The sequence below is a fragment of the Candidatus Methylomirabilota bacterium genome (genome assembly GCA_028870115.1).
Lineage (GTDB): Bacteria > Methylomirabilota > Methylomirabilia > Methylomirabilales > Methylomirabilaceae > Methylomirabilis.
Genome location: JAGWQH010000096.1, coordinates 1 through 57671, shown reverse-complemented (window position 1 = coordinate 57671; position 57671 = coordinate 1). Strand labels below are relative to the sequence as shown.

Annotated in this window: 53 protein-coding genes, 3 tRNA genes and 3 pseudogenes (1 of these 59 running past the window's edge); 54 read left to right on the top strand and 5 right to left on the bottom strand. The window is 59.1% G+C overall.

What is annotated here, in order from left to right; translation table 11 throughout:
* Window positions 1-2643, bottom strand: the 5' portion of a protein-coding gene (locus tag KGL31_10665; GenBank protein MDE2322356.1) for an Eco57I restriction-modification methylase domain-containing protein. The gene continues 1836 nt to the left of window position 1, outside the view; only the first 2643 of its 4479 coding nucleotides appear in the window; its start codon is at window positions 2641-2643; its stop codon lies beyond the left edge, outside the window.
* 376 nt (window positions 2644-3019) lie between these two features.
* Between KGL31_10665 and selA the strand changes: the two genes are divergently transcribed.
* From selA to KGL31_10495, 34 genes are all read left to right on the top strand, one after another.
* Entirely contained in the window at window positions 3020-4441 is a 1422-nt protein-coding gene (gene selA, locus KGL31_10660) for an L-seryl-tRNA(Sec) selenium transferase (protein ID MDE2322355.1), read from the top strand.
* Window positions 4442-4560: 119 nt separating this feature from the next.
* The gene (locus tag KGL31_10655; GenBank protein ID MDE2322354.1) at window positions 4561-5241 is read left to right on the top strand and encodes a dTMP kinase; all 681 of its coding nucleotides are present in this window, start codon (window positions 4561-4563) and stop codon (window positions 5239-5241) included.
* On the top strand, window positions 5228-6265 hold the full coding sequence (gene holB / locus KGL31_10650; protein ID MDE2322353.1) for a DNA polymerase III subunit delta': 1038 nt from the start codon (window positions 5228-5230) through the stop codon (window positions 6263-6265). Before KGL31_10655 ends, holB begins: the two co-directional genes overlap by 14 nt.
* The gene (locus tag KGL31_10645) at window positions 6262-7161 is read left to right on the top strand and encodes a stage 0 sporulation protein (GenBank protein ID MDE2322352.1); all 900 of its coding nucleotides are present in this window, start codon (window positions 6262-6264) and stop codon (window positions 7159-7161) included. The genes holB and KGL31_10645 overlap by 4 nt, the downstream gene beginning before the upstream one ends.
* The gene (gene metG / locus KGL31_10640; protein ID MDE2322351.1) at window positions 7158-9119 is read left to right on the top strand and encodes a methionine--tRNA ligase; all 1962 of its coding nucleotides are present in this window, start codon (window positions 7158-7160) and stop codon (window positions 9117-9119) included. Before KGL31_10645 ends, metG begins: the two co-directional genes overlap by 4 nt.
* Window positions 9120-9890, top strand: coding sequence for a TatD family hydrolase (locus KGL31_10635; GenBank protein MDE2322350.1), 771 nt, complete (start codon window positions 9120-9122; stop codon window positions 9888-9890).
* Between the two features lie 238 nt (window positions 9891-10128).
* On the top strand, window positions 10129-12213 hold the full coding sequence (fusA, locus tag KGL31_10630; protein MDE2322349.1) for an elongation factor G: 2085 nt from the start codon (window positions 10129-10131) through the stop codon (window positions 12211-12213).
* A 126-nt stretch (window positions 12214-12339) separates the two neighbouring features.
* Complete coding sequence (locus tag KGL31_10625) at window positions 12340-12801, top strand: ribosome maturation factor RimP (protein MDE2322348.1); 462 nt, start codon at window positions 12340-12342, stop codon at window positions 12799-12801.
* 39 nt (window positions 12802-12840) lie between these two features.
* Complete coding sequence (gene nusA / locus KGL31_10620) at window positions 12841-14142, top strand: transcription termination/antitermination protein NusA (GenBank protein ID MDE2322347.1); 1302 nt, start codon at window positions 12841-12843, stop codon at window positions 14140-14142.
* Complete coding sequence (locus KGL31_10615; GenBank protein ID MDE2322346.1) at window positions 14143-14805, top strand: DUF448 domain-containing protein; 663 nt, start codon at window positions 14143-14145, stop codon at window positions 14803-14805. It begins immediately after the preceding gene.
* A complete protein-coding gene (infB, locus tag KGL31_10610; GenBank protein ID MDE2322345.1) occupies window positions 14798-17179 on the top strand; it encodes a translation initiation factor IF-2 in 2382 nt (793 codons plus the stop codon). The genes KGL31_10615 and infB overlap by 8 nt, the downstream gene beginning before the upstream one ends.
* Window positions 17180-17255: 76 nt before the next feature.
* Entirely contained in the window at window positions 17256-17543 is a 288-nt protein-coding gene (locus tag KGL31_10605) for a DUF503 domain-containing protein (GenBank protein MDE2322344.1), read from the top strand.
* A 34-nt stretch (window positions 17544-17577) separates the two neighbouring features.
* Window positions 17578-17940, top strand: coding sequence for a 30S ribosome-binding factor RbfA (gene rbfA, locus KGL31_10600; GenBank protein ID MDE2322343.1), 363 nt, complete (start codon window positions 17578-17580; stop codon window positions 17938-17940).
* Window positions 17941-17942: 2 nt separating this feature from the next.
* Window positions 17943-18815 (top strand): PHP domain-containing protein, encoded by an 873-nt coding sequence (locus tag KGL31_10595; protein ID MDE2322342.1) that lies wholly within the window; start codon window positions 17943-17945, stop codon window positions 18813-18815.
* 15 nt (window positions 18816-18830) lie between these two features.
* Entirely contained in the window at window positions 18831-19772 is a 942-nt protein-coding gene (gene truB, locus KGL31_10590; protein ID MDE2322341.1) for a tRNA pseudouridine(55) synthase TruB, read from the top strand.
* Window positions 19769-20776 (top strand): bifunctional riboflavin kinase/FAD synthetase, encoded by a 1008-nt coding sequence (locus tag KGL31_10585; protein MDE2322340.1) that lies wholly within the window; start codon window positions 19769-19771, stop codon window positions 20774-20776. The genes truB and KGL31_10585 overlap by 4 nt, the downstream gene beginning before the upstream one ends.
* 22 nt (window positions 20777-20798) lie before the next feature.
* Window positions 20799-21068 carry a 30S ribosomal protein S15 gene (gene rpsO, locus KGL31_10580; GenBank protein ID MDE2322339.1) on the top strand — a complete coding sequence of 90 codons (270 nt, stop codon included), beginning with the start codon at window positions 20799-20801 and terminating at the stop codon, window positions 21066-21068.
* Window positions 21065-23164: a polyribonucleotide nucleotidyltransferase gene (gene pnp / locus KGL31_10575; protein MDE2322338.1), complete on the top strand. Its 2100-nt coding sequence runs from the start codon at window positions 21065-21067 to the stop codon at window positions 23162-23164. The genes rpsO and pnp overlap by 4 nt, the downstream gene beginning before the upstream one ends.
* Window positions 23165-23179: 15 nt before the next feature.
* A complete protein-coding gene (locus KGL31_10570) occupies window positions 23180-24433 on the top strand; it encodes an insulinase family protein (protein ID MDE2322337.1) in 1254 nt (417 codons plus the stop codon).
* A gap of 12 nt (window positions 24434-24445) precedes the next feature.
* Window positions 24446-25738, top strand: coding sequence for an adenylosuccinate lyase (locus KGL31_10565; protein MDE2322336.1), 1293 nt, complete (start codon window positions 24446-24448; stop codon window positions 25736-25738).
* Between the two features lie 60 nt (window positions 25739-25798).
* Window positions 25799-26053 (top strand): phosphoribosylformylglycinamidine synthase subunit PurS, encoded by a 255-nt coding sequence (gene purS / locus KGL31_10560; protein MDE2322335.1) that lies wholly within the window; start codon window positions 25799-25801, stop codon window positions 26051-26053.
* Complete coding sequence (gene purQ, locus KGL31_10555) at window positions 26050-26772, top strand: phosphoribosylformylglycinamidine synthase subunit PurQ (protein ID MDE2322334.1); 723 nt, start codon at window positions 26050-26052, stop codon at window positions 26770-26772. Before purS ends, purQ begins: the two co-directional genes overlap by 4 nt.
* 10 nt (window positions 26773-26782) lie before the next feature.
* Window positions 26783-28999 carry a phosphoribosylformylglycinamidine synthase subunit PurL gene (purL, locus tag KGL31_10550; protein MDE2322333.1) on the top strand — a complete coding sequence of 739 codons (2217 nt, stop codon included), beginning with the start codon at window positions 26783-26785 and terminating at the stop codon, window positions 28997-28999.
* A gap of 17 nt (window positions 29000-29016) precedes the next feature.
* Entirely contained in the window at window positions 29017-30321 is a 1305-nt protein-coding gene (locus tag KGL31_10545; protein ID MDE2322332.1) for a homoserine dehydrogenase, read from the top strand.
* A 7-nt stretch (window positions 30322-30328) separates the two neighbouring features.
* Window positions 30329-31393, top strand: a complete 1065-nt coding sequence (locus tag KGL31_10540; GenBank protein ID MDE2322331.1) for a threonine synthase — start codon at window positions 30329-30331, stop codon at window positions 31391-31393.
* Window positions 31394-31453: 60 nt separating this feature from the next.
* Window positions 31454-31528, top strand: a tRNA-Gly gene (locus KGL31_10535).
* 127 nt (window positions 31529-31655) lie between these two features.
* A tRNA-Cys gene (locus KGL31_10530) sits at window positions 31656-31731 on the top strand.
* A gap of 115 nt (window positions 31732-31846) precedes the next feature.
* Window positions 31847-32182 carry a periplasmic heavy metal sensor gene (locus tag KGL31_10525; protein ID MDE2322330.1) on the top strand — a complete coding sequence of 112 codons (336 nt, stop codon included), beginning with the start codon at window positions 31847-31849 and terminating at the stop codon, window positions 32180-32182.
* Between the two features lie 19 nt (window positions 32183-32201).
* The gene (locus KGL31_10520) at window positions 32202-32471 is read left to right on the top strand and encodes a hypothetical protein (GenBank protein ID MDE2322329.1); all 270 of its coding nucleotides are present in this window, start codon (window positions 32202-32204) and stop codon (window positions 32469-32471) included.
* A gap of 15 nt (window positions 32472-32486) precedes the next feature.
* Window positions 32487-32573 (top strand) — tRNA-Leu (locus KGL31_10515).
* Window positions 32574-32832: 259 nt separating this feature from the next.
* Window positions 32833-33861, top strand: a complete 1029-nt coding sequence (locus KGL31_10510) for an IS630 family transposase (protein MDE2322328.1) — start codon at window positions 32833-32835, stop codon at window positions 33859-33861.
* A 247-nt stretch (window positions 33862-34108) separates the two neighbouring features.
* Window positions 34109-34318, top strand: coding sequence for a type II toxin-antitoxin system HicB family antitoxin (locus KGL31_10505; protein ID MDE2322327.1), 210 nt, complete (start codon window positions 34109-34111; stop codon window positions 34316-34318).
* On the top strand, window positions 34318-34545 hold the full coding sequence (locus KGL31_10500; protein ID MDE2322326.1) for a type II toxin-antitoxin system HicA family toxin: 228 nt from the start codon (window positions 34318-34320) through the stop codon (window positions 34543-34545). Before KGL31_10505 ends, KGL31_10500 begins: the two co-directional genes overlap by 1 nt.
* A gap of 488 nt (window positions 34546-35033) precedes the next feature.
* Complete coding sequence (locus KGL31_10495) at window positions 35034-35546, top strand: O-acetyl-ADP-ribose deacetylase (protein ID MDE2322325.1); 513 nt, start codon at window positions 35034-35036, stop codon at window positions 35544-35546.
* Window positions 35547-35590: 44 nt separating this feature from the next.
* On the opposite strand, the gene KGL31_10490 is transcribed toward KGL31_10495, so the two are convergent.
* Window positions 35591-35755: a type II toxin-antitoxin system prevent-host-death family antitoxin gene (locus KGL31_10490; protein ID MDE2322324.1), complete on the bottom strand. Its 165-nt coding sequence runs from the start codon at window positions 35753-35755 to the stop codon at window positions 35591-35593.
* A 346-nt stretch (window positions 35756-36101) separates the two neighbouring features.
* On the opposite strand from KGL31_10490, the gene KGL31_10485 reads away from it, so the two are divergent.
* From KGL31_10485 to KGL31_10465, 5 genes are all read left to right on the top strand, one after another.
* Window positions 36102-36302 carry a DUF2283 domain-containing protein gene (locus tag KGL31_10485; GenBank protein ID MDE2322323.1) on the top strand — a complete coding sequence of 67 codons (201 nt, stop codon included), beginning with the start codon at window positions 36102-36104 and terminating at the stop codon, window positions 36300-36302.
* A 121-nt stretch (window positions 36303-36423) separates the two neighbouring features.
* Window positions 36424-36723, top strand: a complete 300-nt coding sequence (locus KGL31_10480) for an antibiotic biosynthesis monooxygenase (GenBank protein ID MDE2322322.1) — start codon at window positions 36424-36426, stop codon at window positions 36721-36723.
* A 313-nt stretch (window positions 36724-37036) separates the two neighbouring features.
* Entirely contained in the window at window positions 37037-39751 is a 2715-nt protein-coding gene (locus KGL31_10475) for a valine--tRNA ligase (GenBank protein MDE2322321.1), read from the top strand.
* A 29-nt stretch (window positions 39752-39780) separates the two neighbouring features.
* Window positions 39781-40599, top strand: coding sequence for a biotin--[acetyl-CoA-carboxylase] ligase (locus tag KGL31_10470; GenBank protein MDE2322320.1), 819 nt, complete (start codon window positions 39781-39783; stop codon window positions 40597-40599).
* Window positions 40600-40605: 6 nt separating this feature from the next.
* A complete protein-coding gene (locus KGL31_10465) occupies window positions 40606-41370 on the top strand; it encodes a type III pantothenate kinase (protein ID MDE2322319.1) in 765 nt (254 codons plus the stop codon).
* A 24-nt stretch (window positions 41371-41394) separates the two neighbouring features.
* On the opposite strand, the gene tatA is transcribed toward KGL31_10465, so the two are convergent.
* Window positions 41395-41646 (bottom strand): twin-arginine translocase TatA/TatE family subunit, encoded by a 252-nt coding sequence (gene tatA, locus KGL31_10460; protein ID MDE2322318.1) that lies wholly within the window; start codon window positions 41644-41646, stop codon window positions 41395-41397.
* Window positions 41647-41837: 191 nt separating this feature from the next.
* On the opposite strand from tatA, the gene rplM reads away from it, so the two are divergent.
* The 15 genes and pseudogenes from rplM (at window position 41838) to KGL31_10385 (ending at window position 56620) form a co-directional block, all read left to right on the top strand.
* A complete protein-coding gene (gene rplM / locus KGL31_10455; GenBank protein MDE2322317.1) occupies window positions 41838-42311 on the top strand; it encodes a 50S ribosomal protein L13 in 474 nt (157 codons plus the stop codon).
* A 9-nt stretch (window positions 42312-42320) separates the two neighbouring features.
* Window positions 42321-42719, top strand: a complete 399-nt coding sequence (gene rpsI, locus KGL31_10450) for a 30S ribosomal protein S9 (protein MDE2322316.1) — start codon at window positions 42321-42323, stop codon at window positions 42717-42719.
* A 157-nt stretch (window positions 42720-42876) separates the two neighbouring features.
* Window positions 42877-43947 (top strand): N-acetyl-gamma-glutamyl-phosphate reductase, encoded by a 1071-nt coding sequence (locus KGL31_10445; protein MDE2322315.1) that lies wholly within the window; start codon window positions 42877-42879, stop codon window positions 43945-43947.
* A 37-nt stretch (window positions 43948-43984) separates the two neighbouring features.
* A complete protein-coding gene (argJ, locus tag KGL31_10440; GenBank protein MDE2322314.1) occupies window positions 43985-45187 on the top strand; it encodes a bifunctional glutamate N-acetyltransferase/amino-acid acetyltransferase ArgJ in 1203 nt (400 codons plus the stop codon).
* A gap of 366 nt (window positions 45188-45553) precedes the next feature.
* Window positions 45554-46357, top strand: coding sequence for a 30S ribosomal protein S2 (rpsB, locus tag KGL31_10435; protein ID MDE2322313.1), 804 nt, complete (start codon window positions 45554-45556; stop codon window positions 46355-46357).
* 30 nt (window positions 46358-46387) lie between these two features.
* A complete protein-coding gene (gene tsf / locus KGL31_10430; protein ID MDE2322312.1) occupies window positions 46388-47005 on the top strand; it encodes a translation elongation factor Ts in 618 nt (205 codons plus the stop codon).
* Window positions 47006-47052: 47 nt separating this feature from the next.
* Window positions 47053-47781 (top strand): UMP kinase, encoded by a 729-nt coding sequence (locus KGL31_10425; protein MDE2322311.1) that lies wholly within the window; start codon window positions 47053-47055, stop codon window positions 47779-47781.
* 29 nt (window positions 47782-47810) lie between these two features.
* Entirely contained in the window at window positions 47811-48332 is a 522-nt protein-coding gene (gene frr / locus KGL31_10420) for a ribosome recycling factor (GenBank protein MDE2322310.1), read from the top strand.
* A gap of 183 nt (window positions 48333-48515) precedes the next feature.
* Window positions 48516-49319: a phosphatidate cytidylyltransferase gene (locus tag KGL31_10415; protein MDE2322309.1), complete on the top strand. Its 804-nt coding sequence runs from the start codon at window positions 48516-48518 to the stop codon at window positions 49317-49319.
* Window positions 49316-50755 (top strand): annotated as a pseudogene (lnt, locus tag KGL31_10410) (apolipoprotein N-acyltransferase). The gene KGL31_10415 and the pseudogene lnt overlap by 4 nt, the downstream one beginning before the upstream one ends.
* 132 nt (window positions 50756-50887) lie before the next feature.
* A pseudogene (gene prfB, locus KGL31_10405) lies at window positions 50888-52009 on the top strand (peptide chain release factor 2).
* 282 nt (window positions 52010-52291) lie between these two features.
* Window positions 52292-53281, top strand: a complete 990-nt coding sequence (locus KGL31_10400; GenBank protein ID MDE2322308.1) for an ATP-binding cassette domain-containing protein — start codon at window positions 52292-52294, stop codon at window positions 53279-53281.
* Complete coding sequence (locus KGL31_10395; GenBank protein MDE2322307.1) at window positions 53278-54045, top strand: ABC transporter permease subunit; 768 nt, start codon at window positions 53278-53280, stop codon at window positions 54043-54045. Before KGL31_10400 ends, KGL31_10395 begins: the two co-directional genes overlap by 4 nt.
* Before the next feature lie 2 nt (window positions 54046-54047).
* Window positions 54048-55652: a GldG family protein gene (locus KGL31_10390; GenBank protein MDE2322306.1), complete on the top strand. Its 1605-nt coding sequence runs from the start codon at window positions 54048-54050 to the stop codon at window positions 55650-55652.
* Window positions 55649-56620: a DUF4340 domain-containing protein gene (locus KGL31_10385; GenBank protein ID MDE2322305.1), complete on the top strand. Its 972-nt coding sequence runs from the start codon at window positions 55649-55651 to the stop codon at window positions 56618-56620. Before KGL31_10390 ends, KGL31_10385 begins: the two co-directional genes overlap by 4 nt.
* A 37-nt stretch (window positions 56621-56657) precedes the next feature.
* Here the strand turns inward: KGL31_10385 and KGL31_10380 are convergent, their stop codons facing one another.
* On the bottom strand, window positions 56658-57425 hold the full coding sequence (locus KGL31_10380) for a CDP-diacylglycerol O-phosphatidyltransferase (GenBank protein ID MDE2322304.1): 768 nt from the start codon (window positions 57423-57425) through the stop codon (window positions 56658-56660).
* A gap of 81 nt (window positions 57426-57506) precedes the next feature.
* A pseudogene (locus KGL31_10375) lies at window positions 57507-57587 on the bottom strand (SEC-C domain-containing protein).
* Window positions 57588-57671: the final 84 nt, after the last annotated feature.

The window sequence follows — 57671 nt, the reverse complement described above, 5'->3', positions numbered from 1 at the left end:
CAGCGTGAAGAACGTGTCAGAGACGATGAACCCGAATCGTCCACCGGGACGAAGAATCTGAAAACCCAAATCGGTGAAATGGACGTAGAGGTCTTCCAGGTATCCGGTGCGTTTATGAAGGGCGTCGCGCCAACTTTCGGCGCTGCTGGTGTGTGTGGAAATGTACGGCGGGTTGCCCAGTAGACAGTCGAAGCCGCACTCGGCTTCCGAGCGGGGCTGGCCGTCGGTTTCAAAAAAGACGTCGGGAAATTCCAGGCGCCAGTGGAACGGAGTGAGCGCCTTGTGCTTCGCATGAAGGTCCTTGGCGAGCGAATCGCGGAGCTTTTTGGCGTCGGCCTTCTCTTTGTGGTCCAGTTCGCCCGGCGCAAGTTCGGCGCGGGCGAGCATTTGGTAATTCAGTTCATTAAGCGGCAGGCCATCCAGCGCCGCGAGCCACACGTCGGCAAGGTAAAGGAATGGGCGGAGTTTTTCGCGGACGTTTTTCCAGCGCGTTTCCTTGCCCTTCACCAAGTCCATTTCGGTACTGGCCGTTTCTTCGATGTGGACGTTTTCGGCAATGACCGCCTTGATCGCTTCGGTCATGCGCCCTCCGATGTTAAAAGTCAGTTGCGCTGTTTCAGCTTTGGTAGCGACCGGTAGATGCCGCAGCTCGCCAGGGTTCACCGAGAGCAGGGAATTACCTGTGCGTAAATGGTGATCGAGGAAATTCAGCGGCTCATCAGCGGCGATGCAGGTGAGCCAGAGCGAAAGTTTGGCCAGTTCCACCGCGAGGGGATTTACGTCCACGCCGTAAATGCAGGATTCAACAACGCGGCGACGCCAGTAGGCAATTTCCGCCTGCTCCTGCGACGCGCCGGGCGCGACGGGGATTTTGCCCCTCTTCAAAATGTCTTCACGCGAGCGGCGGCTTGCGCCGGTAGCGACGACCTTTTCGGTCATGGTCTGCGTCGTGGGATGATACACGATCTGCTCCGCGAGCCATTCCGTGGCGCGAACGAGGAAATGGCCGCTGCCCATCGTGGGATCAAGCAGATTCAGGCGCAATACGGCGAGCGCGAAGCTATTGTCGCGCTTCTTTTCGTTGGAATTGGCCTTGAGTGCGGCCCGCACTTCCGGGCTGGCTTCGATTCCGTTAATCAGCGGTTGCAGGGATTCACGCAGAAGATAACAGACAATCCAATCAGGCGTGTAAATAATGCCGTGGCGATGGTTCTCACCGTTGGCGCTTCGTAATTCCAGCCGTCCCTTGTCGTTGACTTCCAGCACTGCGCCGAGCAAGCCCTCGTAAATGTCGCCAAGCTGCCGGACCTCCAGCAGGCCGTAATCAATCGTTTCGTCGGTGGTGATCTGTTGCTGCCGGGCGGAACTTCGCGCGGGCGGTTGCGAAAAAATCAGTTGGCGCAGGACGCTGGCGAGATGCTTGTCGCTGACGCGCCATTTTTCGATGTTGCGATGCGGTTGCGGATTGAATAAACCGCCGTTGTAACGGGTAACTTTGCACTCCTCGTTCTGCTTCGGTTTGTCGCCGTTAATCAGCCCGAACAGTCTCAGCAGATCCTCGTAAAGGTCCGTGAAGTGTTCGCTGGAATAACTGGCTTTGTCGCGAAGTGTGTTGACCAGACGGGCGAGAGAAAATTTGTCCCGGTACAGTTTGCTTGAGCCGTAGCCGCTTGGTTTGACAGGCAGCAGACCGCGGCTTTCGGCATAGAGAACAAACAGCAAGCGATAGAGAAAAATCAGCAACGTCTCGTAGAGCGCCGCAAAATTGTCTTTGGTGATCTTGTTGTCCGGATAATCGCGGAAGCCGTTGGCCAAATCTTCGAGAACGTCGAAGATGCGCTTGCGCAAATTGCTTTCGAGTTCGGCCTGGCGCGTGAGAGCTTCCTCGCGAAGGGTGTCCAGCAGGCAACGCCGTTCGCCGTTCAATTCAAACGACTGCGGCCGGAAGAGAGCCAGGAACAAACGGAAATCTTCCAACGAACAGAATTCTTCGCGGTAGGCCAGGTGGAACGCGAAATAGGCGTCATTGGGAGCTTGCTCACAGTAGAGACGCCATTCGTTGCCGTTGGTCAAAATCGCCCAGTTGAAATAACGATTGCCGGTTTTGTCCTTTGCTTTGCGGAGATAGTCTTGAATTTGCTGGCTCGGAAACCAGCCGGGCGTCTCTCTGTTGGAAATCTCATCGAGAGAGTGTTGGACTTTCTTGGCTTCTAAAACGGTCACGGCCTCGCGAAAAACGTCGGCAGTCTCCGTTTCTTTTGCGGCTCGCTGGCGTGTTTCGTCGTCGAGAAACAGACAGTAGTCAGGCTGTTTGCGCGGCGCACCCTTTGACGGCAAGCCCTGTTCAGGAATAAACGTCCAATCTAATTCGTTCAACAGCGGGTTAAGGAATTGCGTGCGCGTGTAAGCCTCGTTTCGTTTGCAAAGGCCAGCGTAATCTTCAAACCAACGCGCCTTGAGTTTTTCGTAAATGGGCCGTGCCTCGTCGGGGGACGGGAAACTTTCTGACTTGGCAAAATGCTGATTGAGGTAATTGAGAGAGAAAACGCCTCGACACGCGAACGCCGACGTGTGGTCGTCGTACTGAATCCCCAAACCCAACTGGTTGTTTTTGGAAGATGCGTCCTTGGACTTACGCGTCATCGCTTGCCCTCTCCGTGTTTGTGCAGTTGCAGCCGATCAGGAACGGGTCGTCCAAGTCCATAAGTGATGATATTAAAGCGGATTATAGGACCTTCTGACGTTATGAGCAACAAGTGGTGGCGAATATGATCTGTTGTCGCGGTTCGGCAGGGACGTTGACTGTGAGGCGGGCGAGGTTGTCAAGGTGTTGATGAGGCCGCGGCTCCGAGGTCAGGTTGAGCGACGGGCGACGTCCGATGTCTGGTGCCGTTGGGGACCATTTAGGTCCGGGGCTTCGGCAATGCGGGGTTGAATCGGGCGGGTAAGTATGATAGCGTGACGGTAAAGTAGCTATCAGCTAACAGTGTATAGCGGTCAGGCATTGGCTGAAGAGAAAGTGTCAGTAGATAGTCAAACCAGGGCCCAACTCAGGCAGCTTCCCTCGGTGGATGAGCTATTGCAGGAGCCGTCGATCCGGGAGACAGCCCAGACACTGCCGCGCTGGGCGGTTGTTGAGGCGATCCGAGAGGTATTGGAGCGTCGGCGGAGGAGTATAGCCACAGGGCAGTCAGGAGCGATCACGGCCGATCTGCCATCCAGGACCATGCTGGTTGCTGAGGCGCAGCGAATCGCTCTGCGGCTGAATCGACCGGCCCTGCGGCGTCTCATTAACGCAACAGGCGTGGTCATCCATACAAACCTCGGCCGCGCCCCGCTCGCAGAGGTTGCAGTCGAGCGCGTGGTCGAGGTGGCGCGGGGCTACTCGAATCTGGAGTACGACCTTGAACGAGGGGACCGCGGGTCCAGGCAGGACCATGTGGAGCGGCTTTTACGTCGTCTTACTGGGGCCGAGGCCGCGCTTGCCGTAAACAATAATGCGGCGGCTGTGCTGCTGGCTATCAATACACTGGCCGAGGGGAAAGAAGTCATCGTCTCACGCGGGGAGTTGGTGGAGATCGGCGACTCGTTTCGGATCCCCGATATCATGCGTCGCGCGGGCGGGATCTTGCGGGAAGTAGGGACGACCAACCGGACCTACCTTAGGGATTACGAGGAAGCTGTCGGGGCGGCGAGCGCAATCATCCTGAAGGTGCATACCAGCAACTTCCGAATCCAGGGCTTTGCCAACCAGGTGCCGGTGGCCGAGTTGGCCGGCTTGGGCGAGAAGACCGATCTTCCGGTGGTGGAGGACGTGGGCAGCGGTGCCCTCGTCGATCTGTCACAGTTCGGGCTTTCCAAAGAGCCGATGCCATCGGAGAGCATCCGCACCGGAGCAGACCTGGTGACCTTCAGCGGGGATAAGCTGCTTGGAGGACCCCAAGCGGGCCTGATCGTGGGGAAGCGACTGCTGGTCGAGAAGCTCCGCCGCAATCCACTTGCGCGCGCTGTGCGGATTGACAAGCTCTCGTTAGCCGCCCTGGAGGCGACGTTGTGCCTCTACCTCGATGAAGGGCGAGCCTTTGCCCACGTTCCGGTGCTCCGAGCGCTCGTGATGCCGCTTCAAGAGATTGATCGGCGGGCCAGGCATCTGCGCGACCGGATTGCCGCGCTCACCTCGGGTCATCTTGAGGTCTCGATCATCGAGGGAACCTCAGAGGTCGGTGGTGGCGCACTGCCCCTCGAGGCAATCCCGACGCGGCTAGTGGCGGTGCGGGGCGTCCACTTGACCGCATCGGTTTTGGAGGGACGCCTGCGCCGGACTGACCCACCGGTGATGATTCGAATCAAAGACGACCGGATTGTCTTGGACCCTCGCACGGTCTCGGAAGATGATCTGGATACGCTGGCCAATCTGGTGGTTTCGGTTGCTGCGCCGTAGAGGTTTAAGGTGCGTAGGGACGCGGCTTACTATGCTCGATGTGAGGTGTAAAATCCCCCTCCACCCCCCCTTTTTAGCAAAGGGGGGCACGGGGGGATTTGGAGTGCATGATGCGAAGGATGAGCGGTCTGTTTATCACCTTTGAAGGGGGCGAGGGATCCGGGAAGACGACCCAGCTCAAGCTGTTGGCCAATCGAATTCGCGCTTCCGGCAAAGAGGTCGTCGAAGCCCACGATCCCGGAGGGACCGCCATCGGGAAGGAGATCCGGACGCTCCTGCTCCATCCGGGATCGGCCCCCATAGCCGCTGCCACGGAACTACTGCTGTATGAGGCCAGCCGCGCGCAGCTTGTCCGGGAGGTGGTGGCGCCGGCCATGGCACGGGGAACCATTGTGCTTTGTGACCGTTTTACGGATTCTACGGTAGCCTACCAAGGATATGGAAGGAGCCTTGACCTCGACCTGATACAACGGCTGAACCGGTTTGCTACCGGCGATCTTGCTCCGGATCTCACCATCCTGCTGGATCTCGACCCGAGGATCGGACTGATGCGGTGCAGGCGAGGCGTAGGCGCCGATACTTCGGCGGGGCTCAATACAGAGTCGTCTTGCTGGGACAGGATCGAGTCCGAGCCGCTTGACTTTCATCAGCGGATCAGAGAAGGATACCTTGCGTTGGCGCGCGAAGAGTCAGATCGGATTGCTGTAATCGATGCTACACTAAGTGTTGCTGGGATCGAGGCGGTCGTGTGGACCGAGTTTATCAGGCTTGAGGAGCGGAGCGGCTATGCCATTTCGTGACGTTATAGGACAGGCGCGAGCCATTCGGTTCCTTCACCGGGCGCTTATAACCGGACGGATCGCCCATGCCTATCTCTTCAGCGGGCCAGCCGGGGTGGGCAAGCGAGCCGCCGCGCTCGCCTTTGCCCAGGCGCTCAACTGCGATATGAATCAGCGATCAGCTGACAACCGTCAGCTAACGGCTACGCAGGATGGGTGTGGGGACTGCCGCGCGTGTCGCAACATCGCCAACGGACTACATCCGGACGTACAGATTATCGAACCGGACGGCGCGACCGTAAAGATTGAACAAATCCGGACGCTTGAGGCCGACGCTGCCCTGGTGCCCTATGAGGCTCAGTGGAAGGTATTTATTCTCGACGGCGCGGAGCGAATGACGGAGCAGGCGGCTAATGCGCTCCTGAAGACCCTGGAAGAACCGGTTAAGGACACAGTATTCATCCTCCTGGCCAGTACAGTATCGGCCCTGCTTCCCACGATTGTCTCTCGATGCCAAAGTGTCACCTTCTCCCCGCTCCCACACGGAGAGATTGAAGCCCTCCTGAGAGAGAAGGGGATGGAAGCGTCTCGAGCCAGATTGATCGCCTCCATGAGCCGGGGCAGCATCGAGCGCGCCTTCAGTCCGGATGTGGCGTCCATGCCAGCGATGAGGGATCTGCTGCTCGAAGGCGTTGGGCGAGGGCTTCAGGATGGACCCAATGCCCTCGTCGAACTGGCCGAGAAGCTGGCGAAGGATCGGGAGAAGCTTCAGCAGCAGTTGGAAATCCTTTCGGCCTGGTTTCGTGATCTTATGGTCGAGAAGGCATCAGGACGAACGGAGTGGCTTGTAAACGACGATCGCGGTGAAGCGGTCGCCCGCCAGGCGGAGAACTTGCCCATGGACGCCATTCTGGATGGGCTTCGTGCAGTCCACGCCGCGATGGACAATCTCACCCGCAACGCGAATCCACGTCTGTCGATGGAGGATCTTTTGCTCCGGCTGCGGGAGGTACTTCCGTCCGGTCTTTCGGCGGTGTCGGCATGAAAACGGTACGTATCAGCCTGGGAGAGACCGAGTACCAGGAGCAACACTACGATCCGCGAGGGGTGAAGGTGCAGCCGGGCGACCATGTGGTGGTCGAGACCAAGTGGGGACAGGGGCTGGGCCGGGTGTTCGCCACGTTCCCACTCTTTCCCGACCAGAAGGCTACGGAACCGCTTCCCGCCGTCCTCCGTGTGGCAACCGCGCGCGACCGCGCCAATGAGGAACGGATCAGACGTCTGGAATTTGACGGGAAAGCCGTCTGCTCGCGGAGGATTACAGAATTAGAGTTGCCGATGAAGCTGGTCGATGTCAAGGCAAGCTTCGATCGGAGCCGGGTCACCTTCTATTTCTACGCTGACGAGCGGATCGATTTCCGCGATCTGGTGAAGGGGCTGGCTCAGCAACTTCACACCCGCATCGAGATGCGACAGATTCGGGCCAGGGATGTCGCCAGCAAGTTGGGCTGCGTTGGTCCGTGCGGCCGGGAGCTGTGCTGTAAGACCTTTCTGAAGGAGTACGAACCGATCTCGGTCCGGATGGCCAAGGACCAGAACCTTCCTCTTAATCCGAGTAAGCTGGCGGGGATGTGCGGGCGGCTGAAGTGCTGCCTCCGCTATGAGCACTCAATGTATGAGGAGTTGAAGCGGCGTCTACCCAAGGTTGGTTCCCCGGTCGAGGCGCCTGAGGGGGTGGGGATTGTCAAGGCGAGGAATATTCTGACTGAATCGGTGGTGATCGAACTGGAAGACAGCGTGCAGATCACTGTGAAGGCGGCCGACCTGATTCACATCGGCCCCCCCCTGGACGAGAACTCACCCCGGAATAGTTGCGGCGGCGGAGGCTGCAGCAGTGGCGGCTGCGGGGGTGGCTCTGCGCCGGACCACACCAACTCATGAGCGACGAGACCTTCTACCTTACTACCCCGATCTATTACGTCAACGCTACCCCGCATCTGGGACACGCCTATACCACTATTCTGGCCGACACGATGGCCCGCTTCCAGAAGCTTCGGCTGGGACCGGAGCAGGTCTATTTCCTCACCGGTACCGATGAGCACGGTGACAAGATCGCCCAAGCGGCTGCGCAGGCCGGCGAGAGCCCGCAGGCCTATGCTGACCGGATCAGCAGTATCTTTCAGGAGACGTGGAAGCGGCTGGGACTCGCGCCGAATCAGTTTATTCGCACGACCAGCGAACCTCACAAGCGTGCCGTACAGCAGTTCCTGCAACAGATATACGATGCCGGGGACATCTATTTCGGGGAGTATGGCGGCCATTACTGCTTCGGCTGCGAGCGGTTCTACACTGAGAAAGAGCTGGAGGACGGTAATTGCCCAGATCACCGAACGGCCCCGGCCTTTATCAAGGAGCAGAACTACTTCTTTCGGATGGGGAAATATCAGGATTGGCTGATCGACCATATCCACCGCCACCCCGACTTCATTCGGCCGGAGCGTTTTCGGAACGAGGTGCTGTCCTTTCTTAAGGAGCCGCTGGAGGACCTCTGTATCTCTCGACCTTCGGCGCGCCTCACGTGGGGGATCCCGCTCCCCTTTGATGATCGGTATGTCACCTATGTCTGGTTCGATGCCCTCATCAACTATATCTCGGCACTGGGCTGGCCCGATGGCGAAGCATTCCGGCGTTTCTGGCCCGCTACCCAACATCTGATCGCCAAAGATATCCTGAAACCGCATGCCATCTACTGGCCGACCATGCTGAAGGCTGCCGGGCTTCCACCATATCGACACCTGAACGTACACGGCTACTGGAAGATTGAAGAGGCTAAGATGTCCAAGAGCAGAGGCTCGGTCGTCCGACCTCTTGATCTGGCCGACAAGTATGGCGTGGATGCCTTTCGCTACTTCGTTCTACGGGAGATGACGTTTGGCCTGGATGCCGGTTTCAGCGAGGACGCGCTGGTGGCCCGGTTGAACGCAGATCTGGCCAATGATCTGGGGAATCTCTACAGCCGCGTGCTCAAGCTGATCCAGCGATACTACGACGGTAGAATTACGCAATCGTCTGATAATCGAGACCTGGCTGATGTCGCACGCGCTGCCGTCACGGACGTGACAGCCGCCATGGAGCGCTTTGCGTTCAGCGAGGCACTATCGACTGTCTGGAACCTGGTCTCAGCCACAAACAAATACCTCGTGACTAACGAACCGTGGAAGCGAGATCCGGGAGATCCTCGAACGAAAGCGGTCCTGTCCACTGCAGCCGAGACCCTCCGTATCATTGCTACGCTCCTGTTACCGTTTCTTCCCCAGACAGCGGAACGCATGCTCTGGGGTCTGGGCGTCACTGAGCCGAGAACTCCTCTTCGCCTCGAGGAAGCGTGCCTGTCACCGACACAAATCGAGGCACGGGAGTGGCGAGTCCAGGATGTGCAGTCGCTTTTTCCCCGCATCCAGGCGACTACCGCTAAACCGTTGCCACGAGAGCCCCGCCTCACCCCCACCCTCTCCTCCCAAGAGGAGGCGATGGGCGTCAAGACAATCTCCTCTCCTAGACGTGGAGGAGTCGAGCAGATCACGATCGAGGAGTTCCGGCGCGTCGATCTGCGCGTTGCGGAAGTGGTAGAGGCAGCGGCGATTCCAGGCTCCAAAAAGCTGGTAAAGCTTCGAGTCAGGCTCAAGGACGAAGAGCGGACTGTCGTCGCTGGTTTGAAGCAGCATTATCCGCCGGAAAGCTGGTCTGGGAAGCGGATCATCCTTGTCGCCAACCTGAAGCCAACCAGTCTGATGGGGATTACGTCTCAGGGGATGGTGCTTGCCGCCGAGGACGACGCAGGCCGGATCGTGCTGCTCACGCCGGAGGCGCTCATCGATTCCGGCTCCACGGTCCGCTGAGTGTTTGTCGATACGCACAGCCATATTCAGATGCGGGAGTTCGACCCCGACCGAGCCGAAGCGCTCGCGCGGGCCAAGGCTGCCGGAATCGGGCTTATGGTTTCTGTGGGCTATCATCTGGCGGCCAGCCGGAAGGCGGTGGAGGCCGCGCAGTGTTACCCGCAGGTGTACGCTGGCGTCGGCATCCATCCCCACGACGCCGGGACCTACGATGATGCTGCCGAAGAGACCCTTCGCGCCCTCGCCAAGCAGCCCAAGGTTGTGGCGATCGGTGAAGCGGGTCTCGACTTCTTTCGTGACCGCGCCCCGCGTGCAGTCCAGGCCGACGCCTTTCGCCGCCAGATTCGTCTGGCCAGAGAGCTGGATCTGCCGCTCATCGTCCACGACCGTGACGCCCATCAGGAGACAATGCGGCTCCTCAAAGAAGAAGGGGCCCAGGAAGTGCTTCTGCACTGTTTTTCCGGCGATCTCGCCATGGCGGAAGAGGCCTGGCAGAGAGGCTACTATGTCTCTATCGGCGGGCCGGTGACCTACCCGAAGAATGAGACGCTTCGCGAGATCGTGCGAAAGGTCAAGACGGATCGCCTGGTCTTAGAGACGGACTGCCCCTACTTGCCGCCCCAAGCGTTCCGAGGCCAGCGGAACGAGCCCGCCTATCTCCTCTACGCGGCCCAGGAGATCGCCCGCGTTTTGGGAATGGGTCTTGACGAGCTCGGTCGTCTCACCACCGACAACGCCCGCCGCCTGTTCCGACTTCCGCCATTGGGATGAATGCCACTTGTTGACTCGGCTCACAGGAGATTTGGATACACATTTTCTGAGCCGCTTGTCATCGGGGAGGTCCTGAGCGCATCGCTTCCCAGTGTCGCGCTACGATTAAGATGTGGCACCATGTTTGCTCCATTTCCCATTCGAGAAGATGCTTTCCCCTTTACAACGGGACCGCCGCTGTGATACGAAAAAGACCTCGAACGGTTGAGTGGCCCGCACGATATATGGGGTAAGGGTGATGAGTGGGGTCGAGATTTCCAGGATTCGCAACGTAGCGATTGTCGCCCACGGAGGCGCAGGCAAGACGACGCTGACTGAGGCGATGCTGTTTGATGCCGGCGCTACTTCCCGCCTCGGGAGGGTCGAAGATGGAACGACCGTCACCGACTTCGACGAGGACGAGATCAAACGGAAGATGAGCGTCAGCTCAGCCTTCGCCTTTTGTGAGTGGAAAGGGCACAAGCTCAACCTGATTGATACCCCTGGCGCGTCGATCTTCCTGACGGATACCAGAAACTGTCTCAGGGTCGTTGACGGCGCGGTTGTGGTGGTAAGTAGCATCTCCGGCGTAAAGGTACAGACAGAGAAGGTGTGGGCATGCGCTGAAGCAGAAGGTCTTACCAGAATGATCTATATCAATAAGATGGATAAGGAGCAGGCCGACTTTTCGCGAGCCTTGGAAGATATTCGTAAGAACCTCTGCCCGGTGGCGACACCCATCCAGCTCCCAATAGGTGCGCAAGCGTCCTTCATGGGTGTGATCGATTTGCTGCGGATGAAGGCCCTGATCTACCAGGACGAGCGGACGGGGAAGTTCTCCGAAGGCGAGATTTCGCCCGACCTGAGACCGAAAGCGGAACAGCTTCGATCGACGCTGGTGGAGGCCGTTGCGGACAGTGACGATAAGCTGCTGGAGAGGTATCTGGAAGTCGGGGCACTCTCGTACGAGGAGTTGAAAGCCGGGCTACAGCGGGCGGTGATCAGGGGGAAGCTCGTTCCGGTCCTCTGCGGTTCGGCCCTGAAGAATATTGGCGTACACCCCTTACTCGATCTTCTGACGGAGCTCTTTCCATCTCCGGCGGATCGTGAAGCCGTCGCGGGTGTCGATCCGAGGAGCGGGGAGCGACTGACCCGAGAAAGCCGAGAGGATGCCCCATTCTCTGCGCTGGTATGTAAGACACTTGTTGATCCCTACGCCGGAAAGATTACGCTTTTTCGCGTCTACTCCGGGGCGCTTTCTTCCGATTCCGGTGTCTACAACAGTACCAAAGGGTGTAAGGAAAGGATCGGTCAAGTGGTGTTGCTCCGTGGTAAGACTCAGATTCCGGTTCCCACAATCGGGGCGGGAGATCTTGGGGCTGTGGTGAAGCTGAAGGAGACCGCCACAGGGGATACCCTTTGCGACGAACGGAACCCGATCCGCCTGAAACCGGTTGGGATCCCAAGTCCGATCATCGAGTATGCCATCATGCCCAAGACAAGAGGGGATGAGGAGAAGATGAGCTCGGGGCTCCACCGGCTTCAGGAAGAGGATCCATCCCTTCAGATTCGACGCGATCCGCAGACCAAGGAGATTATTTTGGCTGGGATGGGCAAGAGCCACTTAGAGATCGCGGTCGACCGCCTCAAGCGGAAGTTCGGACTCGAGGTCCAGATGAAGACGCCACGCGTGCCGTACAAGGAGACCATTCACGGGCGGACCGAGGTTCAGGGGAAGCACAAAAAACAGACCGGGGGTCATGGACAGTACGGCGATTGCTGGATCAGGCTTGAGCCGCTCCCTCGGGGTGCGGGATACGAATTCGTGAACCAAATTGTGGGGGGCGTGATCCCCAAGCAGTATATCCCAGCGGTGGAGAAAGGGATCATAGAGGCGATGGAAGAAGGGAGTCTGGCCGGGTATCCTGTTGTGGATGTGAAGGTTATCCTCTACGACGGCTCATACCACACTGTTGACTCCTCGGAAATGGCCTTCAAGATTGCCGGTTCGTTGGCATTTAAGAAGGGCGTCCTGCAGGCGAGCCCAACGCTCCTGGAGCCGATCATGACGATCGAGGTGATGGTTCCTGATGAGTGTATGGGAGATGTGATCGGCGATCTGAACAGCAAACGGGGACGCGTGATGGGCGTAGAGACCAAAGGGAAAGCGCAGACCATCAAGGCCCAGGTCCCTCTGGCTGAAGTGTTGGAGTATGCCACGCAGCTTAAGGCCATCACCGGCGACCGCGGTGACTACACAGTGGAGTTCTCTCACTACGACGAGGTCCCTCCGCATCTGAGGGAGCGAGTAATCGCCGATTTGAAAAAGGCGAAAGAAGCGTAGGCCGCTCCCTATCCGTTCCGCCCAATCTTTCCCTTGATTTCCCCTGTACAATGTAAGAGAAGCGTGCTATTTTAAAAGAGGTGGGCCAATAATGCCCGCTCTTTGTTTTATAAGGGGTGGTATGATATGGCTGGGGAGGTCGTAGAGCGAGTCAAGTCGATCGCCCTTCCGCTCTTTACGGAGTTGGGACTGGAGCTGGTAGACGTTGAGTTCCGTCGGGAAGCAAGCGGATGGACCCTTCGCCTCTATCTCGACAAGCGTGATGGGGTGACTCTGGGGGATTGCCAGCGAGTGAGCGAAGAGCTGAGTGACCTTCTCGACGTAGAGAATCTTATCGATCACCCCTACACGCTTGAAGTCTCCTCTCCTGGTTTAAACCGGCCACTCCGCCGGGAGTCGGATTTTCTTCGCTTCGCGGGTCAACGGGCGAGAGTCACGACCTCTCAGGCCGTTGCGGGTCAACGGCGGTTTCTTGGCGTCCTTAGGGGTTACGAGGATGGGCGGGTATTACTGGAACGGGAGGACGGCAGCATTGTCCTCATCCCTTATGCGCTGATTTCGAAGGCTCGACTGGATCCAGTCCTGTAAAGGCAGCGTATAGGGGTTAGGGGATAGGGTGTTGACACGATGGGCATTGATTTGCTGCAGGTGATAGAACAAGTCGGACGCGAAAAAGAGATCGATCCGGCAGTGCTGATCGAGGCTGTCGGTGCGGCAATCCTCTCCGCGTCTCGTAAGAGTCTTGGGGCCGCGCTTGACCTGCGTGTGGAGTTCGACCAACGGTCCCGTTGCTTTATGCTGTATGCGGTACGAAAGGTTGTCGAACAGGTTCTGAATCCCCACGTCGAGATCTCCATAGATGAGGCCCAGCGGCTCAACCCTGGGGCCCAACTTGGCGATGAGATCAAATCTGAGATGAAGGCAAGAGAGTTCGGCCGGATCGCTGCCCAAACGGCGAAGCAGGTGATCATCCAGCGAGTCAAGGAAGCCGAACGGGAGAGCGTATTTCAGGCCTTTAAGGCCAGAGTGGGTGAATTGGTGGGTGGCGTCGTGCAGCGAGTTGCGAAGGGCAACGTCATCGTCAATCTCGGGAAGGCGGAAGCGATTCTCCCCCCTAGAGAGCAGCTCCCCAGGGAGGATTACAGGATCGGCGATCGGGTTCGAGCGTACGTGCTGGATGTGAAGAAATTGTCGAGAGGGTCCCAGATTATCCTGTCACGAACCCATCCCGGCCTCCTAGCTAAGCTGCTCGAGATCGAGGTGCCCGAGATCTACGAGGGAATCGTTGAGATCAAGGCAGTTGCCAGGGATGCGGGTGAACGAGCCAAAGTGGCTGTGGCCTCCCGAGACAGCAATGTGGATCCCGTAGGGGCCTGCGTTGGATATCGTGGTAGTCGGATTCAGGCCATCGTCAGGGAGTTGATGGGCGAAAAGATCGATGTGATCGCCTGGAAGGACGATCCGGCTTCCTTCGTCCGGAGTGCGCTTGCCCCGGCCGAAATTGAGAACGTTGAAGTGGTCCAGGAGACGCACACCCTTCATGTGTTGGTGGCTGATGGTCAGCTCTCTCTGGCCATTGGGAAACGAGGACAAAACGCTCGTCTGGCGGCCAAGCTACTGGGATGGAAAGTGGATGTCAAGGGCCGGGGTGAGGTTCAGAAAGAACCGGAAAAGCAGGTCCAGCCGGAGTGTGAGGCCGCAACGTCAGTGGCGGAGAGTTCGGCTGGCGCTGCCCTGCCGTTGGCGAACTTGCCGGGTCTAGGTGAGAAATTGGTCGATCGCCTGATCGAGGTCGGTCTGGACAGTTGCCAGAAGTTGGCTGACGCGTCGGATGAAGCCTTGGTCCAGATAGAGGGGATTGGTCAAAAGACAGCTCAAAAATTAATTGAGGCCGCGAAAGCCGCTCTCGCCTCGAGGGATGCACAATAGGTGGTATCTGAGCCTTTTCGCTCTTGTGTTGCCTGTCGCACCAGCCGGCCGAAGAGGGAGCTTGTTCGCGTACATCAGGTTCCGGGCGGGAGGCTGGGTGTGGATCTGGGCGGGGGATCTGATCGTGGCGCCTATGTATGTCCGCGCCGCTCATGCCTGGAGCAGGCAGTGAAAAGAGGTGAGTTTGCGCGTTGCCTGAAGGCGGTGCTCGCACCGATGACAGTGGAGGCTCTTGAGGGGTTGATCCGGGAACGTGTGTCGCGCAAGGTCGCCGCGCTCCTTGGACTTGCCCGCCGGGCCCGTAAGGTCGTCTCAGGTGCAGAAGCGGTGGATTCGGCCGTGAAGCGTCATTCGGCCCGGTTAATCCTGAGCGCGACAGACGCGTCGGCGAACTCGGTTGCGAAGTCGCGGAGTTTGGCCGCAACGGTTGGCATCACATGGGTGCAGGCCATGGAGAAGGAAGAGTTAGGGGCCGCTCTCGGGGGGGCTCCTCGAGCATGCATTGCTATCATGGATCCGCACTTTGCGGGGGCGGTGATGTCGGTGCTGGAAAAGATACCGGTGGAGATGCAGGCGAGAGAGGCTACATGGTCAGACCGCCGAGTCGGGGGGCAGAGCGGAGCCTCGGAAGGTGTGGAGGTGATCCGGCGTGGGAATGATTAGGGTTTACGATCTGGCGAAAGTGCTTGGTATATCAAGCAAAGAGCTTCTTGACCGGCTTGAGCGGTCGGGCTTGCAACTCAAGAGCCACAGCAGCAACGTGGATGAGGACCATGTCAGGTCGCTCCTGGCAGCCGCACCGTCTCAGAAAAAAAGCCGTCCCAAGTCCAAACCTCTGGAGGCGGCTCCGTCGGCCCACGCTAAGCCCGTGGAGGGCCGACGTCTCAGGACAGGAAAGGCCGAAGCGCAGACAACAATGATCAAGACCTCGGTTCGTAAGCCCGCTCGATCCAAGCTCACCGAGACAAAGGCGCCATCCAGAACTAAGCCAATAACCGAAGGGGTAAGATCCATCGGGGTATTGAGTCCGGTTGAGCAAAAGGGACCTCAGAAGCCCAAGGCAGTATCTGTCCTGCAGCCATCTGCAGGGGCCGCAGTTTCCGAACAGCCATCCGCTGTGCCGTTGGAGCCTGGTCGCGAGGCTCCGGTAGCGCAGGCAGGCTTGAAAGAGGCGCCATCCCGGACCCCAATTATCTCCGGCTCAGGGCAGAGGGTGACTGAGATTCTGCCGGCACCGGAGCCACAGGTCCAGGTAGAGCAAGTCGAGCGCGAGCCCTCTGCTCCGTCACGCCCGATAGTCAAAATTGCGGAGACGATCACTGTCAAGGAGCTGGCGGACAGCATCTCAATGAGCTCCAGCGAGATCATTAAGCAGTTGATCAAGTTGGGAATTATGACCACGATCAATCAGCCGCTTGATGTGGAGGTAGTGAAACGCGCAGGCGAACGGCTGGGGTTCTCAGTGGAAGTGACCCCCCTGGAAGAGACTACGGCTGAGGCCAAGGAAGTTGAGGATCTTTCGCTGCTCCTGCCCAGATCTCCGGTCGTGACGATCATGGGCCATGTCGATCACGGCAAAACCTCTCTGCTGGATGCGATCCGGCAAACCAATGTCATCGCCTCGGAGGCCGGTGGGATTACTCAACACATCGGCGCCTATCAAGTCGATCTACCGGGTGGCAAGATCACGTTTCTGGATACACCGGGCCACGAGGCGTTTACCGCCATGCGGGCGCGTGGGGCCCAGGCGACCGACATCGTGGTTTTGGTCGTGGCGGCCGATGACGGGGTGATGCCTCAGACGCTGGAGGCGATCAGCCACGCCAAGGACGCGGGCGTCCCGATCCTGGTGGCAATTAACAAGATCGATAAGCCGGGGGCCGATCCGAACCGTGTCATGCAACAGTTAGCGGAACAGGGTCTGGTTTCGGAAGAGTGGGGAGGACAGACGATCTATGTGGAGGTCTCGGCCAAAAAGAAGATCGGTATCGATCACCTGCTCGAGATGCTGCTTCTGCTGGCCGAGATCCAGGAACTGAAGGCTAACCCGCACAGAGCAGCGAAGGGCGTGATCATTGAGGCCGAACTGGATCGTGGTCGGGGACCGGTCGCCACCGTGTTGGTTCAGCAGGGAACCCTGAAGGTGGGGGACGTGATCGTTGCCGGATTGCATTCGGGCCGGGTGCGGGCGATGAACAATGAGAAAGGGAAAAGGGTTCAGTTGGCCGGACCAGCGACTCCGGTGGAGGTGCTGGGTCTGTCGGGTGTCCCCATGGCCGGAGATACGTTCGTTGTAGTATCCGATGAACGAAAAGGACGGCAAATCGCGCTCAGCCGGCAGCAGAAACATCGCGAGGAGATGATCGTTTCGAAGCACCGCGTGACCCTGGAGGATTTGCACCGTCGCATCCAGGAGGGCGAGGTCAAAGAACTTCGGATGATTATCAAGGGGGATGTCCAGGGCTCCATCGGGCCGTTCCGTGAATCGCTGGGACGGATCGGCACCGACGCGGTCAGATTAAAGGTGATTCATGCGTCGGTCGGCGCTATTACCGAGACTGACGTGATGTTGGCGTCAGCCTCCAACGCGGTGATCGTAGGTTTCCATGTGCGTCCTGAGCCAAAGGCCCAGAAGCTGGCCGAGCAGGAAGGCGTCGAAATTCGACTCTACACTGTGATCTATGACGCCATCAATGAGATTCGGCAGGCGATGGAGGGGCTGCTGGAGCCCAAGTATATCGAACGGTCGATCGGTCGCGTGGAGGTTCGTCAGGTCTTCGCTGTACCGAAAATAGGTGCGATTGCCGGCTCAATGGTTGTGGAGGGAAAGGTCGCCAGAGACAGCCAAGTCCGCCTTATTCGGGACGGCAAGGTAGTCCATAAGGGGCGAGTTGGATCGCTTCGCCGCTTCAAAGAGGATGTCCGAGAGGTGCAAAGTGGGTTTGAGTGCGGCGTCGGTCTGATGAACTTTAATGACATCAAGGTTGGCGATATCCTGGAAGTCTTCGAGCTGGAATCGGTAGCCCAAAAATTATAGTGAGGTTTTGGGTTTCGAATTTCGGGTTGCGAGTTACGCTGCACTCGAAACTAAAAACTCGAAACTGTTTTATCTCATGACGGTTGGAACGTGCCGCGTCGAGTTGCGCCTGGCCGGCAATAACTCCCTCAAGGGTAAGCGGCGGGTTGTGAAGAGCATCAAAGATCGGATCCGAGGCCGCTTCAATGTCTCGGTCGCCGAGGTGGATCGTCTTGACGAATGGCAACGCGCCACACTGGGGATCGCCTGCGTCAGCAACAGCTCCCGATTGGTGGACGAAATCCTGACCAAAGTAGTCAACCTTATCGAGGCTGACGCCGACGCCCTGATTCTCGATTATGAGATCGATCTGATGGCCCATTGACGATCCTGGTCTGTTGGCTGCGGAGAGAATGGTGATGCAAGGCAGGCGCGCCGATCGGGTCGGTACCTTGATACAGGAAGAGATTAGTCGCCTGATCTTACAGTCGGTCAAGGACCCGAGGATCCGTTTTGCCACAGTCACCCGCGTCAGGGTGAGCGACGATTTACGGCATGCGAGGGTTTATATCGCCTCGATGGGAGGCGAAGAGAAACAGCGTCAGGAGACGCTGATCGGCCTGAAGTGTGCGGCCGGCTTTCTCCGTGGGGAATTAGGACGCCGATTGTGCCTGCGCTACGCCCCGGAGCTTCTGTTTTTACCTGATGATTCGCTGGAGCAGGAGATGCATCTGGACGAGCTATTCCGGCAGATCGAAGCGACCGAGACAAAGGAGCAATAACGATGGCGAGTCGTGTCGATCTGCACCTCCATACAAAGGCCTCCGATGGCGCGCTTCAGCCGGCGGAGCTGGTAGAGACCGCCGCCCGTATTGGGATCCGCGTTATAGCGGTGACCGACCATGACAGCGTGGATGGGATCGCCGAGGCGCAAGAGGCCGCCTCTGATCTGGCAATTGACGTGATTCCTGGGATCGAGGTGAGCGCGAACCTCGATGGCGACGAGATCCATGTCCTGGGCTACCTGCTTGACGCGGGCGATTCGTCACTGCAAAAGGCTCTCCGTCGACTGCAGGAAGACAGGCTCGTTCAGGCCCAGGCCATGGTCGAGCGGTTAGGCGCGCTCGGGCATCCGCTCGAGTGGGATCGCGTCATGGCCATTGCGAATGGGGGATCGGTCGGACGGCCGCATATCGCCAAGGCCCTTGTAGAGCGCGGCGCCGTCGCATCGGTGGATGAGGCGTTCGCGCGTTTTCTGAGACGAGGGGGCCCTGGCTATGTTGAGAGCCCGAAGTTCCTCCCGCAAGAGGCGGTCAGCCTGATCAGGCAGGCTCAGGGTGTGCCCTCGCTGGCGCACCCGATTATCGTAGGCGCAAGCGATTACCATCTGGATCTCGAGCGACTTCTGCCGATGATGATGGAGGCGGGCTTGGAAGGGATCGAGACCTACTACAAGGGGTATACCCCGGAAATCACAGCGACCCTGCTTGCCGTCGCCGGGCGGCATCGACTTATACCCACCGGTGGGAGCGATTTCCATGGTGGTGGGGTGGTTGCCGATGCCGAGTTGGGTGGGGTAGAGGTACCCTTGGAGACCGTCGAGCGTCTGCGGATCAGAAAAGGGGAGTTGGACTCTGGACCGGTCATCTCTGACTAATCTCTGGTGCGTGCCATGGAACTCAGCGGAGTCTTGAATATCAATAAGCCTGGGGGGATGACCTCCCATGATGTAGTGGACGTGGTGCGGCGTCTGCTGAAGATGCGCCGTGTTGGTCATACCGGTACGCTTGATCCGAGGGCGACCGGCGTGCTGCCGCTCTGCATCGGACGGGCGACTCGAATCGCACAATTTCTTACGCAAGCCGACAAGGAGTACCTGATCACGATGCGGCTGGGTATCACCACTGACACCTTGGATGCTGATGGGAAAGTGCTGTCCCAGACGGATCATGTTGACGTAGACTCTGCCAGACTGCGAGAAGTTCTGGAGAGTTTTGTCGGAGAGATCCAGCAGGTGCCGCCCCTTTTCTCCGCGAAGAAGCATCATGGAGAGCGCCTCTATCGCCTGGCTCGCCGAGGCGAAACAGTCGAACGGCAGCCGATTGCGGTGCGGATTCATGAGCTGACGCTGCTGGAGATCGACTTCCCCTTCGTTCGATTCCGGGTGAGTTGTTCCAAGGGGACGTACGCTCGTACTCTGTGTGATGACATTGGTCGGATCCTCGGGTGCGGCGCGCACCTGTATGCGTTGACTCGCGTCCGATCAGGCCGTTTCCTGGTTGACGACGCGTTGACGCTGGAGCAGCTCGAGCAGACCGTCATGGAGGGGCGTATCCGGGATGTGCTGATCCCGATCGGAGAAGCTCTCGGGCACCTGCCGGTTGTCAGGATTCACCCCGAGTCCTCTCGAGGGGTTGTTCAGGGAGGCGGGATGGTGGCTGGCGCGCTGCTCAGTTTCCCGATGGAGGTGGAGAAGGGCGACCTTGTCCGGGTCCTGGGATATCGGCGCCAGCTTCTTTCGCTGGCCGAGGTAACGGTTGCGGGCCGGGAATTCTCCGCAGTCGATCCGCGTCGGATCGTCTTAAAACCGGTACGGGTCCTCGCCGGGCAATGATTGTCATCGAGCAGATTGAGGATCTGGAAGACGAATATCCCTCCGCTGCGGTAGCGGTCGGGACATTCGATGGGGTCCATCTTGGACACCGTGAGATCCTGGGTCGCGTGGTGCGGCGTGCCCGCCAGGAAGGCGGAACGGCAGTTGTCTTTACCTTCGCGCGACATCCGTTAGAAGTGGTGAACCCTTTAAAGGCTCCGCCTCTCATTACGCCACTGTCGATCAAGCGGGACATCATGGCTGCGCTCGGCATCGATCTGATGATCGCCGTCGGCTTTACTCCTTTTCTGGCCGTCACCTCGCCGCGCGATTTTGTGAAGACCTACCTGGTCGATCGACTTCGAGCGCGTTTTGTGTGTATCGGATACGACTTTGCCTTTGGTAAGGCCAGGGCTGGCTCGCCGGAACTGCTCAGGACACTTGGGGAGGAGTATCGGTTCGAGCTTGAAGTGGTTCCTGCGATGACAGCGGACGGTCATGTGGTCAGTTCTACTCTGATCCGCCGCCTGCTTGCCGGAGGGGAGTTGCGCCGGGCAACCCACTTTTTGGGGCGACCGTACGCGATTCTTGGACATATAGAACGTGGCGCTAAACGAGGCAGGGGGCTGGGGTACCCGACGGCCAATCTTGCCGCGACCGCTGATTTGATCGTTCCGGATGGCGTATATGCCGGCTTGGCATGGTTGAAGCACGAGTTACACAAGGCGCTGATTAATGTCGGCAGAGCTCCGACCTTTGGGGGTGAGGCCAGGCGAGTGGAAGTCCACCTGTTAGAGACTGAAGAGGGGGAATTGTACGGGGAGACGCTCACACTCTTCTTCCTTGAACTTTTGCGGGACGAGCGGCGCTTCGATGACCCGTCGTTGCTCCGACAGCAGATCGACTGCGACAAGCGGCAAGCGGATGCGGTGTTTGCTGCCTTCCCGCAGTTTTCTCCGGAAGAATGGGCTTTACTCCCGGAAAGGCCTATGCTATCGTACTCCCGGTTTCAGGTATCTACTTAAGAAGAAAGGAGGATGCGGCTTCGTGGGTAAGGCGTCTACAAATAAGCAAGAGATCATTGGGCAGTATCGGCTACATGACACCGACTCCGGCTCCCCGGATGTACAGATCGCGCTTCTGACCGGGCGAATCGGCTACCTGACCGAACACCTGAATGGCCACAAGAAAGACTTTCACTCCAGGAGAGGGCTGCTCCGCCTCGTCGCACGGCGCCGGAAACTCTTGGACTATCTCAGGAGCAAAGATACGAACAGGTATAAACAGATCATCGAAAGGTTGGGAATCCGTAAATGAGTTGCCGTGTCGAGCGGATCATTGAAGGGAAACTCTTGAGTATCGAGGCTGGGCGTGTGGCCAGGCAGGCCGATGGCGCTGTGCTAGTCCGGTATGGCGATACGGTCGTGCTGGTTACGGCGGTGGCGTCGAAACAGATGCGACAGGGGATCGATTTCTTTCCACTCACTGTCGATTACCAGGAACGGGCCTACGCAGCCGGTAAAATCCCTGGTGGCTTCTTTAAGCGAGAGGGTCGGCCTCATGAGAAGGAGACGCTGACCTCGCGCCTTATCGATCGTCCACTCCGTCCCCTCTTCCCGGATGGCTATCGGCATGACGTCCAGATTATCGCCACGGTTCTGTCCGCAGACCAGGAAAACGACCCTGACGTCTTGGCGGTGTTGGGCGCCTCCGCCGCTCTCACCATAGCGCCCATCCCGTTCCTCGGGCCGATCGGTGCGGTCCGGGTGGGTCGGGTGGGGGGCAAGTTGGTCCTCAATCCCACCTATGCCCAGATGGAAGGATCCGACATCGATATGGTGGTCGCGGGGACCCAAAGCGCTGTAGTGATGCTTGAGGCCGGAGCCAACGAGGTCCCTGAAGAGTTGATGATGGAGGCGATCGAGTTTGGGCATAAGGGGATCCAGCCCATGATTAACATGGCGCTGGAGCTGGCGAAAGAGCTTCGGGTTGAAAAGGCGCCATTCAGTATTTGCCCTGTGGATCCCGAGTTAGGTGAGCGCGTGAACCACCTGGCCCGCCAAGGGCTTCGGACCCTGACCGGGATCGCGGAGAAGGAGGAACAGCGGAGCCGTCGACAGCAGCTCTTTGATGAGGTCATGGCGGCGTTCAGCAATGAGGCGGAGGACCGGACAGCAGTCGTCAGGAGGCTGTTTGAGCAGATCGAGCACGAGGAGTTACGCCGAATGATCCTGGAAGACGGGAAGCGGGCGGACGGAAGATCGCTCGAGGATGTTCGACCGATTACCGCCGAGGTCGGTGTCCTGCCAAGGACTCATGGATCAGCCCTCTTCACAAGGGGTCAGACGCAGGCTCTTGTGACCACCACGCTCGGCACCTCGGAAGATGAACAGCGTCTGGATAATCTCGAGGGAGAGGGTACTAAACGGTTTATGCTCCATTACAACTTTCCACCGTTCAGCGTCGGCGAGGTTAAGTTCATGCGCGGTCCCGGTCGACGCGAGATTGGGCACGGGGCCCTCGCCGAGCGAGCCCTTCTCGCGGCGCTGCCGACGAAGGAGGAGTTTTCGTATACCCTTCGGATTGTCTCAGATATCCTCGAGTCGAACGGGTCGTCTTCCATGGCGACGGTCTGCGGCGCGAGCCTCAGCTTAATGGATGCCGGGGTTCCGATCCGGTCAGCGGTGGCCGGAGTAGCGATGGGGCTCGTCATGGAAAATGAGCAGGCGGCGATTCTCACCGATATCATCGGACTTGAGGATCACCTTGGCGACATGGACTTTAAGGTGGCCGGCACCCGGAAAGGGATCACGGCGCTGCAACTGGATATCAAGACCCAAGGTATCACGCCTAGCCTCATGCCGAAGGCGCTGGATCAGGCCAGACGCGCTCGTCTCCATATTTTGGATCAAATGGATCGCGCCATTGCGGAGCCAAGGCCGAATATGTCGGCGTATGCCCCACGCATCATCACGCTGATGATTCCGGTGGACAAAATCCGTGACGTCATCGGCCCTGGCGGTAAGGTGATCCGCGGGATTGTGGCAGACTCCGGGGCGAAGATCGATGTCTCTGACGACGGGCGGATTGAGATCGCCTCGGTTGACGAAGAGGCAGCACAGAAGGCTTTGTCGATCATCAGCAAGATCGTCGAGGTTCCTGAGGTAGGCAAGGTCTATCAAGGGAAGGTAGTCAAGATTATGGACTTTGGTGCTTTTGTCCAGATCCTTCCCGGCACTGATGGCCTTCTGCATATCTCTCAAATTGCCGAACACCGGGTGAAGAGGGTCGAGGATATCTTGTCGGAAGGGGATGAGGTCATGGTAAAAGTGATCGACGTCGACAAGAACGGGAAGATCCGGTTGAGTCGGAAAGAGGTGGTACAGTCGGAGACGCAGGTTAAGGCGGAGTAGAGGTCCTCCTAAGTAATGAGCCTTCTCTCCTATAATCGCCAGGTATTGCCGAACGGGATGGTCGTGCTCAGCGAGCGGATGCCTGCCGTCAAGTCGGCTACGATCGGCGTCTGGGTGCGGGTCGGATCGCGGGACGAGGCGGGAGAGGTAGCCGGCGTCTCGCATTTCATCGAGCACATGCTCTTTAAGGGGACCCAGCGGCGGAGCGCGCAGGAGATCGCCAGGGCGATTGACGCCGTTGGCGGCACGCTTGACGCCTTCACGAGTCGCGAGAGCACCTGTTTCTATGCCAAGGTTTTGGGCGAGCACCTGCCTCTGGCCATTGATATCCTGGCTGATACCTTTCTCCACTCCAGTCTTAATTCCAAAGATATTGAGCGGGAGCAAGAGGTGGTTCTTCAGGAGATCAAGATGGTGGAGGATACCCCCGATGACCTGGTCCACGACCTCTTTGCGGAGGCGATCTGGAGTGATCACCCGGTGGCTAGACCGATCCTGGGGCGCAAGGAGACGGTGCGCGCCTTTACACAAGACGACGTCCGTTGTCACATGGATCGCTTCTACCGTCCTGATCGCACCGTAGTGGTGGCGGCTGGCGATCTGGAGCACGAGCACCTCGTGGAGCTGGTGGCGCAAGCGTTCAATGGGTTTGAAGGTCGATCCGTTCACGTCGATCTTCCACCTCCAAGTTGTACGGCGGCGGTCAGGGTGGAGGAGCGTGATACGGCCCAGCTTCACCTGTGCCTCGGCATGGACGGCCTGCCGCATGCGCATCAGGATCGCTATGCGCTCTACCTGTTAAACGCCATGCTGGGCGGCAGCATGAGCTCCAGACTCTTTCAGGAGATTCGTGAAAAACGGGGTTTGGCGTATTCAATCTACTCCTACCAGGCATCATATCGTGATTGTGGGCTGCTGGTCATTTATGCGGGGACCAATCCGGAGTCCTCAGGCCTGGTCGTGGACCTGATTCGTGGTGAGTGCGCCCGCTTGCGGAATCAGCCGGTCGATCCCAGCGATCTCCAACGGGCGAAGGATCAGCTGAAGGGCGGCCTGCTCCTCGGGCTCGAGGGAACCAGCAGTCGGATGACTCGCCTTGCCAAGACAGAGATCTATTTCGAGGGCACCTATGGCCTGGAAGAAATCATCGCCGGGATCGATGCGGTGTCCATTAATCAGTTCGAGTCGCTGACGAGAAGGATTTTGCGCGACGAGGCGTTTGCCATCACTACGATCGGCCCTGTCGCTCAGACGGCCCTCCTCTCTTGATCACAAATCCCGATGATCCCACGCTATACGCTTCCCCGGATGGTCTCTGTATGGGAACCGCAGAACCGCTACGCCGCCTGGTTACGGATCGAGCTGTTGGCGTGCGAGGCGTGGACCGAGCTGGGCGTCGTTCCGCGCGAGGCGTTAGCTGTCATCCAGGAGCGGGCCGGCTTCGACCTTAACCGCATCCAGGAGATCGAAAGGGAAGTTCGCCACGATGTCATCGCCTTTGTCTCGGCGGTGGCGGAGCGGGTCGGCCCGGAGGCGCGCTACCTTCATTTCGGGCTGACGTCCTATGATGTCGTCGACACGGCTCTCGCGGTGCAACTTCAGCAGGCTGCCGGCATTCTGCTGGAAGACCTGGAGGCGCTCTCTCAAACGCTCGCCGGCCTCGCCAGACGCCATAAGCATACGATGATGATCGGGCGGACGCATGGGATCCATGCCGAGCCAACAACCTTTGGTTTGAAGCTGGCGCTCTGGTATTGCGAAGTGGAGCGCAATCTTGATCGCCTCCGCCGGGCCAGGGAGACCGTTGCGTACGGCAAGCTCTCCGGCGCCGTCGGGACCTTCGCCCACCTGCCGCTGTTTGTGGAGCAGCATGTCTGCGCCCGGCTCGGGCTGAAGCCGGCGCCGATCTCCAGCCAGATTCTCTCCAGGGATCGACACGCTGAATTTGTGCTCACGCTCGCCCTGATCGGAACCTCTCTCGATAAGTTCGCCACGGAGATCCGCCACCTGCAGCGGACTGAGGTGCGTGAGGTCGAGGAGCCGTTTGTCGAAGGACAGAAGGGTTCTTCAGCCATGCCTCACAAGCGGAACCCGGTTGCCTGTGAACAGGTGTCCGGACTAGCGAGATTGCTGAGAAGTTACGCCCAGTCTGGCCTGGAGAACGTGCCGTTATGGCACGAGCGCGACATCAGCCACTCATCCGTGGAACGGGTGATTCTGCCCGATGCGACCATCCTGCTTGACTACCTTCTGGTCCGGTTCCGAGAGGTTCTTGAGGGACTGCGGGTCTATCCGGATCGAATGCGTCGCAACCTGGAGATGACGGGGGGGCTGGTGTTTTCTGAGGCCGTGTTACTCGCGCTGGTTGGCAAGGGGCTTACCAGGGAAGAAGGCTACCGGCTGGTGCAGCGGCACGCCATGCGGGCGTGGGAGTCGGGTGAACCGTTCAAGCCGCTTCTGCTGGCCGACCCGGAGATTTGCCGGCATCTCTCGCCTGACGAGGTTGAAAGCTGCTTTGACCTGGGCTATCATCTGCGACATCTGGATGACATCTTTGCGCGTGTAGGTCTCTAACGACGTTAGACATTACTACTCGAAACTGAACACTCAAGACTAAAAACTGAAAACTCAAAGATGTTGACTGCGAAGATTTATGTGACCTTGAAGCCTGGTGTCCTCGACGCCCAGGGAGACACGGTACGATCGGCCCTTGAGACGCTGGGGTTTAAGGGGCTGGCGGACGTACGGGTCGGAAAGTTCATGGTGCTGACGCTGAACAGTCTCACGAAGGAGCAGGCGACTGCGCAGGTTGATGAGATGTGCAGGCGGCTGCTCGCCAATCCGGTGATTGAAGACTACTGCTTCGAGTTGGAGGGGGCCACCGGATGAAATTCGGCATTGTGGTCTTTCCCGGCTCCTGGAGTCACCAGGACTTCCACCATGTTATTGTGAACGTCCTGAAGGAGGAGGCCTGCTACCTCTGGCATAAGGAGGCCAATCTTCACGGTGTGGATTGCGTGATCCTCCCGGGCGGATTCGCGCATGGTGACTATCTGCGGTCGGGTGCCATCGCGCGACTGTCCCCTGTCATGGGCGCAGTGGCGGCCTTTGCGGACGCAGGCGGCCCGGTCCTTGGCAGTTGCAACGGGTTTCAAATCTTAACCGAGGCGGGACTGCTGCCGGGCGCGCTGTTGCCTAACGATTGCCTGCACTACCGGTGTCGATGGGTCCACCTGAGGACGGAGAGCCGGCAGACTCCCTTTACGTCTGCCATGCAACCGGGACAGGTGGTGCGGATGCCGATTTCGCACGGCGACGGGCGATACTATATCGACCAGGTGGGGTGGAAAAGGCTGGTGGACGGTGATCAGGTTATCTTTCGCTACTGTGATGCGACGGGGGCGCTCGCGGACGATGCGAACCCGAACGGGTCGCTGGATTCTATCGCCGGCATCTGCAACGAACGCCGCAATGTTCTCGGATTGATGCCGCATCCGGAGCGGGCCGCCGAACCGATCCTGGGCTCTGAAGATGGCGGCCTGATGTTCGCGTCGATCCTTGACAGCTTCGTCCGCTCCCCGCTCACGACATGCGGGGACAGGGCCTGAGGCTTGGACTATGACCGTATCGGCTGTCTCCCCGGATCTGATCGCGTCACACGGCCTGACGACCGACGAGTACGACAGGATCATAGCCACCATCGGTCGTGAACCGAACCTAGTCGAGTTGGGGATGTTCGGTGCGATGTGGTCGGAACACTGCAGCTACAAAAGCTCGCGGGTGCATCTGGCGACGCTGCCGACGGAAGGGCCGCGCATCCTTCAGGGGCCGGGGGAGAACGCGGGTGTCCTTGACATCGGGGACGGGCTGGCGCTGGTCTTCAAGATGGAAAGCCATAACCACCCGTCCTTTATCGAGCCGTACCAGGGAGCAGCCACAGGCGTAGGGGGAATTATCCGGGATATCTTCACTATGGGGGCGCGGCCGATTGCGCTCTGTGATTCGCTCCGCTTCGGACCGCTGACCGATCCGAAGAACCGCTACCTGTTCGGCCGTGTGGTGGCCGGCATTGCCGGGTACGGGAATGCGGTGGGCGTGCCGACCGTGGGCGGAGAGGCGTGCTTCGCCGAGCCGTATAGCGGCAACCCGCTGGTGAACGTGCTGTGCGTCGGGATCGCGCGGAAAGATCGGCTGTTCTTTTCCGGGGCCGGTGGAATTGGGAACCCGGTGATCTACGTTGGGGCCAAGACCGGACGCGACGGGATCCATGGCGCCACGATGGCCTCCGGCGTCTTCGATGAGGGAGCCGAGGCGAGAAGGCCGACCGTCCAGGTTGGTGACCCCTTTCGCGAAAAGTTGTTGATCGAGGCCTGCCTGGAGTTGATGGAGGGGGACGACTTGGTTGCGGTCCAGGATATGGGGGCGGCGGGATTGACCTGCGCGACCGCCGAGATGGCGAGCCGCGGCGGTACCGGGATCGAGATTGACCTCGCCCACGTCCCCCGGCGAGAACCGGGAATGACGGCCTACGAGCTGATGCTCTCGGAGTCGCAGGAGCGGATGCTCGTGGTCGCAAAAGCGGGAAGCGAGGAGCGGGTTCGAACCGCCTTTGAGAAGTGGGATCTCGATGCGGCTGTCATCGGGCGGGTAACCGAGGGGGAGTTGCTGCGGGTCCTGGACCATGGTAGGCCGGTGGCAGAGATTCCGGCCGACGCCCTGGCATCCGAGGCGCCCGCGTATCACCGGCCGAGCCTCCGTCCCGTCGAGGCCGATGCGTGGCAACGGCTCGACCTGGATCGCCTCCCACTCCCTGACGACTATTCGGCTGTCCTGTTGGAGCTGTTGCGGTCGCCAAACCTCTGCTGCAAGGAACGGATCTGGGAGCGCTATGACCACATGCTGTTCCTGGGCACGATTGTCGGGCCGGGATCGGACGCCGTCGTCCTGCGACTGGCCGGAGGCACACGCGCCATTGCGCTTTCCGTTGACGGCAATGACCGCTACTGCACGGTGGATCCCTATCGGGGAGCCATGATCGCCGTCGCCGAGGCAGCCAGAAACGTCGTCTGCGCCGGCGGCGAGCCGCTCGCCATCACCAACTGCCTGAACTTCGGCAATCCGGAGCGCCCGGAGATCATGTGGCAGTTCGTTGAGGCGGTCAAAGGAATCGGCGAGGCCTGCCGGGCCTTGCAGACCCCCGTCACCGGCGGTAACGTGAGCTTATACAATGAGACATCTGGACAGGCGATCTTTCCTACGCCCATGATCGGGATGGTCGGCCTCCTGGACGATGTGAGCTACGCGACAGGCCAGTGGTTCAAGGCTGAAGGGGATCTGGTGGTGCTGTTGGGCGAGACGCGGGAAGAGCTGGGGGCGAGCGAATACCTGGCGATCCGGTTCGGGTTGGTTCAAGGCGCGCCCCCCTCGTTGGACCTGGCCAGGGAGCAGGCCGTGCAGCGCGCCTGTCGCGAGGCGATTCGAGCGGGGATCATCAGTTCGGCGCATGACTGCTCGGAGGGCGGGCTGGCCGTTGCGCTGGCGGAGTCGTGCCTGGGGGCGACGCCGATCGGTGTCGATGTTCAACTGACGGACGCGATTCGCCCCGATGCGTTGCTCTTCGGGGAATCACAATCCCGGATCGTCGTGTCCCTCAAGCCGTCCGACTGGCCGAGACTGGAGAAGATCGCAGCGGCGTACCAGGTCCCTGTGGCGCGTCTTGGAACGGTCGGGGGGACCAGATTGAAGCTTCGCGCCCCGGCATGCGGGGTTGAACTTTCTCTGGCAGAGGTCGAGGCCGCCTGGCGAGGCGGGTTGGCGCCGGCACTGGGCGCGTAAGGCAGGAGCGAGGTACGATGAAATCGGTACAGATCGGTATCTTGGGGTTCGGGACCGTAGGCTCCGGGGTGGTGAAGCTGATTCAGGAAAACAGGGCCCTCCTGGAGCAACGGCTCGGCGGGCAGGTCGTCATCCGTCGGATCGCCGATACCGATATCCAACGACGGCGAAACGTTGACGTGGACCCGACCATACTGACCACCGATGCGATGGCCGTGCTGGAAGACCCCGCCATCGACATCATTGTGGAGTTGATCGGGGGCTGTGATGTCGCGCTCAGGTTTTGCCGGGAGGCGCTGGCCAGGGGTAAGCATCTGGTGACGGCCAATAAGGCGTTGTTGTCTACCCACGGGCTTGAACTGTATCGGACTGCAGCGGCACGCCGGGTATCGATCGGGTTTGAGGCCAGCGTCTGCGGCGGTATTCCGCTGATCCGGGCTATGAAGGAGGGGCTGGTCGCCGATCGGGTCCGTTCGATCGTCGGCATCGTGAACGGCACCTGTAATTACATCCTCACGACGATGACGGACAGCAAGAGGCCGTTTGCTGAGGTGTTGGCCGAGGCCCAAGTCCACGGCTATGCCGAGGCGAATCCGTCTTTGGACGTGGACGGGATCGACTCCGCACACAAGCTGCAGATTCTGGCGACGCTGGCGTTCGGGGCCTATGTGCCCCTCAACAGGATGTACGTCGAGGGGATCCGGCAGATCGATGCCTCCGACATCGAATACGCGCGCGAGTTGGGATATCGGATCAAGCTGTTGGCGATCGCCAAGCAGCTGAATGGCGAGTTGGAGGCGAGGGTACATCCGGCGCTCATCCCAGAGGATGACCTGTTGGCGTCGGTCGGTGGCGTTCACAACGCCGTCTATGTCGTCGGCGATGCCGTGGGCTCGCTGATGTTCTACGGGCGCGGGGCAGGCCAGATGCCGACCGCTTCTGCCGTCGTCAGCGACATCGCCGAGATCGCCAGAGGCCTGCTGCACGATCCTGGCGCAAGGGGTGTTCCGCCTCCGCAGATCTCGGAGGCGGAGGCCGAGGTCAAGGAGATGGCGGCCGTTCGCTCCTGTTACTATCTCAGGATCATGGCGATCGACAAGCCAGGGGTCCTATCGAGGGTCACCGGAATCCTGGGCAGCAATAACATCAGCATCGTCTCCGTCATCCAAAAAGGACGTCATGAACAGAGCGCTGTGCCGATTGTCATGTTGACCCATGAGGCGGTAGAGGGCGATATGCAACGGTCGCTTCGCGCCATCGACCAACTCGATGTGGTGAGTGAAGAGACCGTGTGCCTCAGGGTCGAGGGAGTCACCGATTGAGCCAACTATGAAGACGATGAGCTGGAAGGGGATTATCGAGCAGTACCGGGCGTTTTTGCCTGTGACCGATCGAACGCCGGTCGTCACCCTGGGCGAGGGAAATACACCGCTCGTGCGCGCCGAACGGCTCCAAGCTGCGCTTAAGATTGAGGCAGAGATATATTTGAAGTATGAGGGGCTCAATCCAACCGGCTCCTTCAAGGACAGAGGGATGACTCTCGCCATCAGCAAGGCGGTGGAGGAAGGGGCCAGGGCCGTCATCTGCGCCTCGACCGGGAATACCTCGGCCTCTGCCGCGGCATACGCGGCTCGAGCAGGACTGCGCGCCTTTGTGCTGATCCCTGAGGGGAAGATCGCGCTGGGCAAGCTGGCTCAGGCGATGATCCATGGTGCGCAGGTGCTGCAGATCGAGGGCAACTTCGACCAAGCCCTGCAGATCGTGAGGCGGATCGCTGCAGATCAGCCCATTGTGTTGGTCAACTCCGTGAACCCGTATCGGATCGAGGGACAGAAGAGCGCCGCCTTTGAGGTTTGCGAGCGGCTCGGGCGGAGCCCGGACTACCACTTTACACCGGTTGGCAACGCGGGTAATATCACCGCGTACTGGAAGGGGTATCAGGAATATTTCAAGGCCGGACAGATCACCTCGCTACCAAAGATGATGGGATGGCAGGCGGAAGGCGCGGCGCCGATCGTCCTGGGGAAGGTGGTCGAGCAGCCGGAGACCGTCGCCACAGCCATCCGGATCGGCAACCCGGCAAGCTGGCATGGGGCGGTAGCTGCTGCTGCCGAGTCCGGCGGACGGATTGATATGGTTTCTGACAGCGAGATCACCGACGCGTATCGTCTCTTGGCCTCTGTGGAAGGGGTCTTCTGCGAGTTGGCCTCGGCGGCGTCGGTGGCCGGGCTCATCAAATATTGCCGGTCGAATCGTCTCCCGAAGGATGCGGTTGTGGTGTGCGTGCTCACCGGGCACGGCCTGAAAGAACCCGATGCTGCGATCCGTCTCTCGCAGCAGCCTGTCACGGTAAAGGCCGATCCCGAGGCTGTGCAGAAGCTTCTATCGGTCTAGCCGGCCCATCGAATTTCGTTTGACAGCGAGGACCGCCGACGCTATAGTCTTTTTGCGGATGCGGGAATAGCTCAGCGGTAGAGCATCGCCTTGCCAAGGCGAGGGTCGCGGGTTCAAATCCCGTTTCCCGCTCCAACCTTGCGACCTGGGAAACCGTTATCAAACAAATACATAATGTAATCGGTATGTTGCCCAAGGCCGTACCCACCTATGATTTCCTGCTGGCTCAATTGCTGGATCACGTCATCATTGCCTGTCTTGCGGCGGCGTAGCCAAGTGGCTAAGGCAGAGGTCTGCAAAACCTTTATTCGGCGGTTCGAGTCCGCCCGCCGCCTCCACTCGATCCGACACTTGTTGTGGGCTGTTATCCTGTCACTGACAACCGTCATCGGTTGTACGTCGATTCAGCCGCCTACCCCGTTCGAGGGCGAACCACTAGGCCGTCCAGGCCCCATGGAGCAACTCCCCCTCATCACCCTGATGCTGTGGCACGCCCGAGATCTCTCGCTCACGCCTGCACAGATCCAGGCTTTAGACCGTCTTCGCAGCGATTTCCAGCGACAGGCCGAGCTGCAGGCCGCAGAGCTTCAACGAATGGAACAGGAGCTGCAGCGATTGTTCAGCAGAGAGCCGATCGACCTGGCGCAGGTGGAGGCCAGGATGCGGAAGATAGAGGCACTTCGGACTGATCTCCGTGTGGGTCGGATCAGGACCATCGAGAAGGGGAAGGCAATACTGACACCGGAGCAGTGGAGGAAGCTTCAGCCGCTGGTTCGCGGCGGACTATAACGAAAGAAGGGGATGGCGCATGGCGAAGCGTACCAAGGTTCAACTTGGCACTGAGACTGTTGGCGGGGTCGACCTCGATTTCCGGACGATGCGCGAGGAGTGGAACGAGTACGAAACCGAGGACGGAAGCCGGATCCGTGTGAAGCTGGTGGTCACTGAGATCATCCGCACGGACCAATTCGATACCCAGGCGGATCAGCCGGTCTATGTCGTCCGGTCCGGGAATATCGTGGTTACGAAAGCACCGGACGAGCTGAAAGAAAAGCTGCGCCGTCGCCAGTCCGAGTAGCGCGAGTAAGACCTTGCCGGGGTGGCGGAACTGGGAGACGCTCGGGACTTAAAATCCTGCGGGCTTCGGCTCATGCGGGTTCGACTCCCGCCCCCGGCACCATTTATTCCGGTGCTTATCTCACCCTCCCTCGATTCATAAACTCTTTCTCTCCCGAATTGTGCCCGTTGTAATAGCATTCCGCACCCGCTGTATTCCAAGAGTCCAGAGTAGGATCTGATATTTGTTTCTCCGACTTTCTCACTATCCAATCCACCCTTGCCGTATTTTCCGCCCCCCGTGTTACTTAAGCGGGTATCCTCTTATTACGCAGAGCATAATATATATTGCATTACGGTAACGGATGGTGTACGCGTGATGCATGAAAATCGACACGCGCACGCTCTCTCCTTCGGCCCAGGAAAGCCTTCGCATCCGGGCGGTCAAAGCGGTTCTGGCAGGACATACCCAGGTCGAGGTCGCTGGGATCTTCGGCGTGCCCCGGCAGACAGTCGGGCTCTGGGTCAAGGCGCATCAACGTGGGGGCCTTCGATCGCTCAAGGCCAAGCAGCGGGGACGTCCGAAGGGCGGCACGCTGCGTCCCTGGCAGGCGGCCCAGATCGTCCGGTCGATCACGGATCGGACGCCGGACCAATTGAAACTGCCGTGCTCTCTGTGGACGCGGGAAGCCGTGGGGCGCCTGATCACGGATCGGTTCGACATCCAGCTGTCGGTCTGGACGGTGGGGCGCTATCTGGCGCAGTGGGGGTGTACCCCGCAGAAGCCGGTGCGTCGGGCCGTTGAGCAGAATTCGGAACAGGTGCGCCGGTGGCTGGACGAGGAGTACCCGGCGATCCGGTCGCGGGCAACGCGAGAGGGCGCCGAGCTGTACTGGGGAGACGAGATGGGGGTGCGGTCCGACCAGGTGGCGGGACGGTCGTACGGGCGCCGGGGGCAGACGCCGGTCATCCCTGGAACGGGACAGCGGTTCGGCTGCAACATGATCTCCGCCATCACCAACCGGGGTCGCCTGAACTTCATGGTCTTTCGTGAGCGGTTTAACGATCGGGTGTTCCTGAACTTCCTCACGCGATTGGTCCGTCAGGTGCCACAGAAGGTGTTCCTGATCGTGGACGGCCATCCGGTGCACCGGGCCGCACGCGTCACGCGATGGGTGCGCGCACATGCCACAAGGATCGAACTGTTCCGCCTGCCCAGCTACAGTCCCGACCTCAATCCCGATGAGATGCTCAACCAGGATGTGAAAAGCAATGTCGTTGGTCGTCGACGTGCCGGGTCCCCGTCGGAACTGGTGTCGACCGTGCGAGGCTTCCTCCGTGGTTGTCAACGCCAACCCGATGTTGTCAGCCGCTCTTTTCACAAAGATTCAGTCCGGTATGCGACCGCCTGACGGCAAGATATATTATGCTCCCCGTAATAAAAGAATCTCAAAACGCCAGGGTCGTTCGGAGCGGCTCTTCGGGCTGCAGACCCAGACCGTGGCGAATCGCTGGGGCTAGTTCCAGCGCGAGTTACTTGTCAAATCTGGTTGCACATGGTATGCTTCAGTCGCAATCCTACACCGAAGTCGAGTACCGGTCAATGCTCGGAGAGCGGCTCTTCTAGCGAGGTTGCAGAATCGTCATGGTTGGGAACCTATGAAATTTCTCGTGGTTTTAGAAGAAGGAGAGGATGGCTACATCGTGGCTGAATGCCCGGCCTTGCCCGGGTGTATCTCCCAAGGGAGAAATGCCGAGGAAGCACTGGCGAACATTCGGGAGGCGATCCAGGGCATTGTGGCCATTCGACAAAAACACGGGCTCCCTATTCCCGAGGAGCACGTGGTTGAGGTCGCGGTCCCGGCATAGTGGCGAAGCTTCCGGTCATCTCAGGGCGGGAAGCCGGGAAAGCGTTTGCTAAGCTTGGCTTTGCGTATGATCACCACCGAGGCTCTCACATGATCTACTATCACCTATCCGGCCGCCATCTCTCCATCCCGGATCATAACGAACTGGATCGGGGAACCCTCCGCAAGCTCATCCGGTATGCCGGGATCACGGTGGATGAGTTCCTGTCGCTCCTTCAGGATTCGTAATCTCCTCCATTCCTGGTGTCAGTTCTGGTGCTAGTACGGCATCAAAAATGGGCGCATATGGTACAACTCAGTCGCAAGGCTTTTCTCAGGTAACTCCGCGTCTGTCCTCACAAACCCGCGCCTGTAGCGAATTTGCAGGCCAGCCGTTAGGCGGTCTTAAAATCCTGCGGGCTTCGGCTCATGCGGGTTCGACTCCCGCCCCCGGCACCAACAAGGATAGTCCTTCTTGATTCCACCCGCTGAAGAGCCTGAGCCACGTCCTCATCTTCTTAACGTGCTTTGTGGGCGTTTCCTGGTCGCCAGCCGACAAGCTAGCCAGGATCGCGGCAAGCCGCCCTCAGTTGAATTCGACCTCTACCTTGGGCATTGTGCTTCTCCTCTGATGACGGCACCAGTAATCCCTTCGCTCCTTTCGGCTTGACGCCCCCACGTCCTGGAATTACCATTCGATTACTTGGTTGGGGCCTCTTTTAGCAACGGAGGTCAGGATGCCGATTCTCAGAGCAGTACAGGCCGATATTACAACGCTGGCTGTCGATGCGATTGTAAACGCCGCGAATTCGTCGTTGCTGGGCGGGGGTGGAGTGGATGGCGCGATTCACCGGGCGGCAGGGCCTGGATTGTTGGCCGAGTGTCGTTCGCTGGGTGGATGTCATTCCGGCGATGCAAAGATGACAAAGGGCTTTCGACTGCCTGCGAAATATGTCATCCATACCGTCGGCCCGATATGGCGAGGGGGTTCCCACGGCGAGAAAGAGGTGCTCGCCTCCTGCTATACCACATCGTTACGGCTGGCCGCCGATACCGGGCTGTCCAGAGTGGCCTTTCCGTGTATCAGTACCGGCGTCTATGGATACCCGAAGGCGTTGGCCGCGCAGGTCGCTGTGGAAACGGTTCGCGATTTCGTTGCGAGCGATCAGAGGGTGAAGGAGGTGATCTTTGTCTGCTTCTCTACCGCTGACCTTGCCACATACACCGCGTTACTTGCTGATAAGAGTTGAGGTGCGGTGTGCGCACATTGCCTGACCGTACTGGAGTGTACTCGCTACGCGAGGTATTCCATACAAGGGCGGCGCTCCACGGTATTCGCAGGCTGCAATGTGGCTACCGGGACGCCGTACTTGGTGATCGTGATCTTCTCTCCTTTGGCGACACGCTCTAAGAGCTCAGGCAGATGCGTTTTCGCCTTATACGCTCTGATGCTTTTCATGAATGCCCCCGTTGTGCATAACAACGAGTCCACCGTCGCGCGAGACCTGGAATGACGATCTTGCGCGATTATCAGAAGCTTGCGACCGTCTTACGGATGAACGTTTTGTCTACATCCTGGAGCATCCGGAAATGGCGGGCATGGAGAAGGCGATCGAGGAAACGCTTCAACATTCTTAGGCTGCGATTCAGTCGCTGAGCGACGAGCAGGCCAGATTTTACTATCGTCTCTATGTGGGTACAATGGTGGGAGACAAGTATCTCTGTGTGGTCGTTAAGGTGCACGCAGTCACCGCGTTTGTGCTTACGGCGTATCTGACCGACAAGGTAAAGAAAGGAGAGCAGTTATGGCCGAAAGGAAAGTAAAGATCTGGTACGACCCGGAAGGCGACTACCTGGAGGTTATATTCGACCAGCGTCCGGGCTATTTTCACGAAACCGAGAATGATCAGGTCATGGAAAAGATAGACGCGGAGGGAAACTTACTCGGCTTCTCGGTGCTCAAGGTGAGCGCCCTAAGTAAGAAACCCCTGGAAGTCGCGCTCTGACGCGCGAGGACGGCGAACTTACGGGCGAACTGACCGATGGCCTACGTTGGTGACCGTGCCGTCATCGGCGATGCCTTCGAGCCGGGGCTGGTGAAGGTCAGCCGAGAAAGGAGTGGTCGGAATGCCGAATCAAGGGGTACGAGTGGTGGCCCGAGTTGTTGCCCGTCATGGAAAGGTAGAAGAACTCCGGACCTTGCTGCAGGGCCTGGTCGAGCCCACGCGCAGGGAGCCTGGCTGCGTGACGTACGAGTTGCTTCAAAATAAGACCGATCCGACAGATTTTACTTTTGTGGAAGAGTGGCGAAGCGAAGGCGATCTTGATGCGCACCTACAGTCGCCACACCTGCAACGCGCTCGTGTGAAGTTGCCGGATTTGGCTGCCGCCGATCCGGATATCCGCCGGTATACTGTGGTTGTGTAACGAGTACGCTACCGTAAGTTCCCCCTCACCCGCACCCTCTCCTCCAAGATGGGGGGGGCGAGGGGAATAGAAAAGGCGCTCTTGCGGCGCCCATAGGGTATCCGTCTGGCGAGGAGAGATTTGACGGTGAGATTGTCGCGCTCCCGCTGGTCGCTGGCAATAACGCGCCCCAATCCTCACTCTTGAGAAGCTGAACCAGCCTTGATCTGTTATCCAGGATGTGTTACGTTGTCGAACGATGATGCCGTCTGCCTGCGTGCGGACACGCACAGGCTGGAGAGAGAAGGGAAGAGGCACGCTAACAGGATCTGAGATGTCGCGCGAAAAGAAGACCGGATACGATCCTCACGGAATTGAAGAGCGTTGGGCCAAGGTCTGGGAAGCGACCGGCGCCAGTCACGTCGACGAGTCCTCGCGGAAGCCGCCGTACGCCATCGTGATCCCGCCGCCCAATATTACCGGCTTCCTGCATATCGGCCACGCCATGAATAACACGCTCCAGGATATCCTGATTCGATGGCGGCGGATGCAGGGATATAATGCCCTTTGGATGCCCGGCACCGACCACGCGGGTATTGCGACGCAGAACGTCGTCGAGCGACAGCTTGCCGATGAGGGACGCCGGCGAGAGGATCTCGGCCGTGAAGGGTTCGTGGCGCGAGTCTGGCAATGGAAGGAGGAATCGGGCGGGACAATCGTCCGCCAGCTCAAGCGGCTGGGGGCGTCCTGCGACTGGGACCGGGAATGTTTTACCATGGACGAACCCCGTCAGCAGGCGGTCCGCGAGGTGTTCGTCCGTCTGTTCCGCGATCGTTTGATCTATCGCGGGGAGCGGCTGATCAACTGGTGCCCGCGCTGCCAGACAGCGCTCTCAGACATCGAGGTGGAGCACGAAGAGGCGAACGGGTTTCTGTACCATATCAGATACCCTCTCGCGGATGATCCGGCGACCGCACTCATCGTTGCCACCACCCGTCCTGAGACGATGCTGGGCGATACCGCCGTGGCGGTCCACCCGGACGACCCGCGTTACAATCGATTTATTGGCCGCCAGGTAAGGCTCCCGCTTACCGGGCGGACTATTCCGGTGGTAGGCGATCCGATTCTCGTAGATCGGGAGTTCGGCACCGGCGCGGTGAAGATCACCCCCGCTCACGACTTCAACGACTTTGACGCCGGGGAGCGACACGGCCTACAGCGGATCGCCCTTTTTGACCGGAAGGGAACGATCGCGGCCGATCCGGAAGAGAAAGCGCAAATAGATCCGTCGCTTTTGAAGGACATTCTGTGGAAAGAGGTTGCGGTGGCGCGCGAACTGGTGCTGGATCGGTTGCGGTACGAAGGATTACTGGAGAAGGTGGAGGCGCACCGGCATGCGCTGGGGAAATGTTACCGGTGCAGGAGCGTGGTGGAGCCGTTCCTGTCGACGCAATGGTTCGTGAAGGTGGGTCCGCTGGCCGAGCCGGCCATCCGGGCGGTGGAAGAGGGCAGGACCAGGTTTATCCCTCAGCAGTGGGAGAATACCTACTTTGCCTGGATGCGGAACATCAAGGACTGGTGTATCTCGCGGCAACTATGGTGGGGCCATCAGATCCCGGCTTGGTACTGCCTTGAATGTGAGAGGGAAGCACAGCCGATCGTCTCGGTAGAACAGCCTGCCGGTTGCCCTAGATGCGGCAGCCGGCAGCTTATCCAAGACCCCGATGTCCTTGATACCTGGTTCTCGTCGGCTCTCTGGCCTTTCTCCACCATGGGCTGGCCGGAGCAGACCGAACTGCTCCGACAGTTCTATCCGACCTCGACGCTGGTCACGAGCTTTGACATTATCTTCTTCTGGGTCGCCAGGATGATGATGATGGGGCTCAAGTTCATGGGTGATGTCCCGTTCAGAGAGGTCTATATCCATGCCCTAGTACGCGACGCAGAGGGGCAGAAGATGTCGAAGTCGAAGGGGAACGTGATCGATCCCATCGAGATCATCGACAAATATGGCGCCGATGCGTTCCGCTTCACGCTGGCCGCGCTTGCGGCCCATGGCCGCGACATCCGGCTCTCGGAAGATCGGATCGAAGGGTATCGTCATTTCTGCAACAAGCTGTGGAACGCCCATCAGTTCCTCTCCCGTTACCTGCCGCTTCTCGAAGGCCCGCCCCCACTCGTGAATTCTCTCTCTCTCGATCTGGCGGACCGGTGGCTGCTCCATCGTCTGCACGCGCTCATCGGGTCGGTGACGGGGGCGCTCCAGGAGTATCGGTTCAATGAGGCCGCGTCAGCCCTCTATCAGTTCGTCTGGCACGAGTACTGCGACTGGTATTTGGAGATCGTCAAGTCCCGCCTCACCTCGGATACGAGCGAAGAGCAGCGGCAAGCTGGGGTCGCGCTGTTGCTGCTGGGACTGGAGACCGCGCTGCGCCTGTTGCATCCATTCATGCCGTTTATTACCGAAGAGATCTGGGCGCAACTGCCGCATCGTGGAGAGACCAGCCTGATGCAGGAGCACTGGCCTAAAGCCGACCCGGCGTGGGAAGCCCCAGATGCCGAAGCCTCGATGGGCCTCTTGATGGATCTGACGCGGGCGACCCGCGACCTTCGTTTGGACCTGGAGATCGCTCCTTCGAAGTCAATTCGGCTTGTGCTTCGGACCTCCTCCGACCATGACGACAGGGCGATAGACGTGGTTATGCCGTACCTTGCGGTCCTGACGCGCGCGGAGCACGTCGCCTTCGGTCAACACCTGGATCGACCTTCACCGGGTGCGGTCGCCTTGGTCAACGGTATTGAGGTACACCTGCCGGTGGACGATCTGTCGGTCTTTGCAGCCCGACAGCAGAAGCTGCGGCGTGAGCTGGAAAAGGTGGAACAGGAGCTGGCAAGGGTGAACAAGAAATTGAGCAATGCCGATTTTGTTGCGAAGGCGCCGGCGGAGGTGGTAGCCAAGGAGCGGGACGGGCATGCCCGGCTCATGGATACCAGGATCAAACTACTTCAGCATCTTGAACGGATTGAACAGCTCTTGCGGCCCGCCTAACGACAGGCGGGCAGAAAAAGAGATTCGAAGTGGCTGTAAGGAACCATCAGGAACTCCTGGCGCCGTTACGAGAGACAGGGATCCGGGTCAGCTTGACCACGCGGCGGATCGGGACCGCGATCCACCTGTTCCAGGAGGTCGAGTCGACGAATGACGAAGCGGCCGTGCTGGCCGACCGTGGCGAGACGGAGGGGATGATCGTCATTGCGGAGCGGCAGTACCGTGGGCGTGGTCGGCTGGGTCGTCAATGGGAATCGCCGATGGGGCTGGGGCTGTATTTCTCCGTCATACTGAGACCGCCGATTCCGCCGCAGGGCGCCCCCGTGCTCGCTCTCATGGGTGCGGTAGCAGGGGCCGAGGCGATAGAACGGACCACGGGGTTCACGACAGCGCTCAAGTGGCCGAATGATCTGATCTTGCACGGCCGGAAGGTGGGCGGCATCCTGGGCGAGATGGCGGCAGAGGGCTCCCGCATCCTTTATGTCATCCTTGGGATCGGCATCAACGTGAACCAGACCGAGACGGACTTCGCAGGAGAGCTACGCCAGACTGCCGGTTCGCTCCGAGTTGAGGCCGGCTATCCCATAGATCGAACAGCGGTCGTGCGGTCACTCTGCGAGCGCCTCGACGGTTGGTACGAGCGGTTCTTGTGTGATGGACCCCAGCCCATTCTGGAACAGGTCCGGCGCCGCTGTCTGACCTTGGGTCGGATGGTCGTGGCCCGATCCGGCGATGAAGAGGTGTCCGGTTTCGCGGTCGAGCTGGATGGCAAAGGGCGGCTGGTGATCCGCGATGCAAGGGGTACGTTGCATCACCTGGTTGCCGGTGATGTCACGCTTACAGGGTAGAGACGTATGCTGCTCGCCTTGGACGTGGGTAATACCAATACGGTGGTCGGGGTATTCGAGGACAAGGAGCTCCGGGTGCATTGGCGGCTCAGTACCAGGCGGGAAGGGACCGGCGACGAATACGGGATGTTGATCAGTAATCTGTTACACCTCGGCGGGCTGGGGCCGGAGCAGATCTCGGCGCTTATTATCGCCTCAGTGGTCCCGCCGCTCCAATCATCCCTCGAGGAGATGGGCCATCGTTACTTCGGGATCGTCCCCCTGGTTGTCGGCTCTGGGATCAAGATTGGTATGCCGATCCTATACGATAGTCCGCGAGAGGTGGGGGCCGATCGGATCGTCAATGCGGTAGCGGCGTTCGAGGTCTACGGCGGCCCGGCGATTGTGGTGGATTTTGGCACCGCGACCACCTTTGACGCGGTCTCGGCCCAAGGGGAGTATGTAGGAGGCGTCATCGCTCCTGGTATCGGGATTGCCGCTGAGGCTCTCTTTGAGCGGACAGCCAAACTACCTCGAATCGATATCGCCAAGCCGAAAACTGTGGTGGGAAAAACGACAGTGGCCAGCATGCAATCCGGCCTGTTCTTCGGCTATCTCGGGCTGGTGGAAGGGATCGTGACGCGGATGCGTGAAGAGTTGGGGGGCGATCCCATCGTCATCGGTACTGGAGGTCTTGCCCACCTGATCCTTGCCGAGTCGCCAAGCGTCAAGCATGTAGACCCGCTGCTCACATTGACCGGCCTACGGATCATCTACGAGCGCAACATATAGGTAGGGCCGACCGACCGGTCGCCCCTACGCCTCGCGCTTCGTGCCGCAATGAGGACAGGCCAGCCAATCCTTCTGTAAAGACCGGCGACACTGACTACAGAGGATCTCCTCGGGGGGTGCAGGCGGCACTTCCCTTTCGGGCGATTCGACGGACTTCTTGAATTCGCGAATTGCCGTGCCGAGAGAGCTGCCAATTTGCGGCAGCTTGGCAGCGCCAAACACGACGAGGGCAATCAGTAAGATTACCAGCAGTTCCGGCATTCCGAGTCCGAACATCTACTCCTCCAATCCCTTCCGCGCCTTAACACCCAACATTTTAAAATTATACTAGCCTATCAGACTGCGGAATTCCATCAAAAACGGAGTTGGCGTCGCACTCTGACGATTTTTTCCTTGACAATTGTAACCTCTACCTTTAACCTACAACGGTTCTGAGACAGCAAGTATGAAGGGGGGAAGGTTACGTCATGAGCAAGACAATTCATCGCTCCGTTAATGAAATCGACAGGCGGTGGCATCTGATCGACGCGTCTGGACTGGTGCTTGGGAGGCTGGCCACTGAGGTGGCTGTGCTCCTGCGAGGGAAGCACAAGCCGATCTTCAGTCCGCACCTGGATACCGGGGATTTCGTGGTGATTGTGAATGCCGAGCGAGTGGTATTAACGGGTAAGAAGCTGAAAGATAAGCTTTATCACCGCCATTCGGGCTATCCGGGTGGGCTGAAGACGACCACGGCTGAGCGGATGATGAAGAGTCACCCAACGAGGATCCTGGAGGCCGCGGTTCGTGGGATGTTGCCCAAAACAAAGCTGGGCGATGCGCTGTTTCGTAAACTCAAGGTGTATGCCGGTCCCACTCACCCGCATGCATCGCAGCAGCCGACACCATTCGTTAAAAAGCCTGCCCTCAGCTCAGTCGAAGGGACAGTCAAGGAGGGATAAATTTCAGCTATGCCAGCGGAAGAGGCGTTGTTGTATGGGACGGGCCGACGAAAATCGTCTGTAGCCAGGGTGTGGTTGTCGCCCGGTGACGGGAAGATGGTGATCAATCGGCGGCCCCTGCAGGAGTACTTCAGCCGCCCGAGCAATCAAACCTTGGCCGTTCAGCCTCTGAAGACGATAGGGGTGGAGGGGAAGTTCGACCTGCGCGCTAACGTGGCCGGTGGGGGGTTGACCGGCCAGGCCGGAGCCGTTCGACTGGGCATCGCCCGCGCTCTCCTGGCTGTAGATGCTTCCTTGCGGCCGACGCTTCGGAAGGCCGGGCTCCTCACGCGGGACCCTCGAGTGAAGGAGCGGAAAAAATATGGCCAGAAGGGAGCCCGCGCACGGTTCCAATTCTCAAAGCGCTAATTGTTAGAAGCGATCAGCGGTCAGCTTTCAGCAGGTAGCTTTTGCTGATGGCTGGCCGCTTATGTTTTGAGCGGGTAGTGTAGGGGCAGGGCTTGCCATGCCCAACAGGGGCGCAGCAAGCAGCACCCTACATCGTTGACAACTGATGGCTGTATTTATGAAAGCGCAGATGGACGATACGGGGCGTAAGATCAGGGCAGCGGTGGTCGGAGCCAGCGGCTATACCGGCGTGGAGCTTCTCCGTCTCCTGATCAACCATCCGGCTGTGGAGATCACCGCGCTTACCTCGGAGAGTTATGCGGATTCGTCGATCGAAGAGGTGTTTCCCAGTCTCTTTGGCATGCTTAAGCTGACATGCAAAAAGTTCGATTCGCGTGAGGTGACGAAGCATGCTGACGTAGTCTTCCTGGCCGTGCCCCACAAAACGGCGATGACCGCAGCGGTCGAGTTGCTACCCTTGGGGAGAAAGGTCATTGACCTGAGTGCTGATTTTCGTCTACGCGATCCCGCTGTCTATCGCCAGTGGTATGGCGTGGATCATACGGCGCCGGAGCTGCTGAAAGAAGTGGTCTATGCCCTTCCAGAGTTCTACCGCCAGCAGCTTATCACCGCGCGACTGGCAGCGGTGCCAGGCTGCTACCCCACGGCTGTCCTGCTTGGGCTGCTCCCCCTGTTGAAGCGGGAGGTCATCGACCCGGACTCCCTGGTCATTGATGCGATCTCTGGCGCCTCAGGCGCCGGGCGAAAGCCGGACCTTCCGCTGCACTTCGCGGAGCTTCATGGCAATTGTAGGGCGTACAAAGTCGCGAGCCACCGGCATACGCCGGAGATTGAGCAGGAACTCAGCCGCTGCATCGGCCGGGAGGTGCTGGTGACGTTTACGCCACACCTGGTGGGAACAGTCCGAGGAATCCTGGCCACCATCACCGCCACCCTCGTGACCTCTAAAGATATAGAGCAACTGCGCGCGCTTTACCGGGATTGGTATCGAAACGAGCCGTTCGTGAGGGTCCTTCCTGAGGGTCGATTTCCTGAGACCAAGCAGGTGCGCGGTTCCAACTTCTGCGATATCGGCTTCGCCGTCGATACCAGGACACGGCGCGCCATCGTCGTGACGGCCATCGACAATCTCGTCAAGGGCGCCTCGGGACAGGCAATCCAGGCCATGAACGTGATGATGGGTCTCGATGAACGGACGGGGTTGCAAATCCCCCCGCTCTTCCCCTAACCCAGGCAAAGGCGTTCCGTTTGTGGAGCAGCTGACGATACGGGACATCCCCGGTGGGGTGACGGCGGCCAAAGGTATCAGGGCTGCCGGACTCTACTGCGGTATCAAAAAGGCCGGGCTCGACCTTGCTCTCGTCGTCTCGGATCGACCCGCCACCGTGGCCGGGGTCACAACCAGCAATCGGTCGAAGGCGGCCTCGGTGCTTCTCTGCGAGCGGCAACTGAAGGGCGGTAATTTCTCCGCGATTGTGGCAAATAGCGGTAATGCCAACGCCTGCACCGGACCGCAAGGCGAACGGGACGCAGCGCAGATGCGCGATCGACTTGCCGGACTCCTCGACCGTCCCGCAGGCGAAGTCTTTGTCGCCTCCACCGGGGTGATCGGCAGGCGGCTTCCAATCTCCAAGATTCTTTCTGGGATTCGCGAGGGGGTCGGGTGTCTCTCGGTTCGCGGCGGCGAGGCGGCGGCCAGGGCGATCATGACCACCGATACCCATCCAAAGGAGGCAGCGGTCAGCTTTGAACTGGACGGCAAACCCGTGGTGATCGGTGGAATGACAAAGGGATCCGGGATGATCGCGCCGAATCTGGCTACGATGCTTTGTTTCGTGGGCACCGATGCCCAGGTCTCCGCCCCTCTTCTGCGTCGGGCTCTGCGGCGGACAATCAAGGATTCCTTTAACGCCATCACGGTGGATGGGTGTATGAGTACGAACGATACCGTCTTGCTGTTTGCGAATGGGATGAGCGATACGCCGCCGCTGAAAGCCGGTACTCCAAAGTTAGCCGCGTTTGAAGAGGCCCTCTTTCAGGTTCTCTCTCGTCTGGCTACAATGATTGTAAAGGATGGGGAGGGAGCGACCAAACTTGTTCGGATAGAGGTGATGGGAGCGCGGACGACACGTGATGCCAGGGTTGCGGCGAAGGCGATTGCCAACTCCGCACTTGTCAAGACGGCCTTCTTTGGGGAGGATTGTAATTGGGGACGGATCATGTCGGCCATCGGCGCCTCGGGGATGCGATTCGATCCCAGCCGCGTGGAGATCGCCCTGGATAGGATTCCTGTGGTCCGAAAGGGGGTTGGCATGGGCGCGGCGGCAGAGCGACAGGCGGCCGCACGAATGCGCCGGCCCGAGTTTGACCTAACCGTTCATCTGCACGAGGGCGCAGCAGGAGCGGTCGTCCTGACCACCGATTTGAGTGAAGCGTATGTCAGGATCAACGCCGGGTACCGGAGCTGACCCCTCACCCTCGCCCTCTTCCCCAAATAGGGGCGAGGGGCACCAGAAAAACATTTCCTCATCCCTTCCGGGGAGAGGCTGAAGGCAAGGGGATGCATGGAGTCCGAACTTTCGTACTTATGGGTGTATTGTAGACATATGAGGTGTTGTGGGCAACCTCCTGTTTTCGCTTGTTCCGATCTATTTTGACGTGGTATAAATGCAGGGCGTTGACGAATAAAAGAACTCGTATCAACTTCACACGCCCCCTGATTCCTGCAAGGGTGCCCCCACCGGTTGTGCAGGGGTCTCGCAGGGAGGTGACGAGGGCGGAGGACACAAAACCTAGAGGGCTGCGCGAAACGTTCAGCCGAACGGAGGAGCGGTGTGGTAACGGTCACGATTAAGGAGCTATTGGAAGCAGGGGTCCACTTCGGGCATCAGACTAAGCGTTGGAACCCGAAGATGAAGAAGTTTCTCTTTGGGGAGCAGAACGGTATCTATATCATCGATCTGCAAAAAACCCTGAAGAAATTTCACGAAGCTATTGAGTTCGTGAGGGATGTGGCAACCGAAGGTCTGCCGGTCGTGTTTGTCGGAACAAAAAAACAGGCCGCTGATGTGATCGAGCAGGAGGCCAATCGTTGTGAGCAATTCTTTGTAAACCACCGTTGGCTGGGCGGGACCCTCACTAACTTCCAGACTATCAGGAAGAGCGTGAGTCGGCTGCGCCATATTGAAGAGATGGAGGCCAAGGGTGAGTGCGAGCGTCTTACGAAGAAGGAGATTGCAAAGCTGCAGCGGGAGCGACAGAAACTCGAATATACCCTGGGCGGGATTAAAGGGATGGAGCGTCTGCCCGGCGCGATATTTGTGATCGACACCAAGAAGGAGCGGATCGCCGTGTGTGAGGCCAGACGCCTCGGAATTCCGGTCGTCGCCGTTGTGGACACAAACTGCGACCCCGACGAGATCGATTACCCGATCCCTGGTAATGACGATGCGATTCGAGCCATTCGATTGATGGCGGTCCGTATGGCTGACGTTATCCAGGAGGGCCGAGCCGTGCGGCTGAAGGCGGCCGGGGAATTGGCGGCTGAGGCAATGGCAGTTGCTCAGACCGAGCCGGCCCCTTCAGTAGAAGAAACGGGTCAGGCTGAAGCGCCACTGGAGGCTTTTCAACAGATCTGAGACGCGACGACTTCAGGAAAGAGGGTGAGGATGTCAGCGACAATTCCGGCGACATTAGTGAGAGAGTTACGTGAAAAGACAGGTGTAGGGTTCATGGAGTGTAAGACCGCATTGGCCGAGGCGGAAGGGGACCTGGAGAGGGCTACGACGCTCCTCCGCGAAAAGGGGTTGGCCTCGGCCTCGAAGAAGATGGGGCGAGCGGCCTCTGACGGTTTGGTGGTTTCGTATATTCATGGTGGGGGGAAGATCGGCGTGTTGTTGGAACTGAATTGCGAAACTGACTTTGTTGCCAGGACCGACGAGTTCGGGTCACTCGCTAGAGACCTGGCGATGCAGGTAGCAGCGGCGAACCCCCAGTATGTCCGTCGGGAAGAGGTACCGGCGGAAATCCTTGAGAAGGAGCGAGGGATCCTCGTGGCGCAGGTGAAATCGTCCGGTAAACCCGAAAAGATCATCGAACAGATCGTCCAAGGGCGGCTGGCAAAGTTCTTCAGTGAGGTCTGCCTCCAGGAACAACCTTTCATTAAGGCCCCTGAAGTCAAGGTCGAGGATCGGATCAAGGAAGTTATCGCCAAGGTCGGAGAGAACATTGTTGTCCGACGCTTTTGCAGGTATCAGTTGGGCGAGAAGGTGGAGTGTGAAGCGTAATTGAGCTACGGCACCCGGCCTCCGCAGACTTCCACGAAGGTGACGCCATGGGGACGCTGAAGTACAAGCGGATCATGTTGAAAGTGAGCGGCGAGGCCCTCGCCGGTGATGAACGGTTCGGCATCAGCCCCCTGGTATTGAGCTTCCTGGCCGATGAAATTCGAGCAGTCCACGAACTTGGGGTGCAGGTTGCGGTGGTGGTGGGTGGAGGCAACATTTTTCGAGGGATTGCCGCCAGCGCCGAAGGGATGGATCGTTCCTGCGGCGACTACATCGGAATGCTGGCGACGGTGATTAACGGCCTCGCCTTGCAGGACGTACTGGAGCGAAAGGGGATTGCTACCCGAGTGCAGACCGCCATTGAAATGCGGCAGTTGGCGGAGCCATTTATTCGCCGCCGGGCCGTCCGACATCTGGAAAAGGGGCGGATCGTAATTTTTGTCGGCGGGACCGGCAATCCGTATTTCAGCACCGATACCGCGGCGGCGTTGCGGGCGATGGAGGTGGGGGCCGAGGTAGTCTTCAAGGCCACAAGGGTAGACGGGGTGTACACTGCGGATCCCCTGCTTGACCCCAGCGCCAAGAAGTTCGATGAACTCTCCTATATCGAGGTGCTCAACCGACGGTTACAGGTGATGGACTCGACGGCGATCTCGTTGTGCATGGACAATCTCTTTCCGATTGTCGTCTTCAATCTTCGCCAGCCTGGGATTCTCCGCCAGTTGGTCTTCGGCGAAAAGGTCGGGACGATTGTTCGCGGGGGTGAGACGTGCTGAAAGAGATCCAGGCGAAGGCCGACAAGGAGATGCGGAAGGCGATTGACGCCACACTGAAGGGCTTTAATGGCGTTCGAACGGGGCGAGCTTCGCTCACGTTGCTGGATGGTCTCATGGTCGAGGCTTACGGTTCAGTCGTTCCTGTCAATCAGGTGGCTACCCTGGCGGTACCTGAGACACGGATGATCACGGTGCAGCCGTGGGATCCCTCGCTGCTGACTGCCATTGAGCGGGCGTTCCGTAAGTCGGATCTGGGGATTACGCCGACCAATGATGGGAAGGTCATCAGAATTGCTATCCCGCCTCTGACCGAGGAGCGCCGAAAGGAACTGGTCAAAGTGGTCCGAAAGATTGCTGAGGAGGGTCGGGTAGCGGTCCGTAACGTTCGTCGTGAGGCCAATGAAGCGCTGAAACGAGAAGAGCGGGAGAAGGAGGCCTCAGAAGATGATGTCAAGCACGGTGTGGATGTGATCCAGGAGCTGACAAACCGGTTGATCCATGAGATTGACGGGTTGCTGGCTAAGAAGGAAAAGGAAATTATGGAGTTTTAGGGACTGTCAGCGATCAGTCGATAGCTGAAAGCTGATCGCTGTGTTGGATGAGCTTGCCCTGCAATCCCCCGTTCACCCTTCGACATGCTCAGGGCGAACGGCACTTGCATTGAAATGATTGGTGGCCTCCCGTTCGTGCTGAGCCCGTCGAAGCACAACAAGGGGTGTACAGGACAGGCTCAAATGCATCTGAAAAGGATCCTTAGCGCTGCCATCCTCCTCCCGGCTTTTCTCCTGCTGGTTCAGTTCGGAACCGCTCTTCATTTCTTCTTGCTTGTGACTCTCGCGATTCTGGTTGGACTGTATGAGTTCTATGGGATGGCAAAGGCCGGCGGTTGGCATCCGTTAACACGCCTGGGAATCGGGTGTGGTGTGGCGCTGAGTTGTATGGAGTTTTTCGGGGCGCCGGCGCCCTGGCTGATATCGGCCTTCGCGGGGGTGATCGTTCTTTTGCTGATCAGCCTCCTGGTTGCAGGCACGGATCGGAAAGAGGCTGTCTCGCGAGGGGCAATCACCCTGCTCGGTCTTATGTATGTCGCAGGGTTACTGAGCTTTCCGGCGCTCCTGCGAGCCATGGCGTTGGGGCGTACCTATATCTTTTATCTTGTGTTTGTCACTTGGGCAGGGGATACCGGGGCGTTCTATGTAGGCTCGGCGATGGGAAAGCGATTACTCTGTCCCACCGTAAGTCCCCGCAAGACCATAGAAGGGAGCGTGGGTGGGCTGATCTGTTCTGTATTGGCCTCCGGCTTGGCCACGTTCTGGTTCTGGGAGGGGCTCGGGGCCGTTGAGAGTGTGGCGATGGGATTGGGAGTGGGCGTGATGGGCCAGGTCGGGGATCTGTGCGAATCGATGTTGAAACGGAGTTTCGGGGTGAAGGATACCGGCGCGCTGATCCCAGGCCACGGTGGTCTGCTGGACCGAGTGGATAGCCTCCTCTTCGCCGGGCCTATCCTCTATGGGGCTGTCCTCGCGGGGTGGGTATGATACCGGTCTTGCTGGCTGCGCTTTCCGGCGGGCTCCTCATCCTCGCGTTCCCGGCACCAGACCTGGGATGGCTGACGTTCGTGGCCCTTGTCCCATTACTGTCGGCTATTCGAGACCAGACCCCGGTTCGAGCTTTTTATCTGGGGACGCTTGCAGGACTACTCTTTTATCTTATCAGCGTCTCCTGGGTGACGCATTCGATGACGGCATACGGCGGCGTGCCGTTTGCTCTCAGCGCGCTTGCGCTTTTCATTCTGGCCGCATACCTCGCGCTCTATCTCGGCGTGTTCGCGCTGGGCGTTTCTTGGACAGCGAATGTTCCGTGGCCTCTCAACCTGCTTGGTCCCTCAGCCTTATGGGTCGGTTTAGAGTACCTGCGGACCTATGCGCTGACAGGATTTCCCTGGATCCTCCTGGGGTACACGCAATACCGAAATAGTTTGCTCTTACCGATTGCCTCCGTCGCTGGGGTATACGGCCTGTCGTTTATCGTGGTCCTCATCAATATCGCTCTGACGCAACTGGTTGGAGGCGCGCCGTACCGTCTTCAAACGATCGGCTTGACCGGCGCGGTTGTCATGGCCCTATTGTGGTCCCCCAGACTCCTTTCACCCGCTTCGACGGCGCTCAGTACAGGGCCTTCTGCACCTGTTGGTTCCGGACAAACACTTAGAGTCGCCCTCGTGCAGGGTAACATCGATCAGGGGGTGAAGTGGGATCCGGCGATGCAGGCCGCCACCATCGAGCGATATCGTCGCCTCAGTCTGGAGGCGGTAAAGGATACACCTGCCCTCATCGTATGGCCTGAAACCGCCGTTCCTTTTTTTCTTCGGTATGAACCGGCGTTACTGGGTCGCGTCTCAGACATCGCTGCTGAGACCGGCAGCTATCTCCTGGTAGGCAGCCCGGATGCCGAGCCGCCCGCGTCCGCCGATGGCGGTACACGGTATCGGAATAGCGCGTTCCTGATCTCTCCCCAGCGGACACTCCTCAACCGGTACGATAAGATGCATATGGTTCCTTTTGGGGAGTATGTCCCCCTCAAATCGGTTCTGTTTTTTGTGCAGAAGCTAGCGTATGGAATTGGCGACTTCGAATCGGGCCAGACCTACACCGTTTTTGACATGCCGGGCGGCCGTTTTGGAGTTACCATCTGCTATGAGGCGATTTTCCCGGATCAGGTTCGACACTACGTGAAAGAAGGGGCAGAGTTCCTGGTCAATATCACGAACGATGCCTGGTTCGGCCGGTCGGCTGCTCCAACCCAGCACCTGGCCATGGCGGTCCTTCGAGCGGTCGAGAATCGCCGCTACCTGGTCCGGGCAGCCAATACGGGCATTTCCGCTATTGTGGATCCGAGCGGCCGGATCCTCCATGCCTCGGATCTCTTTGTGCCAACCGTCATTACAGACCAGATTCGCATGGAGCGAACGTACACGTTTTATACCCGTTATGGTGATCTCTTTGCGTGGATCTGTGTCATCTTTATTGTTGCAGTATTCATGGCAACGTGGGCCAGGAGCGTCGTAAGAACCGCTTCGGTGCCCGCTGTCACTTCACAGAGGAGGATGCGATGATTGCGGAGTTTGCGCGCACGCTCGATGGTCTGAAGGATAAGCTGCATATTCTCCGAGACTATCTTTGACGTTGCGGGAAAACAGTCACGTCTGGTCGCGATCGAAGAGATGCTCCATTCACAGGAATTCTGGGCCGACACCTCCCGCGCTCGGGAGATCATGAAGGAGCAACGTGCGCTTAAGGATGTTGTTGACCAACTGGAGACCATCGGGAGCGAACTCGACGAGCTGACGGTCCTGCTCGGGCTGCTGCGGGAGGAAGAAGACCCACACGCGCTGAAAGAGTTGGGGAGTTCGCTGCGGAGCCTGGAGGGTCAGATTGCCGCGCTCGAGCTGACCACCTTCATGGCGGAAGAATACGACGCGGGCAACGCGATCCTCTCCATCAATCCGGGCGCCGGCGGTACCGAGTCGCAGGACTGGGCGCAGATGTTGCTGCGGATGTACCTGCGATGGGCGGAGACCAGTCGTTATAAGACCGAGATCATCGACCTGCTCCCTGCGGAGGAGGCCGGGATCAAGAGCGCCACGGTGACGGTGACGGGCAGGTATGCGTACGGCCGCCTGAAAGCCGAAATCGGGGTCCACCGTCTGGTGCGCATCTCGCCGTTCGATGCCAGCCACCGCCGTCACACGTCCTTTGCGTCGGTCTTCGTGTTCCCGGAGATCGATGAGACCATCGAGGTGGCGATTGACGACAAGGATCTGCGTATCGACACCTATCGCTCCAGCGGGGCGGGCGGACAGCATGTGAACGTCACCGACTCGGCGGTGCGGATTACGCACCTGCCGACAGGCATCGTTGTCTCCTGCCAGAATGAGCGATCGCAGCACAAGAATAAGGCGATGGCCATGAAGGTGCTTCGAGCCAGACTGTACGACCACTATCGTCGGGAGCAAGAGAAGGAGATGGCTAAGCTTGAAGGCGAAAAGAAGGAGATTGCCTGGGGCAGCCAGATCCGTTCCTACGTTCTTGCCCCGTACCAACTCGTCAAGGATCACCGGACGGGGCTGGAGACCTCTAATGTCGACAAGGTCCTGGACGGAGAGATCGAGCCGTTCATCGATGCGTTTCTGCTGAAAGGGCGCACCTCGCCTGGCGCGGCGAAGTAAAAAGCGCCGCATGACATGGTGGCGCGCGAGATCGTGATAGCCACCGAGCGAGACGAGCGCGTAGCGTGACATGCATGGGAGGCTGCTTCGATTTTTCAACTCATATTGGGATTGACTCTGCGACACGACACACGCTTCTTCATCCTTATCAGGGCAACTCCGCCACTGTCAGGAGAGCGTCCCAGTGTTGCATCCAGCGGACCCGATTGTGTATTATGGCGGGGGGCGACTCTCCAGAATTGAGCCTTCCTGACAGATGGACTGGTGGTTGTAGGAGGCAGGATGATCGAAGCGGACAAGCTGACGAAATATTACGACAAGCATACTGCCATTCGCGATGTCTCCTTCACGGTTGATAAAGGGGAGATCGTAGGATTCCTCGGGCCGAATGGCGCCGGCAAGACCACAACGATGCGGATTTTGACCGGTTTTCTGCCGCCCAACAGCGGGACGGCACGCGTCGCCGGCTTCGACGTCCTGACCGAGTCGCTTCAGATGCGGCGACGCATCGGCTACCTGCCGGAGAACGTGCCGCTCTACACCGATATGAAGGTAGCCGACTACCTGGAGTTCGTGGCTGAGATCAAAGGCGTGGAGCGTGCGAATCGACGGCGTAAGATCGGTGAGGTGATGGAAAAGTGCGGGGTCGCCGGGGTGCGGCGGACCTTGATCGGGGCACTCTCGCGCGGTTATCGGCAGCGGGTTGGGATCGCTCAGGCGCTGCTCAACGATCCTGAGGTGCTCATCCTGGACGAGCCGACCATCGGGCTTGACCCGAAACAGATCATCGAGATCAGGCAGCTCATCAAGGCGCTGGCCGGCCAAAGTACGATCATCCTGTCGACCCACATTCTGCCCGAGGTCAGCATGATCTGTCATCGAGTGATTATCATCAACAATGGACAGATCGTAGCAGTTGACACCCCGGAGAACCTGACAGCCGGGCTTCAGAGTTCCACCAAACTGCGCATCAGGGTCGAGGGGCCAGTGAACCAGGTCGGGATCGCTCTGACCCAGCTTCCAGGCGTCCTGCGGGTCGTGGCGGAGGATGAAACGCACCTGTCTGCGTGCCACCTGTCTGCCGAACCGACAGGCGAGACCGCCAACAGCTTCGTCGTGGAGTCGGAGCGGAATTGTGATCTGCGCCGCGAGGTGTCGCGCCTGATCATTGAGCGCGGATGGGGGCTGCTGGAACTTCGCCCCGCCGACATGAGTCTGGAGGAGATCTTCGTCCGCCTGGTGACCAAAGAAGCGCAGGAGGTGCGGGAATGAATGTCCTGGCGATCTTCAAGAAAGAATGGCGAGCCTACTTTGCGTCGCCGATCGCCTACGTGATCTTAACCATCTTTGCGCTCATCTCGGGCTATTTTTTCTATAGCCTCTTCACCTTCTTCTCGCTCAGCAGCCTGCAGGCCACGATGAACCCCGGGTTCGGTCGAGGTCTGAACGCCTCCGAGTGGATCGTTCGCCCGCTCTTTCGCGATATCGCCATCACGATGCTGCTGCTGATGCCGGCGGCCACCATGCGCCTGTTTTCAGAAGAGAAGAAGACGGGGACTATCGAGCTACTCTTCTCGTATCCGATCAGGGACTGGGAGCTGCTGTTGGGTAAGTTTCTGGCGGCGCTCGCGCTGTACTCGATGATGCTCGGGATTACTCTGCTGGATATCGCAATGCTCGGATCCTTCGCCATGCTGGAATGGGGACTTATCCTGAGCGGCTACCTTGGTCTCCTGCTTCTCGGCATGGCCTTCCTGGGACTCGGGATTTTAGCCTCCTCCCTCACCGAAAACCAGGTCGTCGCGGCCGTCGGGGCCTTCGGTATACTCCTGCTGCTGTGGGTCATCGGCTGGTCCACCGAGGCGGCCGGGCCAACGCTGGGCCCCATCCTCTCGCACCTCTCGATCATCAACCATTACGACAGCTTTGCCAAGGGTACCATTGAAAGCAGGGACGTGATCTTCTACCTCAATTTCACGCTCCTCTGCCTCTTCCTGACACTCCGTTCTCTGGAATCGAAACGGTGGAGAGGCTGACCATGGACAAACTCGCTCGCTTCACCGCACCAGCCGGCCTCATCCTCCTTGTCGCGGGCGGTATTGCCTATAACATCCGTCCGGATCTGAAGGCGTGGATGGGGGGTATCCTCTTGCTCGGGGCGGTCCTCATCCTGGTCAGCGTGTATCGTTTCTTTGGTGGGATTATGGCCTGGCTGAATCGACGCTCCACGATCTCCGGACTGAACGTCGCTCTAATGACGATGCTGGTGCTGGGGATCATCGGGCTGGTGGAGGTCATCTCGGCCAAGCACAACACGCGGTTCGATCTGACCGCAGGGAAGCGGTACACCCTCGCCGATCAGACCAGGAAGGTGGTCAGAGGACTCGCTACGGATGTCCAGGTCACAGCCTTTTTCCGAGCCGACCAGGCGGAGCGCGGGCCTGCCGAAGATATCCTGCGCCAGTATGCTGACCTCTCGCAGCGGTTCCGTTTCGAGGTGGTCGATCCTGACCGGAATCCCGGCAGCGCCAAGCGGTACGGCATCGCCACCTACGGCACTACGATCTTAGAGACCAAGAACAAGGAAGAAAAAATCGCTGAGGTGGATGAGGAGCACCTGACGAATGGGCTGGTGAGGCTGCTGCGTGAAGGGACGCGGACGATCTATTTCCTGAAGGGGCACGGGGAAAACGAATTGGAGGACAGATCGCGGAACGGCTACCGGCAGGCAAAGGAAGCCATCGAGAAAGCCAACTACCAGGTCAAGGAGTTGTTGCTCCTTCGCGAACGTGAGGTCCCGCAGGACGCCTCGATACTTGTGATCAGCGGGCCGAAACGTGATCTGGATGAATCGGAGTTACAAGCTCTGCAGGCGTTTGTTGGGCGAGGCGGGAAGCTGCTCATCCAACTCGATCCGTATACGGCGCCGAGTCTGAAAGCGTTTGTGAGCCGATACGGCATCAAGGTCGGGGATGATGTGATTGTGGATCAGTACGCTCGTACTATGGGCGGCGATTACCTGATGCCCATCGTCTCGACTTACTATCCGCACGCGATCACACAGGATTTCACTCTCGCCTCCCTCTTTCCCTTCGCGCGCTCTGTAGACGTCGCAGAACAGTCGCCGCAGGGGGTGACGGTCCAGAAGCTCGGAGAGACGGGGCCGGGAAGCTGGGCGGAGACCGACAAGGGCGAGTTGAATCGCGGCCAGCTCAGTTTTGAGAAAGGGAAGGATCGACAGGGACCGGTGTCGATCGGCGTTGTCGCTACGGCAGAGGTAAAGCCGGTAACGCCGCCGGGACCCGAGGCTGGGAAGGCGGCAGCCACCGTGCAGGGGACCAACAACGGGCAGACGCAAAAGCAACCAGGGGCAGCCCGATTGGTGGTGTACGGCAACTCCGCCTTTGCCAGCAATAATTTTCTGAACTTCTCGGGTAACCGGGATCTCTTCCTGAATAGCATCAGTTGGCTGGCCGAGGAGGAGGCGATGATCTCCATCCGGCCGCGAGAGGCAAAAAGTACCCCCATCATCCTGAGCGCGGTGCAGGGGCGGATGACTTTTTGGATGCTGGTCGTCGTCGTGCCGGGCCTGTTCCTCGTCTCCGGGACATCGGTAGTCCTCGGACGAAGGCGGTCGCGATGAAGTGGCGATCGCTTGGCCTGCTCGCGCTGCTGCTGGCGCTTGTTGTTGTGGCCTACTACACCATAGAGAGCAAGAGCACACCATCCGGGTCGGACGCCAATCGATTATTCCTGGCCGAAGAGAAGGATGTCGAGAAGATCTCCATCTCACGGGGCGACGCGCTGATCGTGCTGAAGCATGAAGGCGACCTGTCTGTCGGCCAGGCAGGCGGGTGGCGGCTGATCGAGCCTGTACAGGCTGCGGCCGATGACTCAGAGGTCGTCTCGCTGCTCCATACGTTGCTGGAAGCCAGGGAAGAACGACGCATTGAGGAGGCGCCAAGAAACCTCGCTGACTATGGGCTTGAGCATCCTTCGCTCCGTCTCAGCGTGACACTCAAGGGTGGGAAAACATTACCGGCTCTCCTGCTGGGCGATCTGAACCCCAATGGCCGCTCCGTCTATGCTAAACGACCCGACGAGCCGGCGGTCTTCCTGGCGACCGTCATTGTGCGGCTCCGCGCCGATCGGAAACCGGACGATTTTCGTAACAAGACCCTACTTACACTGGAGCCGAACCAAGTCACCCAGGTCGAACTGACGGGCAAGGGACAACCGATCAGCCTCAGCCACGCCAAAGGCAAGGGGTGGGAGATCAGCAAACCGATCAAGGCCAGAGCGGACGCGGCAGTAATCGGGCAATTGTTGTGGAAGATCAAGGACACCCGCGCGACGGCATTTGTCGGCTCAGGCCCGGACGCCAAGCGCAAGTACGGCCTGGAGCATCCCGATCTCATCCTGGAGCTAAAGGACGCGAGCAGCGTGAAGCGGCTCCTGCTGAAGAAGGCTGCCGACCCACAGGTCGGACTCTACGCCATGGCCGAGCCCGGAGAGGGCGTGGTAACCATCGATTCGGCCTTTCTGGACAGCTTACCAAACGGACCGGACGGCTTCAAACAAGCAATCCCATCCGCATCGTCCTCACCCTGATCAGGAAATCTCGAAGTAACCAAAGGAGCTGAAGGCGTCAGGCTTCAGAAGGTGGTCGTCCACTCTCCTGCATGAAACGCCAGTGCAGCGCAAACGAGAGGGCGGTATAGTAAATCGGATACAGCAGAGACCAGGCGACCAGCGAGGGCGATGAGTCGGGAAGCTGCCAGAGGATGATCAGGAGCGCCGCCACCCACAGGATACCCAGTGTGATGTTCAGAGGGCGAAGAGTTTGAGTACGGCCGGGATAGATATATCTGATCGGCACCAGCACCATCACCGCCGCAAAGAGGGTGAAGACCGCATTGAACCAGAGAGGACTCCTCCCGACATAGTAGTAGAAGGCCAGGATGTTCCAGTATGAAGGAAATCCGGTGAAAAAATGATCCGGCGTCTTGGCGGAGATATGACAGAAACGGTAGGCGCTGGTAAGCAGCGGAAAAGGTAAGATCCAGATCGAGACCGACGCCGGCAACAAGTTGGCTTCATGGATCAACACAATAGGAACGATCACAAAATTTAGATAATCAACGATGTCGTCAAGTTTCGTCCCATCGAATTGGGGCAAAACCTCTTTGACCCGAGCCAGTCGCGCCAGCGGCCCATCTACAGCATCGATCATGACGGCCAGCAGCATCCCGAAAAACGCCCCGCGATAATCGCCCCTGTGTACGGCGACAAGGCACCAGACGCCGACGACCGCCCCCAAGGCGGTAAAAAGATGCACTACCCACGCCATCATCCGATGCCGATGACGGACACCTGCCGCATCACGGTTCCTTACGCTCGACCCCCTCACCTTCATCCTCTCCCCTCTGGGGAGAGGAGTCTTTTTACTTCCCCCCCCTCGCCCCCCTTGGATAGGAGGCGGCGGGGATAAGGAGGGTCAAGCCCCGCAGCACTTCTTATATTTCCGGCCACTGCCGCAGGGGCACAGGTCATTGCGTCCGATCTTCTTCCCGACGACCTTGATCGGCGCGGTCGCGGCGGCCGGGCGCAGGGACCGCGCCGCCGGGCTCGGCGGTGCGCCGGGCTGCGCGCGCAGGGGCGG

Bases quoted from the DNA above. Each gene is read 5' to 3' on its own strand.
- KGL31_10655 (MDE2322354.1), top strand. From the start codon at position 4,561: ATGAGCGGTCTGTTTATCACCTTTGAAGGGGGCGAGGGATCCGGGAAG.
- holB (MDE2322353.1), top strand. From the start codon at position 5,228: ATGCCATTTCGTGACGTTATAGGACAGGCGCGAGCCATTCGGTTCCTT.
- KGL31_10645 (MDE2322352.1), top strand. From the start codon at position 6,262: ATGAAAACGGTACGTATCAGCCTGGGAGAGACCGAGTACCAGGAGCAA.
- metG (MDE2322351.1), top strand. From the start codon at position 7,158: ATGAGCGACGAGACCTTCTACCTTACTACCCCGATCTATTACGTCAAC.
- fusA (MDE2322349.1), top strand. From the start codon at position 10,129: ATGAGTGGGGTCGAGATTTCCAGGATTCGCAACGTAGCGATTGTCGCC.
- KGL31_10625 (MDE2322348.1), top strand. From the start codon at position 12,340: ATGGCTGGGGAGGTCGTAGAGCGAGTCAAGTCGATCGCCCTTCCGCTC.
- nusA (MDE2322347.1), top strand. From the start codon at position 12,841: ATGGGCATTGATTTGCTGCAGGTGATAGAACAAGTCGGACGCGAAAAA.
- infB (MDE2322345.1), top strand. From the start codon at position 14,798: ATGATTAGGGTTTACGATCTGGCGAAAGTGCTTGGTATATCAAGCAAA.
- KGL31_10605 (MDE2322344.1), top strand. From the start codon at position 17,256: ATGACGGTTGGAACGTGCCGCGTCGAGTTGCGCCTGGCCGGCAATAAC.
- rbfA (MDE2322343.1), top strand. From the start codon at position 17,578: ATGCAAGGCAGGCGCGCCGATCGGGTCGGTACCTTGATACAGGAAGAG.
- KGL31_10595 (MDE2322342.1), top strand. From the start codon at position 17,943: ATGGCGAGTCGTGTCGATCTGCACCTCCATACAAAGGCCTCCGATGGC.
- truB (MDE2322341.1), top strand. From the start codon at position 18,831: ATGGAACTCAGCGGAGTCTTGAATATCAATAAGCCTGGGGGGATGACC.
- KGL31_10585 (MDE2322340.1), top strand. From the start codon at position 19,769: ATGATTGTCATCGAGCAGATTGAGGATCTGGAAGACGAATATCCCTCC.
- pnp (MDE2322338.1), top strand. From the start codon at position 21,065: ATGAGTTGCCGTGTCGAGCGGATCATTGAAGGGAAACTCTTGAGTATC.
- KGL31_10570 (MDE2322337.1), top strand. From the start codon at position 23,180: ATGAGCCTTCTCTCCTATAATCGCCAGGTATTGCCGAACGGGATGGTC.
- KGL31_10565 (MDE2322336.1), top strand. From the start codon at position 24,446: ATGATCCCACGCTATACGCTTCCCCGGATGGTCTCTGTATGGGAACCG.
- purS (MDE2322335.1), top strand. From the start codon at position 25,799: ATGTTGACTGCGAAGATTTATGTGACCTTGAAGCCTGGTGTCCTCGAC.
- purQ (MDE2322334.1), top strand. From the start codon at position 26,050: ATGAAATTCGGCATTGTGGTCTTTCCCGGCTCCTGGAGTCACCAGGAC.
- purL (MDE2322333.1), top strand. From the start codon at position 26,783: ATGACCGTATCGGCTGTCTCCCCGGATCTGATCGCGTCACACGGCCTG.
- KGL31_10545 (MDE2322332.1), top strand. From the start codon at position 29,017: ATGAAATCGGTACAGATCGGTATCTTGGGGTTCGGGACCGTAGGCTCC.
- KGL31_10540 (MDE2322331.1), top strand. From the start codon at position 30,329: ATGAAGACGATGAGCTGGAAGGGGATTATCGAGCAGTACCGGGCGTTT.
- KGL31_10525 (MDE2322330.1), top strand. From the start codon at position 31,847: ATGGAGCAACTCCCCCTCATCACCCTGATGCTGTGGCACGCCCGAGAT.
- KGL31_10520 (MDE2322329.1), top strand. From the start codon at position 32,202: ATGGCGAAGCGTACCAAGGTTCAACTTGGCACTGAGACTGTTGGCGGG.
- KGL31_10510 (MDE2322328.1), top strand. From the start codon at position 32,833: ATGAAAATCGACACGCGCACGCTCTCTCCTTCGGCCCAGGAAAGCCTT.
- KGL31_10505 (MDE2322327.1), top strand. From the start codon at position 34,109: ATGAAATTTCTCGTGGTTTTAGAAGAAGGAGAGGATGGCTACATCGTG.
- KGL31_10495 (MDE2322325.1), top strand. From the start codon at position 35,034: ATGCCGATTCTCAGAGCAGTACAGGCCGATATTACAACGCTGGCTGTC.
- KGL31_10490 (MDE2322324.1), bottom strand. From the start codon at position 35,755: ATGAAAAGCATCAGAGCGTATAAGGCGAAAACGCATCTGCCTGAGCTC.
- KGL31_10485 (MDE2322323.1), top strand. From the start codon at position 36,102: ATGGCCGAAAGGAAAGTAAAGATCTGGTACGACCCGGAAGGCGACTAC.
- KGL31_10480 (MDE2322322.1), top strand. From the start codon at position 36,424: ATGCCGAATCAAGGGGTACGAGTGGTGGCCCGAGTTGTTGCCCGTCAT.
- KGL31_10475 (MDE2322321.1), top strand. From the start codon at position 37,037: ATGTCGCGCGAAAAGAAGACCGGATACGATCCTCACGGAATTGAAGAG.
- KGL31_10465 (MDE2322319.1), top strand. From the start codon at position 40,606: ATGCTGCTCGCCTTGGACGTGGGTAATACCAATACGGTGGTCGGGGTA.
- tatA (MDE2322318.1), bottom strand. From the start codon at position 41,646: ATGTTCGGACTCGGAATGCCGGAACTGCTGGTAATCTTACTGATTGCC.
- rplM (MDE2322317.1), top strand. From the start codon at position 41,838: ATGAGCAAGACAATTCATCGCTCCGTTAATGAAATCGACAGGCGGTGG.
- rpsI (MDE2322316.1), top strand. From the start codon at position 42,321: ATGCCAGCGGAAGAGGCGTTGTTGTATGGGACGGGCCGACGAAAATCG.
- KGL31_10445 (MDE2322315.1), top strand. From the start codon at position 42,877: ATGAAAGCGCAGATGGACGATACGGGGCGTAAGATCAGGGCAGCGGTG.
- tsf (MDE2322312.1), top strand. From the start codon at position 46,388: ATGTCAGCGACAATTCCGGCGACATTAGTGAGAGAGTTACGTGAAAAG.
- KGL31_10425 (MDE2322311.1), top strand. From the start codon at position 47,053: ATGGGGACGCTGAAGTACAAGCGGATCATGTTGAAAGTGAGCGGCGAG.
- frr (MDE2322310.1), top strand. From the start codon at position 47,811: ATGCGGAAGGCGATTGACGCCACACTGAAGGGCTTTAATGGCGTTCGA.
- KGL31_10415 (MDE2322309.1), top strand. From the start codon at position 48,516: ATGCATCTGAAAAGGATCCTTAGCGCTGCCATCCTCCTCCCGGCTTTT.
- KGL31_10400 (MDE2322308.1), top strand. From the start codon at position 52,292: ATGATCGAAGCGGACAAGCTGACGAAATATTACGACAAGCATACTGCC.
- KGL31_10395 (MDE2322307.1), top strand. From the start codon at position 53,278: ATGAATGTCCTGGCGATCTTCAAGAAAGAATGGCGAGCCTACTTTGCG.
- KGL31_10390 (MDE2322306.1), top strand. From the start codon at position 54,048: ATGGACAAACTCGCTCGCTTCACCGCACCAGCCGGCCTCATCCTCCTT.
- KGL31_10385 (MDE2322305.1), top strand. From the start codon at position 55,649: ATGAAGTGGCGATCGCTTGGCCTGCTCGCGCTGCTGCTGGCGCTTGTT.
- KGL31_10380 (MDE2322304.1), bottom strand. From the start codon at position 57,425: ATGAAGGTGAGGGGGTCGAGCGTAAGGAACCGTGATGCGGCAGGTGTC.